This window comes from uncultured Photobacterium sp. (assembly GCF_947039875.1).
Taxonomy (GTDB): Bacteria; Pseudomonadota; Gammaproteobacteria; order Enterobacterales; family Vibrionaceae; genus Photobacterium.
Map to the genome: position 1 here is coordinate 1 of NZ_CAMRAN010000014.1, position 57,671 is coordinate 57,671.

General features: G+C 42.8%; 55 protein-coding genes and 1 other RNA gene (1 of these 56 running past the window's edge). 37 read left to right on the plus strand and 19 right to left on the minus strand.

Translation table 11 applies throughout. From position 1 onward, the window contains the following. Positions 1 to 904: KpsF/GutQ family sugar-phosphate isomerase (locus Q0V26_RS06910; RefSeq protein ID WP_297479791.1), on the minus strand; the 904-nt coding region annotated here is incomplete at its 3' end. Between the two features lie 15 nt (positions 905 to 919). Beyond that, on the minus strand, positions 920 to 1,879 hold the full coding sequence (locus Q0V26_RS06915; RefSeq protein ID WP_297479793.1) for a calcium/sodium antiporter: 960 nt from the start codon (positions 1,877 to 1,879) through the stop codon (positions 920 to 922). A 532-nt stretch (positions 1,880 to 2,411) separates the two neighbouring features. Between Q0V26_RS06915 and mlaF the strand changes: the two genes are divergently transcribed. The 7 genes from mlaF to murA are packed head-to-tail and all read left to right on the plus strand — an operon-like array spanning position 2,412 to position 7,093. Further along, positions 2,412 to 3,215: a phospholipid ABC transporter ATP-binding protein MlaF gene (gene mlaF, locus Q0V26_RS06920; RefSeq protein WP_297479795.1), complete on the plus strand. Its 804-nt coding sequence runs from the start codon at positions 2,412 to 2,414 to the stop codon at positions 3,213 to 3,215. 57 nt (positions 3,216 to 3,272) lie between these two features. Beyond that, entirely contained in the window at positions 3,273 to 4,055 is a 783-nt protein-coding gene (gene mlaE, locus Q0V26_RS06925) for a lipid asymmetry maintenance ABC transporter permease subunit MlaE (protein ID WP_297479797.1), read from the plus strand. Between the two features lie 52 nt (positions 4,056 to 4,107). Beyond that, the gene (gene mlaD, locus Q0V26_RS06930) at positions 4,108 to 4,584 is read left to right on the plus strand and encodes an outer membrane lipid asymmetry maintenance protein MlaD (protein WP_297479800.1); all 477 of its coding nucleotides are present in this window, start codon (positions 4,108 to 4,110) and stop codon (positions 4,582 to 4,584) included. Between the two features lie 14 nt (positions 4,585 to 4,598). Further along, entirely contained in the window at positions 4,599 to 5,234 is a 636-nt protein-coding gene (mlaC, locus tag Q0V26_RS06935; protein ID WP_297479803.1) for a phospholipid-binding protein MlaC, read from the plus strand. A gap of 2 nt (positions 5,235 to 5,236) precedes the next feature. Next, positions 5,237 to 5,548, plus strand: a complete 312-nt coding sequence (locus Q0V26_RS06940) for an STAS domain-containing protein (protein ID WP_297479805.1) — start codon at positions 5,237 to 5,239, stop codon at positions 5,546 to 5,548. A gap of 19 nt (positions 5,549 to 5,567) precedes the next feature. Continuing rightward, entirely contained in the window at positions 5,568 to 5,822 is a 255-nt protein-coding gene (ibaG, locus tag Q0V26_RS06945) for a BolA family iron metabolism protein IbaG (RefSeq protein ID WP_101768517.1), read from the plus strand. An 11-nt stretch (positions 5,823 to 5,833) separates the two neighbouring features. Continuing rightward, positions 5,834 to 7,093 carry a UDP-N-acetylglucosamine 1-carboxyvinyltransferase gene (gene murA / locus Q0V26_RS06950; RefSeq protein WP_297479810.1) on the plus strand — a complete coding sequence of 420 codons (1,260 nt, stop codon included), beginning with the start codon at positions 5,834 to 5,836 and terminating at the stop codon, positions 7,091 to 7,093. Positions 7,094 to 7,174: 81 nt separating this feature from the next. Here the strand turns inward: murA and degS are convergent, their stop codons facing one another. The 3 genes from degS to zapG form a co-directional block, all read right to left on the minus strand. Beyond that, positions 7,175 to 8,251: an outer membrane-stress sensor serine endopeptidase DegS gene (degS, locus tag Q0V26_RS06955; RefSeq protein ID WP_297479812.1), complete on the minus strand. Its 1,077-nt coding sequence runs from the start codon at positions 8,249 to 8,251 to the stop codon at positions 7,175 to 7,177. 138 nt (positions 8,252 to 8,389) lie between these two features. Beyond that, positions 8,390 to 9,760: a Do family serine endopeptidase gene (locus Q0V26_RS06960; RefSeq protein ID WP_297479815.1), complete on the minus strand. Its 1,371-nt coding sequence runs from the start codon at positions 9,758 to 9,760 to the stop codon at positions 8,390 to 8,392. Between the two features lie 101 nt (positions 9,761 to 9,861). Beyond that, complete coding sequence (gene zapG, locus Q0V26_RS06965; protein WP_297479818.1) at positions 9,862 to 10,323, minus strand: Z-ring associated protein ZapG; 462 nt, start codon at positions 10,321 to 10,323, stop codon at positions 9,862 to 9,864. 183 nt (positions 10,324 to 10,506) lie between these two features. Here zapG and zapE point away from each other — a divergent pair, with 183 nt between their 5' ends. The 8 genes from zapE (at position 10,507) to sspB (ending at position 17,010) form a co-directional block, all read left to right on the plus strand. Then, positions 10,507 to 11,661: a cell division protein ZapE gene (gene zapE, locus Q0V26_RS06970; RefSeq protein WP_297479820.1), complete on the plus strand. Its 1,155-nt coding sequence runs from the start codon at positions 10,507 to 10,509 to the stop codon at positions 11,659 to 11,661. Positions 11,662 to 11,959: 298 nt separating this feature from the next. Continuing rightward, on the plus strand, positions 11,960 to 12,388 hold the full coding sequence (rplM, locus tag Q0V26_RS06975; RefSeq protein ID WP_060998308.1) for a 50S ribosomal protein L13: 429 nt from the start codon (positions 11,960 to 11,962) through the stop codon (positions 12,386 to 12,388). Positions 12,389 to 12,403: 15 nt separating this feature from the next. Then, on the plus strand, positions 12,404 to 12,796 hold the full coding sequence (gene rpsI / locus Q0V26_RS06980; RefSeq protein ID WP_036793177.1) for a 30S ribosomal protein S9: 393 nt from the start codon (positions 12,404 to 12,406) through the stop codon (positions 12,794 to 12,796). Positions 12,797 to 13,190: 394 nt separating this feature from the next. After that, entirely contained in the window at positions 13,191 to 13,781 is a 591-nt protein-coding gene (gene petA / locus Q0V26_RS06985) for a ubiquinol-cytochrome c reductase iron-sulfur subunit (RefSeq protein WP_297479841.1), read from the plus strand. After that, positions 13,781 to 15,046, plus strand: a complete 1,266-nt coding sequence (locus tag Q0V26_RS06990) for a cytochrome bc complex cytochrome b subunit (protein ID WP_297479843.1) — start codon at positions 13,781 to 13,783, stop codon at positions 15,044 to 15,046. Before petA ends, Q0V26_RS06990 begins: the two co-directional genes overlap by 1 nt. Continuing rightward, complete coding sequence (locus Q0V26_RS06995; RefSeq protein ID WP_297479845.1) at positions 15,043 to 15,780, plus strand: cytochrome c1; 738 nt, start codon at positions 15,043 to 15,045, stop codon at positions 15,778 to 15,780. The genes Q0V26_RS06990 and Q0V26_RS06995 overlap by 4 nt, the downstream gene beginning before the upstream one ends. An 85-nt stretch (positions 15,781 to 15,865) precedes the next feature. Beyond that, complete coding sequence (gene sspA, locus Q0V26_RS07000; RefSeq protein WP_080158328.1) at positions 15,866 to 16,504, plus strand: stringent starvation protein SspA; 639 nt, start codon at positions 15,866 to 15,868, stop codon at positions 16,502 to 16,504. A gap of 2 nt (positions 16,505 to 16,506) precedes the next feature. Beyond that, positions 16,507 to 17,010 (plus strand): ClpXP protease specificity-enhancing factor, encoded by a 504-nt coding sequence (gene sspB / locus Q0V26_RS07005; protein WP_297479849.1) that lies wholly within the window; start codon positions 16,507 to 16,509, stop codon positions 17,008 to 17,010. 72 nt (positions 17,011 to 17,082) lie between these two features. Here sspB and Q0V26_RS07010 read toward each other — a convergent pair whose 3' ends face one another. The 4 genes from Q0V26_RS07010 to Q0V26_RS07025 are packed head-to-tail and all read right to left on the minus strand — an operon-like array spanning position 17,083 to position 20,379. Continuing rightward, positions 17,083 to 17,625, minus strand: a complete 543-nt coding sequence (locus tag Q0V26_RS07010; RefSeq protein WP_297479851.1) for a BON domain-containing protein — start codon at positions 17,623 to 17,625, stop codon at positions 17,083 to 17,085. Positions 17,626 to 17,628: 3 nt separating this feature from the next. Continuing rightward, a complete protein-coding gene (locus Q0V26_RS07015; protein ID WP_297479853.1) occupies positions 17,629 to 18,219 on the minus strand; it encodes a phosphoheptose isomerase in 591 nt (196 codons plus the stop codon). A gap of 2 nt (positions 18,220 to 18,221) precedes the next feature. Then, positions 18,222 to 18,593, minus strand: coding sequence for a YraN family protein (locus tag Q0V26_RS07020; RefSeq protein WP_297479977.1), 372 nt, complete (start codon positions 18,591 to 18,593; stop codon positions 18,222 to 18,224). Beyond that, a complete protein-coding gene (locus Q0V26_RS07025; RefSeq protein WP_297479856.1) occupies positions 18,574 to 20,379 on the minus strand; it encodes a penicillin-binding protein activator in 1,806 nt (601 codons plus the stop codon). Before Q0V26_RS07025 ends, Q0V26_RS07020 begins: the two co-directional genes overlap by 20 nt. Positions 20,380 to 20,482: 103 nt before the next feature. On the opposite strand from Q0V26_RS07025, the gene rsmI reads away from it, so the two are divergent. From rsmI to lpxC, 17 genes are all read left to right on the plus strand, one after another. Continuing rightward, entirely contained in the window at positions 20,483 to 21,343 is an 861-nt protein-coding gene (rsmI, locus tag Q0V26_RS07030; RefSeq protein ID WP_297479859.1) for a 16S rRNA (cytidine(1402)-2'-O)-methyltransferase, read from the plus strand. Between the two features lie 152 nt (positions 21,344 to 21,495). Continuing rightward, positions 21,496 to 21,884, plus strand: an RNA gene (rnpB, locus tag Q0V26_RS07035) — RNase P RNA component class A. 258 nt (positions 21,885 to 22,142) lie between these two features. Beyond that, entirely contained in the window at positions 22,143 to 22,601 is a 459-nt protein-coding gene (mraZ, locus tag Q0V26_RS07040) for a division/cell wall cluster transcriptional repressor MraZ (RefSeq protein ID WP_297479862.1), read from the plus strand. A gap of 14 nt (positions 22,602 to 22,615) precedes the next feature. Continuing rightward, positions 22,616 to 23,563, plus strand: a complete 948-nt coding sequence (gene rsmH / locus Q0V26_RS07045) for a 16S rRNA (cytosine(1402)-N(4))-methyltransferase RsmH (RefSeq protein WP_297479865.1) — start codon at positions 22,616 to 22,618, stop codon at positions 23,561 to 23,563. Beyond that, positions 23,560 to 23,877 carry a cell division protein FtsL gene (gene ftsL / locus Q0V26_RS07050; RefSeq protein ID WP_297479868.1) on the plus strand — a complete coding sequence of 106 codons (318 nt, stop codon included), beginning with the start codon at positions 23,560 to 23,562 and terminating at the stop codon, positions 23,875 to 23,877. Before rsmH ends, ftsL begins: the two co-directional genes overlap by 4 nt. A gap of 3 nt (positions 23,878 to 23,880) precedes the next feature. Beyond that, a complete protein-coding gene (locus tag Q0V26_RS07055; RefSeq protein WP_297479870.1) occupies positions 23,881 to 25,623 on the plus strand; it encodes a penicillin-binding transpeptidase domain-containing protein in 1,743 nt (580 codons plus the stop codon). 9 nt (positions 25,624 to 25,632) lie between these two features. After that, positions 25,633 to 27,156 carry a UDP-N-acetylmuramoyl-L-alanyl-D-glutamate--2,6-diaminopimelate ligase gene (gene murE, locus Q0V26_RS07060; RefSeq protein WP_297479873.1) on the plus strand — a complete coding sequence of 508 codons (1,524 nt, stop codon included), beginning with the start codon at positions 25,633 to 25,635 and terminating at the stop codon, positions 27,154 to 27,156. After that, positions 27,153 to 28,535 (plus strand): UDP-N-acetylmuramoyl-tripeptide--D-alanyl-D-alanine ligase, encoded by a 1,383-nt coding sequence (gene murF / locus Q0V26_RS07065; protein ID WP_297479876.1) that lies wholly within the window; start codon positions 27,153 to 27,155, stop codon positions 28,533 to 28,535. Before murE ends, murF begins: the two co-directional genes overlap by 4 nt. After that, a complete protein-coding gene (gene mraY / locus Q0V26_RS07070) occupies positions 28,535 to 29,617 on the plus strand; it encodes a phospho-N-acetylmuramoyl-pentapeptide-transferase (protein ID WP_297479878.1) in 1,083 nt (360 codons plus the stop codon). Before murF ends, mraY begins: the two co-directional genes overlap by 1 nt. 1 nt (position 29,618) lies before the next feature. After that, entirely contained in the window at positions 29,619 to 30,956 is a 1,338-nt protein-coding gene (gene murD, locus Q0V26_RS07075; protein ID WP_297479879.1) for a UDP-N-acetylmuramoyl-L-alanine--D-glutamate ligase, read from the plus strand. Continuing rightward, a complete protein-coding gene (gene ftsW, locus Q0V26_RS07080) occupies positions 30,956 to 32,272 on the plus strand; it encodes a cell division protein FtsW (RefSeq protein ID WP_297479882.1) in 1,317 nt (438 codons plus the stop codon). The genes murD and ftsW overlap by 1 nt, the downstream gene beginning before the upstream one ends. Next, positions 32,256 to 33,323, plus strand: coding sequence for an undecaprenyldiphospho-muramoylpentapeptide beta-N-acetylglucosaminyltransferase (gene murG, locus Q0V26_RS07085; RefSeq protein ID WP_297479884.1), 1,068 nt, complete (start codon positions 32,256 to 32,258; stop codon positions 33,321 to 33,323). The genes ftsW and murG overlap by 17 nt, the downstream gene beginning before the upstream one ends. Before the next feature lie 14 nt (positions 33,324 to 33,337). Next, positions 33,338 to 34,801, plus strand: coding sequence for a UDP-N-acetylmuramate--L-alanine ligase (gene murC / locus Q0V26_RS07090; RefSeq protein WP_297479885.1), 1,464 nt, complete (start codon positions 33,338 to 33,340; stop codon positions 34,799 to 34,801). Positions 34,802 to 35,074: 273 nt separating this feature from the next. Then, a complete protein-coding gene (locus tag Q0V26_RS07095; RefSeq protein ID WP_297479888.1) occupies positions 35,075 to 35,860 on the plus strand; it encodes a cell division protein FtsQ/DivIB in 786 nt (261 codons plus the stop codon). A gap of 12 nt (positions 35,861 to 35,872) precedes the next feature. Then, complete coding sequence (gene ftsA, locus Q0V26_RS07100; RefSeq protein ID WP_080158310.1) at positions 35,873 to 37,129, plus strand: cell division protein FtsA; 1,257 nt, start codon at positions 35,873 to 35,875, stop codon at positions 37,127 to 37,129. 32 nt (positions 37,130 to 37,161) lie between these two features. Then, positions 37,162 to 38,292, plus strand: a complete 1,131-nt coding sequence (ftsZ, locus tag Q0V26_RS07105; protein ID WP_297479890.1) for a cell division protein FtsZ — start codon at positions 37,162 to 37,164, stop codon at positions 38,290 to 38,292. A 225-nt stretch (positions 38,293 to 38,517) separates the two neighbouring features. Beyond that, complete coding sequence (lpxC, locus tag Q0V26_RS07110; protein ID WP_045028092.1) at positions 38,518 to 39,435, plus strand: UDP-3-O-acyl-N-acetylglucosamine deacetylase; 918 nt, start codon at positions 38,518 to 38,520, stop codon at positions 39,433 to 39,435. A 72-nt stretch (positions 39,436 to 39,507) separates the two neighbouring features. Here lpxC and Q0V26_RS07115 read toward each other — a convergent pair whose 3' ends face one another. Further along, the gene (locus Q0V26_RS07115; RefSeq protein WP_297479903.1) at positions 39,508 to 39,966 is read right to left on the minus strand and encodes a DciA family protein; all 459 of its coding nucleotides are present in this window, start codon (positions 39,964 to 39,966) and stop codon (positions 39,508 to 39,510) included. Between the two features lie 449 nt (positions 39,967 to 40,415). On the opposite strand from Q0V26_RS07115, the gene secA reads away from it, so the two are divergent. Then, positions 40,416 to 43,151, plus strand: coding sequence for a preprotein translocase subunit SecA (gene secA / locus Q0V26_RS07120; protein ID WP_297479906.1), 2,736 nt, complete (start codon positions 40,416 to 40,418; stop codon positions 43,149 to 43,151). A 236-nt stretch (positions 43,152 to 43,387) separates the two neighbouring features. Here the strand turns inward: secA and mutT are convergent, their stop codons facing one another. From mutT to nadC, 9 genes are all read right to left on the minus strand, one after another. Then, on the minus strand, positions 43,388 to 43,795 hold the full coding sequence (mutT, locus tag Q0V26_RS07125; protein ID WP_297479980.1) for an 8-oxo-dGTP diphosphatase MutT: 408 nt from the start codon (positions 43,793 to 43,795) through the stop codon (positions 43,388 to 43,390). Between the two features lie 133 nt (positions 43,796 to 43,928). Next, on the minus strand, positions 43,929 to 44,129 hold the full coding sequence (gene yacG, locus Q0V26_RS07130; RefSeq protein ID WP_297479910.1) for a DNA gyrase inhibitor YacG: 201 nt from the start codon (positions 44,127 to 44,129) through the stop codon (positions 43,929 to 43,931). Positions 44,130 to 44,136: 7 nt separating this feature from the next. Next, positions 44,137 to 44,874 (minus strand): cell division protein ZapD, encoded by a 738-nt coding sequence (gene zapD / locus Q0V26_RS07135; protein WP_297479913.1) that lies wholly within the window; start codon positions 44,872 to 44,874, stop codon positions 44,137 to 44,139. A gap of 46 nt (positions 44,875 to 44,920) precedes the next feature. After that, positions 44,921 to 45,526 carry a dephospho-CoA kinase gene (coaE, locus tag Q0V26_RS07140; RefSeq protein ID WP_297479915.1) on the minus strand — a complete coding sequence of 202 codons (606 nt, stop codon included), beginning with the start codon at positions 45,524 to 45,526 and terminating at the stop codon, positions 44,921 to 44,923. Positions 45,527 to 45,529: 3 nt separating this feature from the next. Then, positions 45,530 to 46,405 carry an A24 family peptidase gene (locus tag Q0V26_RS07145; RefSeq protein ID WP_297479917.1) on the minus strand — a complete coding sequence of 292 codons (876 nt, stop codon included), beginning with the start codon at positions 46,403 to 46,405 and terminating at the stop codon, positions 45,530 to 45,532. A 61-nt stretch (positions 46,406 to 46,466) separates the two neighbouring features. Next, positions 46,467 to 47,687 (minus strand): type II secretion system F family protein, encoded by a 1,221-nt coding sequence (locus Q0V26_RS07150; RefSeq protein ID WP_297479920.1) that lies wholly within the window; start codon positions 47,685 to 47,687, stop codon positions 46,467 to 46,469. Positions 47,688 to 47,739: 52 nt separating this feature from the next. Next, positions 47,740 to 49,425 carry a type IV-A pilus assembly ATPase PilB gene (gene pilB / locus Q0V26_RS07155; RefSeq protein ID WP_297479923.1) on the minus strand — a complete coding sequence of 562 codons (1,686 nt, stop codon included), beginning with the start codon at positions 49,423 to 49,425 and terminating at the stop codon, positions 47,740 to 47,742. Then, a complete protein-coding gene (locus tag Q0V26_RS07160) occupies positions 49,425 to 49,859 on the minus strand; it encodes a prepilin-type N-terminal cleavage/methylation domain-containing protein (RefSeq protein ID WP_297479925.1) in 435 nt (144 codons plus the stop codon). Before Q0V26_RS07160 ends, pilB begins: the two co-directional genes overlap by 1 nt. 520 nt (positions 49,860 to 50,379) lie before the next feature. Next, a complete protein-coding gene (gene nadC, locus Q0V26_RS07165; protein WP_297479984.1) occupies positions 50,380 to 51,267 on the minus strand; it encodes a carboxylating nicotinate-nucleotide diphosphorylase in 888 nt (295 codons plus the stop codon). Between the two features lie 162 nt (positions 51,268 to 51,429). On the opposite strand from nadC, the gene ampD reads away from it, so the two are divergent. From ampD to aceF, 4 genes are all read left to right on the plus strand, one after another. Further along, on the plus strand, positions 51,430 to 51,975 hold the full coding sequence (gene ampD, locus Q0V26_RS07170) for a 1,6-anhydro-N-acetylmuramyl-L-alanine amidase AmpD (protein WP_297479927.1): 546 nt from the start codon (positions 51,430 to 51,432) through the stop codon (positions 51,973 to 51,975). A 308-nt stretch (positions 51,976 to 52,283) separates the two neighbouring features. Then, the gene (gene pdhR, locus Q0V26_RS07175) at positions 52,284 to 53,057 is read left to right on the plus strand and encodes a pyruvate dehydrogenase complex transcriptional repressor PdhR (protein ID WP_297479930.1); all 774 of its coding nucleotides are present in this window, start codon (positions 52,284 to 52,286) and stop codon (positions 53,055 to 53,057) included. Between the two features lie 78 nt (positions 53,058 to 53,135). Next, a complete protein-coding gene (gene aceE, locus Q0V26_RS07180) occupies positions 53,136 to 55,799 on the plus strand; it encodes a pyruvate dehydrogenase (acetyl-transferring), homodimeric type (protein WP_297479932.1) in 2,664 nt (887 codons plus the stop codon). 12 nt (positions 55,800 to 55,811) lie between these two features. Next, positions 55,812 to 57,671 carry the 5' portion of a pyruvate dehydrogenase complex dihydrolipoyllysine-residue acetyltransferase gene (gene aceF / locus Q0V26_RS07185; protein ID WP_297479935.1) on the plus strand. Its footprint extends 24 nt past the window's final position, so the window shows 1,860 of its 1,884 coding nt (coding positions 1-1,860); its start codon is at positions 55,812 to 55,814; its stop codon lies off the right edge, out of view.

Consider the following 57,671-nt stretch of genomic DNA (forward strand, 5'->3'; position numbering starts at 1 on the left):
CCAATAAGCCATTAATTTTGTTATCTTCCATTAATTTTAGCCCTTCTGCGGCTAAAAGTTGTGGTGAAATTGTTCGTGGGTTATTTGACATCACATCGCCAATACTGGTGTTGTGAATATCAATATGATTATCCAGTAAACGGCGTAAATCACCATCAGTAAAAATACCACGTAATTGTTGGTTGTGGTCAACAATTGCCGTCATTCCTAAGCCTTTATGTGATATTTCTAATAGCGCATCTTTAATACTTGCATGTTCTTCAATCATAGGTAGTAACTCACCACTATGCATCACATCTGCAATACGCAGTAATAATTTACGCCCTAATGCGCCTCCTGGATGAGACAGGGCAAAATCGTCAGCAGTAAAACCACGAGCTTCCATTACTGCAATAGCGATGGCATCTCCCATTACTAGGGTAGCGGTTGTACTTGAGGTTGGTGCGAGATTTAATGGGCAGGCTTCTTTATCAACCGTTACTCGAAGGTTCACCTGTGCCATTTTAGCCATGCTAGATTCAGGTTTGCCTGTCATACTGATCATAGCAATGCCAAGACGTTTAATAACCGGTAATAATGCAATAATTTCAGCGGCCTCACCTGAGTTTGAAATCGCAATCACGACATCATTTTTTTTAATCATTCCTAAATCGCCATGGCTAGCTTCACCCGGATGAACAAAGAATGCTGGCGTTCCTGTGCTGGCCAATGTTGCAGCTATTTTTCGGCCAATGTGGCCTGATTTCCCCATTCCCATGACGATCACTTTACCTTGGCAATGTAGAATCAACTCACACGCAAGAGTAAAACTGTTATCAATATAATCCCGAATTTTTTCAAGTGCTTGTAATTCAGTATCGAGTACTTTTTTACCATGGCTGCAAAAATCAAATTGACCAGACATCAGAGAAAGCTCCTGTTATGAGGCGATATTAAGAAATAAAAATGCTTGATAAGCAATAAAGCAAATCACTAATATTCCACCTTCAATACGATTAATCAGGCGGCGCTTACCAAGAGCCATTAGTAGTAATAGGATTGAAATAGCCAACATAACATAAAAATCACGACTCATAGCTAGTGGGCTTAATGCTGATGGATTTATCAATCCTGGAATGCCCATTACTGCTAAAATATTAAAGATATTTGAGCCAATAATATTACCCACCGCCATATCATCTTCGCCTTTGAATACGCTCGCGACTGAGGCGGCAAGCTCAGGTAAACTGGTACCAACCGCAATAATAGTCAAACCAATCACTAAGTCACTCATTCCATAGTATTTAGCGATAGTAACTGCTGACTCTACCACCATATCGGAAGAATATAGAAGTAGCCCTAAACCAATAAACACCCAGATAATTGCTTTGGTATTACTGACTCCTGTTGGAATTTCTGCTTGCTGCTCTTCTACTAATGGATCACTTTTACTATCGCGGCTAATTTTTAGCATCGCCACTAAGAAAATAGCAAACAGTACCGCCAGAATAATCCCTTCGTGACGGCTTAAATAATTATCCCATAAAATTGCGCCCGCAATAACAGTGACACCAAGCATAATGGGTAATTCACGGCGAATAATGGTCGAACTAATACTGAGGGGTTTGATGATGGCGGTAATACCGAGAATTAATGCGATATTGGCAATGTTTGAACCCAGTACGTTACCTACCGCGGTATCTGTTTTATCAGCCAGTGCAGCGGTGGCTGAAACCATCATTTCTGGTGCAGAAGATCCCATAGCCAGAATGGTCATACCAATAACCAGTGGCGCAACACCAAAATTTTTCGCTAATGCTGCCGCACCATAGACCAGTCTATCTGCACTCCAAACGAGTAAAGCTAATCCGATACAGAGCAACACAATGGCTTCTAGCATTTTAATTCCTTTTTAGTACGACCCGCTAAAAAAAGCGATTTTTAGTTAATTGATGAAATATTTACAATTTGAGTTGCCAATTTTGACGTTAACTCATGCAAAAGGGAAGCATAAGCCAATACTAATTATTATCTTGAGGTGGTTTTGGGGGGATGGCTTGATTAACTGTTGCTGAATCAGAACCGATTAAGGTTAGAAAATAGCGCTTATCTATTTACAGCATTAAAACGATGTTTTATTTTAGGTGAATTATAATGAGTTTGATTTGCTTTAATATGAATTTGTGCTGTGAGTGTTCGGTTTTATCGTAAATATATTATTTTTGCTAAAAATTCATCATTAACGCGTGATAATACAGCGCTTAGGTTGAGTTAGCGTTTAATTCCTCCTATGATCGATGCTCTATTTTTATAATGTCTACTGATTGTTTTTAAGTTGTTTATTATTAAAGTGGCATGAAACGTTATTATGTCAAATAACATCAATATTCATCGCTTACGCAAATTAGTTAGCGAGAGGTAATGTAAACATAATGCTCAATGATGATGTACTGGTTTCGATTAAAAATCTGAGCTTTTCCCGTGGCGAACGGCGTATTTTTGATAATATTAGCCTTGATATTCCTCGTGGAAAAATTACTGCTATTATGGGGCCGTCTGGGATCGGCAAAACGACTTTATTACGTTTAATTGGTGGCCAGATTGCGCCAGATAATGGTGAGGTTTGGTTTGATCAATGGAATATACCCACATTACGTCGCAGTGAACTTTATCAAGCGCGTAAGCGAATGAGCATGCTGTTTCAATCAGGGGCATTATTTACTGATATGACGGTGTTTGATAATGTCGCTTTTCCATTGCGTGAACACACTCAGTTACCTGAAGATTTATTGCGAACCTTAGTGCTGTTGAAATTAGAAGCGGTAGGTTTACGAGGAGCGGCACAATTAATGCCGAACGAGTTATCTGGTGGTATGTCCCGTCGAGCAGCATTGGCACGTGCAATTGCACTTGATCCTGATTTGATGATGTACGATGAGCCGTTTGTTGGCCAAGATCCAATTACCATGGGTGTGTTAGTTAAGTTAATCCGCGATCTTAACCAAGCCTTAAATATTACGTCTGTGATTGTTTCGCATGATGTGCCAGAGGTAATGAGTATTGCAGATCATGTCTATATTCTTTCTGGCGCTAAGATCATAGGTTGTGGTACACCGGATCAATTACGAGCAGATACTAACCCCCAAGTGCGCCAATTTTTAGATGGTGATGCGGATGGTCCGGTACCGTTTCAATTTCCTGCACAATCATTAAGTGATGATTTATTTGGTGAGTAAGCCACATCAAGGCTGTTGCTAACATCAATAAATGACAACCGATAATATGAGCAAAAAATGATAATTAATGCTATTTCCCGATTGGGACGAGCGACGATTGAAAAGTGCCAGGCATGCGGCCGTGCAAGCTTGATGTTATATGGGGCACTCGTGTGTAAGCCTCAGCCAATAAAAATGTGGCCACTATTAATTCGGCAGCTATATTCCGTTGGCGTGTTGTCTATGGCGATTATTCTCGTGTCTGGATTATTTATCGGCATGGTATTAAGCCTGCAAGGTTATTTGGTCCTCGCAGGTTATGGTGCTGAAACTAGTCTTGGACAAATGGTGGCATTATCATTATTACGTGAATTAGGGCCAGTGGTAACTGCGTTGTTATTTGCTGGTCGTGCAGGTTCTGCGTTAACGGCTGAAATTGGGCTAATGAAAACCACCGAGCAGCTATCAAGTATGGAAATGATGGCCGTCGATCCACTACGGCGGGTGATTGCACCGCGCTTTTGGGCGGGAGTAATTTCCATGCCATTGTTAGCATTGATGTTCTCACTTATTGGTTTATGGGGCGCACAACTTGTTGGTGTTGATTGGAAAGGCATTGACTACGGTAGTTTCTGGTCAGTGATGCAATCATCGGTTGATTTCAGTACGGATATTGGTAATAGCATTATCAAATCAATCGTATTTGCTATTGTGATTACATGGATTGCAATCTTTAATGGTTATGATGCCGTACCAACGTCTGAAGGGATCAGCTGCGCAACAACTCGCACTGTAGTGAATTCATCACTGGCGGTACTCGGACTTGATTTTGTGTTAACAGCATTAATGTTTGGTAGCTAAACATTCACTTAGCCGCACGCATACGACGGCATAAATTACATGGATAAAAACAATGCAACAAAATAAACGATTAGAATTGTGGGTTGGTGTGTTTATGCTAGCCGGCATTAGTGCTTTATTAGTGTTGGCGTTTAAAGTGGCTAATATACAAAGTTTTGGTAGTGCTGAAACCTATACGTTGAAAGCCCATTTTGACAATATTGGCGGCTTAAAAGTACGCTCTCCGGTTAAGGTGGGTGGTGTTACTGTTGGTGAAGTAACCTCGATTAGTCTTGATGAACAGACGTATGTACCAATTGTTACTTTAGACGTTAATAAAAAGTTTGGTTATTTCCCTGAAACCAGTTCTGCATCTATTCTGACATCAGGTCTATTAGGTGAACAATACTTAGGTATTAATCCAGGATTTGTTGATACTGATACTGAAATGCTACATAACGGTGACTTAATTGAAGACACTAAATCTGCGTTAGTATTAGAAGATATGATTGGTCAAGTGCTGTATAGCCTTGGCGGTGATAAGAAGTAATAAGGAGAACCACCATGAAATTTATACGTGGCTTAATGTTATGTTTATTGGCTGTGCCAATGTTAGCCCAAGCAGCAACGGTTGATCAGAGCGATCCCTATAAAATGATGGATCAAGTATCGGCACATTTATTTGGTACTTTAAAAGCAGAACAAGCGAAGATTCAAGCGAATCCAGAACAATTACGGGTGATCGTGAAGCAAGAATTATTGCCGTATATTAATACCCGTTATGCTGCTTACAAAGTTTTAGGCTCTAATTTACGTAATACAACGGCTGAGCAACGTGATGCATTTACTGCTGCTTTTACTGATTATTTAGTTGCGTCATATGCTCAGGTTTTGACTCAATATACCGATCAAAAAATCGAACTTGAATCATCAAAACCAATCCCAGCGGATCGTAGTATAATTTCAGTTCGTGTTGATATTGTTGGCCCACAACGTCCACCTATTCGTCTTGATTTTAAATTACGATTGAATAAAAAAACCAAAGAATGGCAAGGATTTGACATGGTTGCTGAAGGTGTCAGTATGCTCTCTACTAAGCAAAGTGAATGGAGTGGCCAGCTACGTACCAAAGGTATTGATGCTGTGACACAAAGTTTGCGTGATTTGGCGGCAAAACCGATCCAAATTGAGAATAAATAGCCATGACTGCTGATAAGATTTGTTGGCAGGTTGTTGCTGAGGGGCAATACCGCTTGTCAGGGTCGTTAGATCGTGACACAGTGCCAGTTTTTTGGCATCAAAGAAGCGAATGGATGCCACATAATAAGCAGCTCGTGCTCGATCTTGTTGATTTATCTCGAGTAGACTCCGCTGGCATGGTGATGTTACTGCATTTGTGCCAGCACCTTAAGCAAGCTGGGAGCCACGTTATGTTGCACAATGTACCTCAACAGCTTAAAACGCTGTTTCGCTTAAGCCATATCGAACCAATGTTAACAGCTTGCATGGAGTAAGCTGTAGAGAGGATAGCTTGTGGAAATCTCTGAGATTAAACAAATTCTAGAAACGGCTTTAGACGTTGATGAAATCATCGTCAAAGGTGAGGGTAGCCACTACCAAGTGATCGCAGTGGGTACACTATTTGACGGCATGAGCCGTGTAAAGAAACAACAAACAATTTATGGTCCATTAATGGATCGTATTGCAGCAAACGACATTCACGCGTTAAGTATTAAAACATATACGCCTGAAGAGTGGGCGCGTGATAAAAAATTAATGTCGTTATAGAGAGCTAAATTATGCAAAAGTTTCGTATTCAGGGCTGTGGCCCATTAAGTGGTGAAGTCGCTATTTCTGGCGCAAAGAATGCAGCCTTACCTATTTTATTTGCAGCGTTACTTGCTGACGGTCCGGTAGAAATTGCCAATGTTCCTCAGTTACGTGATATTGATACTACGATGGAATTATTGTCACGTTTAGGCGTGAAAGTCTCGCGTAATGGTTCATCTGTTAATATTGATGCAAGTGACGTTAATGAGTTTTGTGCGCCTTATGATCTTGTGAAAACAATGCGCGCTTCTATTTGGGCATTAGGTCCACTAGTGGCTCGTTTTGGCCAAGGTCAAGTGTCATTACCTGGTGGTTGTGCTATTGGTGCTCGTCCCGTCGATTTACATATTGTTGGTCTTGAGCAGCTTGGTGCAACAATTACACTTGATGAAGGCTATGTAAAAGCCGCTGTCGATGGTCGTCTTAAAGGCGCACATATCGTGATGGATAAGGTCAGTGTTGGGGCAACAGTTACTATTATGTCGGCGGCAACCTTAGCTGAAGGCACAACAGTAATTGAAAACGCTGCTCGTGAACCTGAGATTGAAGATACGGCAGCCTTCCTTAATGCCATTGGTGCAAAAATTACTGGTGCAGGTACGGCAACTATTACTATCGAAGGTGTCGATCGTCTTGCTGGTGGTTACCATGAAGTAGTTGCTGATCGTATCGAAACTGGTACTTTCTTAGTTGCTGCTGCTGTTTCTGGTGGCAAGATTGTTTGTCACAATACTAAGCCTGAGCTTCTTGAAGCCGTATTAGCGAAACTAGAAGAAGCTGGAGCATTAGTTGAAACTGGCGATGATTGGATCAGCCTTGATATGACTGATCGTGAGCTTAAAGCTGTTAATATTCGCACAGCCCCGCACCCAGGTTTCCCAACCGACATGCAAGCGCAATTTTCGCTATTAAATCTGATGGCGAAAGGTACTGGTATTATTACTGAAACAATTTTTGAAAACCGTTTTATGCATATTCCTGAATTGATTCGTATGGGTGCTCACGCTGAAATTGAAGGTAACACGGTAATTTGTGGTGATACTGATGGATTGAGTGGTACGCAAGTGATGGCGACAGATTTACGTGCATCTGCCAGTCTTGTGATTGCGGGCAGTATTGCTAAAGGCGAAACTATTGTTGATCGTATTTACCATATTGACCGTGGCTACGAGTGTATCGAACAAAAATTCAGTGCGCTAGGAATGAATATCGAACGTATATCTGAATAAGTAAGACTCGTTTCAGGATGAAATCAAAACAATAACAAAGCCTCGCACTGTGCGAGGCTTTTTTGTCACTGCTATTTGTTATTATTGAGGTGGATTCGCTATCTGAGGCCGATTGGCAACTGTAACGGGAATCATCATTGGTTTACCATTACGTAGAATCTTCACCTCAATATGGGTGCCTGGACGAATATCGGTCACTATATCACGCACACTCTGCACATTAGTGACTTCTTTTCCTGCTATCTCAATCACAATATCATTTTTCTTAAACCCTGCTTTTGAGGCCGGGCCTGTTGGATCCATGCCATCAACAATAATGCCATTTACTTTCGCTACATCATAAAGCCGTGCCATTAATGGGTTGATTTCACGTCCTTGAATGCCAATCCAGCCTCGAATAACGCGACCATCAGCAATCAGTTTTTGCATGATCTTAATCGTTAACTGGTAGGGGATCGCAAATGAAATACCATAGGTTTCAATGTCGGTAGCTTGCTGAAAAGAAGCGGTGTTAATGCCCACTAACTCGCCGTCAGTGTTCACCAGTGCTCCGCCTGAATTACCTTTATTTATCGCAGCATCTGTTTGTAAAAAGTCTTGTGGTCCATAAAAACTCATGCCAGAACGGCCAGTGGCGGAGATAATACCAAAGGTGGTTGTTTGACCAAGATTATAGGGATTACCAATTGCCAGTACCACATCACCCACAGCGGCTTTATAGTGTGAATTAACGGGAATAACGGGTAGGTTATCGGCATTGATTTTTAATACAGCCAGATCAGTTAGTTGGTCTAAGCCAATTAATTGTGCATTCAGTACTCGACCGTCTTGTAGTGCAACAATGATTTGATCAGCATGTGCTACAACATGGTAGTTAGTAACGATATAGCCTTTGTCACTCATTATGACACCCGAGCCTAGACCTTGGGTGCGTAACTCTCGTTCTTGGCTATTACTGTTGTCATAGCGACGATTATAAATATTAACCACGGCAGGAGAAGCTCGACGCACTGCATAGTTAAAAGAAAGTGGAGTTGAGTTATTATCAGGTAATGATAAGGACACTGGCGTCGTCGGACGTAAATCTGGGACTGCAATCAGAACAATAATAGCAGTGATAAGGCCGAGAAAAATAGAACGACCAAGAAATGCTAGCATTAACAGTCCTTAATTAAATGAGAAAGAAAAAGGTGCTAACAGAATAGCACCCCTCTTAGGTGAGACCAACTATTGGCATTGATGCCGTTGTTAAATTTGTCCCACAATCAGACCGTAATGCGTATAGATGCGCTAAAATTAACGAATAATAAGATACAGCACATTGTCGCCGCGTTGAATTTCAAGTGCGATCACTTTTGGTGGGTGTGCCAATGCTTTACGTAATTGACCCAGATTATTAATAGCAAGGCGGTTAAGCCCAATAATAATATCACCTTTTTGTAACCCCGAACGCGCGGCTAGTGAGCCTTTTGTTAACTGTATAACTTCAACGCCGTGCGCTTTACCATTAACTGTGGTGTTATTAAATTGCGCACCACTTAAGCTTGAGTGAAGATCATCAGCATTAACAAGATTATCAGCACTGGCACTTAACGTGACTGTAAATTGTTGTAATTTACCGTTACGCATCGCTTGTAGGGTTAAGGTTTTCCCTGCGCCCAAGGTCGCTACTTCTGCTCGTAACTCACTGAATGAACGGATAGGGTCGCCATTTACTGCGGTAATAATATCACCTGCTTTTAAGCCTGCTTTTTGCGCGGCTGAGTTAGGCATTACTTGGTTTACAAATGCACCTTGATTGGTGTCATAGCCAAATGTTTGGGCTAGTTCTGCGGTTAGTTCACGTCCTTGTACACCCAAGGTACCACGGTGAACTTGACCAAATTTAATGATTTGCGCCGTGAGGTTATTAACCATATTTGATGGAATGGCAAAACCAATGCCGACGTTACCTTTATTCGGCGCAAGGATAGCGGTATTAATACCAATCAATTCACCATTGAGATTAATCAGTGCGCCACCAGAGTTACCACTGTTAATTGCGGCATCGGTTTGAATGAAGTTTTCTATATTTTCAAGGTTTAAGCCACTACGACCTAAAGCTGAAACAATCCCTGAGGTCACTGTTTGTCCAAGACCAAAAGGATTACCAATCGCAATCGCAAAATCACCCACACGTAATTTGTCGGAATTAGCCAATTTAATTGCGGTTAATTTTTTGGGCGTGTCGATTTGCAGTAAAGCAATATCAGATGATTTATCACTACCAATCAGTTTGGCAGTAACTTCATGACCATCATAAAGTTGAACCATGATTTTATCCGCATTATTGATTACATGCTGATTTGTAACTATATAGCCTTTGTTCGCATCAATAATGACGCCAGATCCTAATCCACGAAAAGGGCGCTCTTGAACTTGCTCTGTAGGGAAATCAGGGCCGAAGAAAAAACGATAAGCATCTGGTATATGTTGCTTTGAAACTTGTTTACCTTCAATAGCAATACTGACAACGGCAGGTGTAACTTGTTCAAGCATAGGTGCAAGACTAGGTACCGATTGATTACTTACCGCGATAGGAAGTGCGGCGTTAGCGGCTAGAGGGGTCATTAGCGTACTAACTGTTAACGCTAATACACTAATAACGAAAAGGTTTTTTTTACGCATAATTTAACTCCGAGTTAACAAGTTAAAGTATGACTTGTTAACTGGAATTAAGTTCCCGTGATTATACTTTTCTTGTTAAGCCGTTGCGATGTGGATTAATATTAACTGGCTTTTGCGTGTGGTTCTGCCTGTGGAGTTTCATTCTCTTCAATGGCGGTGGGTTTACCACTAAATAGCCCTGTTGCACCATTAGCGTAATCTCGTGGTTGATGATCCATTACTTCATCTTCAATTGGCTCATTGCCTTCTACGGGCTCTAAGGTAGCTATTCGTTGTGCAAATGGATTGTCTTGGGTGGGTAAATTAGGCATAAGTTCCATTGAGGTCTTTGCCATATGCTCATAAAGTTTACTGTAATCTTTAGAAACATTGTCCAATAATTCAGCACTGCGGGCAAAATGATCAACAAGTTCTTGTCGATATTGCTCTAGTTCATATTTTGATTTATCAAGATCTTTTTTAAGTGACGAGTGCTGATTTTGGTTTTTATTGATTAAACGATTGATGATGTAACCAGCAAAGATTCCAGCAATAAAAATAGCTGTTGCAATAATCCAACTCATAGCCATGATAACTCCTTGTGATTGTAGTGTTAATACGTGTTTTTTAGTCAAGATGCTGTTTATTAGTATGTAATAACATTATTACTATACCTTGAGCTAGTTGTGCATGGTACTTATTCAATCATATATTGTGACGACGTATACGCTGATTATTTCAGTAATCGATGAAAAGGATCTCATCATATGACGACGCTAACACCACTCAAGCAATACCATGCCGATCTGCAACATATTGATTTTTTTGCAGATCCAGCCCAAGCTAATGCCGTTATGCATCTGGATGATTTATATCATCGGTTGTTGGAACCTGTTGCACCATTACCCATTACGACACGATGGCAACGATTATCTTCTGCAACCAAAGCATTATTGCTACCGTCAGTATTGTTAACAGTAAAGACTAAAGCAGATATTGTGCCAGTTAGAGGGGTGTATTTTTGGGGGGGGGTCGGACGTGGAAAAACCTATTTAGTCGATACCTTTTTTGAGTGTTTGCCAACCCAACGAAAAATGCGAATTCATTTTCACCGTTTTATGTATCGGGTTCATCAACAGCTGCAACAACTTGCTGGTATTGAGAATCCATTAGAGCATGTGGCTGATAATTTTAAACAACAAACCGATGTTATTTGTTTTGATGAATTTTTTGTCAGTGATATTACCGATGCAATGATTCTGGCAACGTTACTTGATGCCTTGTTTAAACGCGGCATTACTTTAGTCGCAACATCGAACATCGCTCCCCATGAGTTATATCGAAATGGTTTGCAACGTGCGCGATTTTTACCTGCGATTGCACTTATTGAGCAACATTGTGAGGTGGTTAATGTTGATGCGGGGATTGATTATCGCTTACGGTCATTGGCGCAAGCTGCAATATATTATTCACCATTAGGGCCGCAAGCAAATCAAAATTTAGCAGATTATTTTGAACAGCTAAGTTTTGAGCCTCGTTATAGTGAGAAAACAATTATTATTAATCAGCGTTCAATCACGGCTCAACGTGAGGCGAATGGCATCGTGCAATTTAGTTTTCATCAATTATGTCAAACTGCACGTAGTCAAAATGATTATATTGAAATTGCCCAGTTGTACCATACGGTATTAGTGGCTGATGTTCGCGTAATGACTGATCATCAAGATGCAGCTCGGCGTTTTATTGCGATGGTTGATGAGTTTTATGAACGCCATGTCACCTTAATTATCTCAGCGGAAGTGCCATTAACTGAACTTTATACTAACGGGCGATTACAGTTTGAATTTAAGCGTTGTTGTTCGCGGTTAATTGAAATGCAAAGTGAAGAATATTTAGCACGGCCTCATTTGGTCGATGAATAAGGGGAAACTCGTTTTTTAAGATTCGTTATATCTAAAGGGTAATTAACACACTTTAAATTGTGATTTATTGGCCTAATTAGCAATTAATGAGCGTCGATATGAAAAAAAAACAATTTTTTTGGGAAAAAAGGTGATTTTTTCCGCACCCTTCTCTATAATCTTGCGACCCACCGTACCTGTATGGCGAAAGCCAGGAGTGCCACCCACTCGAAGGGGTGATGACTGGGCTCTTAACAGAGGAATCATCATTTGATGGTTCTAGTAAGTGAAACTATTTAAATAATGGGTATTAATTAGCATGAAAACTTTCGTTGCTAAACCAGAAACTGTAAAACGTGACTGGTATGTTGTTGACGCTGAAGGTAAAACTCTAGGTCGTCTATCAACTGAAATCGCTTCTCGTCTACGTGGCAAGCACAAGCCGGAGTACACTCCACACGTTGACACTGGTGACTACATTGTAGTTATCAATGCTGAGAAAGTAGCAGTAACTGGTGCAAAGCGTACAGATAAAATGTACCACCACCACACTGGCTTCATCGGCGGCCTTAAGTCAATCAGCTTTGATAAGCTAATTGCTAAGAAACCAGAAATGGTTATTGAAACTGCTGTTAAAGGCATGCTTCCAAAAGGTCCTCTAGGCCGTGCTATGTTCCGTAAGCTTAAAGTTTACGCGGGTACTGAGCACAACCATGCTGCACAACAGCCTAAAGTACTAGACATCTAATTGGGAATTATGACAATGGCAGAGAATCAATACTACGGCACTGGTCGCCGTAAAAGCTCAGCAGCTCGCGTTTTCATCAAACCGGGTACTGGCAACATCGTAATCAACAAGCGTAGCATCGAAGAATACTTCAGCCGCCCAACAGCGCGCATGGTTGTTCTTCAGCCTCTTGAGCTTGTAGGTATGACTGAGAATTTTGACCTATACATCACTGTTAAAGGTGGTGGTATCACTGGTCAATCTGGTGCTATCCGTCACGGTATCACTCGTGCTCTTATGGAATACGATGAAACTCTACGTCCTGCTCTACGTGCAGCTGGCTACGTTACTCGCGACGCTCGTTGCGTTGAGCGTAAGAAAGTTGGTCTACGTAAAGCACGTCGTCGTCCACAGTTCTCTAAGCGTTAATATTACGCTTCCAGATTTTATATCTGGTTTACTGTGTACAGAAAAGCTCAGCCTTCGGGTTGGGCTTTTTTTTTAGTTATTTTTTAGAAAGTATTACTCATCACTATCGATGATATATTTTTTCGCACCTCGCACCTCGCACCTCGCACCTCGCACCTGCTGTTTTACTATAAGCGCCAATGCATAATAACGAAAAAGACCTCATATCCAACATTTGTTGCTAAACAAGGGCTTGAACTTGTGAATATGTTGACCTTTACTTATTCTTTAGATGTTGGCGATAATTTAAAACTGTAGCAAAATTGTTGCTGTGTTCTTTTTTGGTTAGGCCTCAAGTTAAAGGTTAGGGATATAAAAAATAAACAATCCAAGCAGGAGCTATTGGAGAAAATGGATGAGCAATGTGCGAATAAATAATGGAAGGCGTCGTTTTTTAACGGCGACAACATCAGTTGTTGGCGGTATTGGTGCGGTTGCAATTGCAATCCCATTTATTAAATCATGGAACCCCAGTGAAAAAGCGAAAGCGGCTGGTGCTCCAGTTAAAGTCAACATTAGTAAATTAGCTGATGGACAAATGATTCGTGTTGAATGGCGAGGAAAGCCAGTGTGGATTGTGCGCCGCAGTAAGGCTGTCTTACAACAGCTAACCACCCATGATAACCAGCTTCGAGATCCTGATTCAGATGAACCCCAGCAACCGAATTATGCCCAAAACGTTTACCGTTCATTAAAGCCTGAAATCTTTTTAGCTGTCGGTATCTGTACTCATCTTGGGTGTTCGCCAACGTATTTGCCCAATAGCTTTAGTGATCAAGTCAGTGGTATTGCCGCTGGCTTTTTTTGTCCATGTCATGGTTCAACCTTTGATATGGCAGGGCGAGTATTTGCAGGCGTTCCAGCTCCACTTAATTTGGTGGTGCCACCACATCAATTTTTGAACGATGACACCATTTTGATTGGGCTTGATAAGGAGACTGCATAATGGCGGGCTTAGTTGATTGGATCGATAAACGATTACCTGTAACCAATGCATACCGTAAGCATTTGTCTCAATATCCAATGCCAAAGAGCTTTAATTTTTGGTATGTGTTTGGTTCTTTAGCGATGCTAGTACTGGTGAATCAGATTATTACGGGAATTTGGCTAACCATGAATTACGTACCGTCAGCCGATGGTGCATTTGCCTCCATTGAGTACATCATGCGTGACGTTGAGTATGGGTGGTTATTACGCTATATGCATTCGACCGGTGCATCTGCATTTTTTGTGGTGATCTATTTACATATGTTCCGTGGCCTAATTTATGGCTCTTATCAAAAACCACGCGAGCTATTATGGTTGTTTGGAATGTTGATCTTTTTAGTGCTAATGGCTGAAGCTTTTATGGGGTATTTGCTACCGTGGGGGCAGATGTCTTATTGGGGCGCACAGGTTATCATTTCCTTGTTTGGTGCGATCCCAGTGATCGGCGATGATCTCACTTTATGGATTCGTGGTGATTATGTTATTTCTGGCGCAACCCTTAACCGTTTCTTTGCATTGCATGTAATTGCGTTACCGTTAGTGTTGTTATTGCTGGTGGTATTACATGTGTTGGCGTTGCATGAGGTAGGCTCAAATAATCCAGATGGCATTGATACTAAGTTACCGAAAGGTAGCCAAGGCGATGATTATCAGACTCAGTTTACGTTTCATGAAGACTATACTAAAAAATACGACATTATTGATTCGATCCCCTTCCATCCGTATGGGACGGTAAAAGATTTGATTGGCGTCGCTGTATTTGCACTGTTCTTTAGTTATGTGATCTTTTTTGCACCTGAAATGGGCGGCTATTTTTTAGAAGCGCCAAATTTTGAAGCGGCTAACCCGATGAAAACGCCTGAGCATATTGCCCCTGTTTGGTACTTCACTCCGTTTTATGCCATTTTACGCGCTGTGCCTGATAAGCTACTTGGGGTTGCAGCGATGGGGGCTGCGATCATCTTTCTGTTCTTGTTACCATGGTTTGATCGTTGTCGAGTGCGCTCGTTCCGTTATCGCAGTAAATGGCATTTGATTAATTTGGCTCAGTTTACGGTGAGTTTTATTGCATTGGGTATTTTAGGGGCGTTGCCTGTTACTCCATTATTTACAGTATTAGCGCAGATGTTTAGTTTTACCTATTTTATGTTTTTTATTGTGTTGTTTTTCTACAGTAAAAATGAAGCGACTCAACCGCTACCGAAGAGGGTGAACTTCAAATGAAACAATGGATTGTAGCATTACTGCTGTGGCTGCCGACCAGTGCTATTGCTGGTGGTGGAAGCGCCAATTTACAAGCTGCAAATAATGATTTAACCGATCAAGCGTCTTTACAACGTGGTGCGCAATTGTTTATCAATTATTGTGCAGGTTGTCATTCGACTCAATACCAACGTTATGAAAGGGTTGCTACAGATTTAGGGATCCCTTTGGATCTTATGCAGCAAAATTTAATGTTTAACCCGAATGCAAAAATTGGCGATTTAATGACAAATGCAATGTCAAAACAATACGCTGCAGCTTCTTTTGGTGCACCTACACCTGATTTGACTATGGTGGCAAGGGTGCGAGGAACTGATTGGTTATATACTTATTTACATTCATTTTATGCTGATCCTGAGCGTCCGTTTGGAGTGAATAATAGCCTTTTTCCTAGTGTTGGAATGCCCCATGTATTAGAAGAATTACAAGGGGTACCGCGTAAGATTTATGAAACTCAAATGATCGATGGCAGTCCAACTCAAGTTTTGATGGGCATTGAAACCGATGGCAGTGGCCGCTTAAATTCACAACAATACGATACTGCGGTACGTGATTTGGTGAATTTTTTAGATTATTCTGCTGAGCCAATGAAGTTGGAACGACAGCGATTAGGACTGTGGGTGATGGGATTTATTGTTATATTCTTAGTATTAACTGTGTTGTTGAAGAAAGAATATTGGCGTGATGTCCACTGATAAGGTAATCTAGTGGGTTAAGAATCTCGCAATGGGGGCTCAAGCCTCCATTGCTTTTTGTGTATTAAATATACTGGAGGGGTTGATGGCTGTTGCTGCCAATAAACGCTCTGTGATGACTCTGTATTCTGATGCTTCAGACATCTACAGCCATCAGGTGCGTATCGTACTAGCTGAAAAAGGCGTTAGTGTTGAAATTGAGCTGGTTGATCCAATGAGCCTGCCGGAAGATCTGTTAGAACTGAACCCATACAGTTCAGTTCCAACATTGGTTGATCGCGAATTAGCGCTATACCAAGCTAACATTATCATGGAGTACTTGGATGAGCGTTTCCCTCACCCACCTCTAATGCCTGTTTATCCTGTTGCCCGTGGTAATAGTCGTTTAATGATGTACCGTGTTGAACGTAACTGGTACTCACTAGCGAATAAGATTAACTCAGGTACTGCTGATGAAGCCGATAAAGCACGTAAGCAATTACGTGAAGAGTTATTAGCGTTAGCACCTGTATTTGCTGAATACCCATTCTTTATGAGTGATGAATTTAGCTTAGTTGATTGCTACCTTGCTCCACTACTATGGCGTTTACCTGAAATGGGTATTGAGCTAAGTGGTACTGGTGCTAAAGAAGTGAAAGCATACATGACGCGCGTATTTGAACGTGATTCATTCCTTGCTTCTTTAACTGAAGCTGAGCGTGAAATGCGTTTAGCTGGCCAGTAATTATGGATATCGAAAATATGACGCCGCGCCGCCCTTATTTGTTGCGCGCGTTTTATGATTGGTTGGTTGATAATGACTTAACGCCACATTTAGTCGTTGATGCGACTTTACCTGGGGTTAAGGTGCCAATGGAGTTTGTGAGTGATGGTCAAATCATCCTTAACATTGCTCCAATGGCGGTGGGTAACTTAGAACTGAGCAATGAAGCGGTAAGCTTTAGTGCGCGTTTCAGTGGTCGTCCACACTCAGTTATCGTACCTATGTATGCTGTGTTGGCTATTTATGCGCGCGAAAACGGTGCAGGAACCATGTTCGAGCCAGAAGCAGCATATGATACTGATACTGCTATCTATCATGATGAGCAAGCGTTAGAAGACGAGAGCAGTGATGATGTTACTCCTTCAGTGTCACCATTTGCAGTCGTTACTGAAGCGGCTGAAGGTGATGAACCTGATGATGAGCCACCACGTCCACGTGGTCGTCCAAGCTTACGTGTTGTCAAATAATATTGGCAATCAGCTATAACAAAAAACGCAGCCAGTGGCTGCGTTTTTTTTCGCTTGATAATCAACAAGGGATTAGTGCGCTAACGGCTTTTCAAAGAGGGTAATAACATGCTCAACACCGGAGACATTACGCGCAACATTGGCTGCTATTGTTGCTTGTTCTGGAGCGACATAACCTAATAAAAATACCCGTTTATTTTCCGTGATCACCTTGATAACCACATCGGTTAGTTGCTTACTGGCAATCAGTTGCGACTTTACTTTAGTGGTTAGCCAAGCATCTTCACTGATGCTTGCCATTGTTAACAAGGGACGTACTTGGATTTGATCATAAACACGATCAACATCAGCGATATGGCGTACTTGATTAATAAATGATTGTTTAAGTGGCAGTGATGTCGCTTGACCAACCACCAATACCGTGCCATTTAATGTTATGCTATCTATACTTAATTGTTTGGTATATTCACGAGTATGGGCAATGCCTGCAATGTCCATGTCTATTTTTTGATCTTGCCAATGCTGGGTGTTATTTCGTGGATCATTGGTTGAAAAAACCGAGCATCCTGATAGCGATAGACTTGATATAACGAGCAGCGTTAATAACCACTTCATTGATTAGCCTTCGTTATGTGGAAATAAAACTTGATCAATCAAATCGCATAAACAATGAATCGTTAATAAGTGACCTTCTTGAATCCGCACCGTGCGTTGGGATGGAATACGAATTTCAACATCTTGCACGCCTAATAATCCCGCCATTTCACCGCCATCTTTACCTGTTAAGGCGATGATGTTCATATCTCGTGCGAGTGCCGCTTCCATGGCTTTGATGATATTTTTACTGTTACCACTGGTTGATAGCACTAATAAAATATCTCCCGCTTGGCCTAACGCACGAACTTGTTTTGAAAAAACTTCATCGTGGTGATAATCGTTAGCAATGGCCGTTAAAACGGTAGTATCTGCGGTTAATGCAAGGGCAGGCAGGCTTGGACGTTCAATTTCAAAACCATTGATTAAACATGAAGCAAGTTGTTGAGCATTGGCCGCAGAGCCACCATTGCCACAACTTAAAATCTTATTGCCATTTAATAAACTTTGAACCATCATTTGAGTGGCTTTTGAAATCGCATCAGGTAAGGCTTCCGCTGCTGCAATTTGGGTTTGAATACTTTCGGTAAAACTTTCTCGAATGCTATCTAGCATGACTAACCTTCAACTAATATATTAGTAAACCACTCAATATGGTGGTGGTGACCTTGGATGGCAATGACATCAAAGCGAAATTGACAATGCTCAATGGAGAAGCCATTTTTGTGCATCCAAAAAAAAGCCGCTCGCTTGAGCTTTTGTTGTTTGTGCCAATTAACGGCTTCAACTGCAGAACCATAATGAGATTGCGTTCGGTATTTTACTTCAATAAATACTAAACACTTACCTTGTTGCATGATTAAATCAATTTCACCGCCACGACAGCTAAAATTTCGAGCAATAGGGGTCAGATGATGGCGGCACAAATATTGTTCCGCCATCAGTTCATAGGCTTGGCCAATCTGACGCTTACTGGGCAGGCGTATCACCATTGATCAGATCAATGTTATCAGGTGTATCAGAGATAGTCGCTGCCGGCATTTGAGTTGTTGATAGTGGAGTAATACCTTCACTACTGAATTTACCCCAATCTATTTGTCGCTGCACAACACATTGGTTATTCACCGTTAGTTGTCCTGTTTCACCTTGAACTGCGTGGTGATGATTAGCGCGCATTACTGGTAATTGCTTAGCGAGCGCATAAGCATCCATACCAAAGGCATGTAAACGGATGCTAGTGTTACCTTGATTTGGCCATAGTTGATTAAAGCGTTCCATATAGGCTGAATGTGGGTTGATCAGTAATGGAATGTCGCTGACTTCGATACCGCGTAATTCGCGGTTGGTGTTATGGCTATCAGGGTTACTGCGAGAGCTGACATAGATCTGCGCTGGCTCACCCGTGGGTGGCATAGCCGCTTCAATGAAGGGTTTAAGCATCATCAACTCATTGCGGCTTGCAATCATGTAAATCGCATCAGCATGACTGCCTGCACCATGACCAAACGCACTTTTTATTTGTTTTGGTATTTTCGCCTTATTGCCAAAACTGACCGTTACTGCAGATTGACCATTTAGTTGTGACCATTGCTGGCTAAATGCCTGTGCGACGCGTTTGCCATAACTATTTGCTGGTGCTAATACGACAGGCTTACGATGACCTTGATCATAAATACGTTCAGCGGCTTGTTGGGCTTCTTGTTCTGGTGATAGTGCAAAATAACAAGCGTTAGGCTTATTATTACTGATGTGTGGTGGCATATTCAGCGCTAAGGTGTTGATATGTTTGTTGTTTTTTTTCTGAAATTCAGTGATAACATTTTTACGTAATGGTCCTACAACAAACTGAGTACCGTTTTGTTTTAGTTGTGCCATGATAGTAGGGATTGATTGAGCTTCAGTATCATAAATATTGAGCTCATTATTAGTATCACGGGTTTTGTCATCCATCATCGCATTGATAAAACCATCGCGAACCGCTTTACCTTGTGCAGCAAAACGGCCTGAAAGTGGCACTAACAAAGCAAGATTATCTAGTTTAACGGCTTTCATTTCGATTAACGCTTTTAAATCGGCCGGTAAATATTGATTTGCTGGATGGCTAGGGTGACGATATAACCATTGTTCAATGGCTTTTTTAAGTTGCATCGGTGGTAAGGTCGCACTATTTTTCAACATTGCGAGTTCAACCCAACCTTTGAGAACACTATCGTTATCCGTTAACTCAACACTGCCTAATTGCGCGTTAGTATAACCTGATAGGTCATGCCACACTTGCTGCCAGTTAGCTGCTTTTTGGGTGTGATCTAAATAGAAATCAAGTTTTGTACGTTCACGTGCAGCTTGGAACGGATGATTCAATTGTTCCAATAGATTGGCGCGTAGCATGTAATAACGTTGATACTGGCTTTTGGCTAGTGCCCACGAGGGCTGAAAGTTTAAACTGTTCAGAGCCTCTTCTTGTTGCCCTTGATGCTCACGCACCATTGCACGTGCAAGTTGCCATTCGGCAATTTGAGTTGGGCTCATAGATTGCTGTGATAATTTAGCTATCCATTGATCGGCTTGTTGCCATTTATTTTCGAGAATCATTGCTTTAACAGCCATGATCTCCCAGTTAGTACGCTCTGCGCCATCACTGGTATTAGCTTTACTTAAATAGGCGGTTGAGCTTTGAGCGGCTACCGCAGTGATATCCGTTAATGGCACCTGATTATCGTACAGGTTTGGCGTGCTACACCCTGCTAAAGCAACAGCAAGGGCTACAGGCGCCATCAGTCGTGATACACTTTTACGCTTATGGGTAAAATTGGGCATTGAATTTATTCAACTGTGACAAATTACTTTTGATATTAATTGCAGATGAGATCTTAGACAAATGAGTGATAGCAATTCAGGCATGGTAGATGTCGCAACTTTGTACATCGTACCAACACCTATCGGTAATCTTGCTGATATAACACAGCGCGCATTAGATGTATTAGCAAGCGTAGATTTAATTGCTGCTGAAGATACACGTCATACATCGCGATTGTTGTCCCATTTCTCTATCTCGACCCGCACCTTTGCGCTTCACGATCATAATGAACAGCAAAAAGCTGACTTTTTGATTGAGAAACTTCAGGCTGGTACTAGCATTGCACTTGTGTCCGATGCTGGTACGCCGCTGATCAGTGATCCAGGGTATCATCTTGTTAACCGCTGTCGTCATGCGAGTGTTAAAGTTGTGCCATTACCTGGTCCATGTGCTGTAATTACAGCATTGAGTGCTTCTGGTTTACCTTCTGACCGTTTTAGTTTTGAAGGTTTTCTTCCTCCGAAAAGTAAAGGTCGCCGCGATTGTTTTCAAGCATTAGCTGATGATGCGCGAACATTGATCTTTTATGAATCGCCACATCGTATTAATGATTCCCTTAATGATATGTTAGCCGTGCTTGGCCCTGATCGCCAAGTAGTATTAGCGCGTGAGTTAACAAAAACTTATGAAACTATTCATGGTGCGCCACTTGGCGAGCTGATTGATTGGATAGCGGAAGACAGTAATCGTGTTCGTGGTGAGATGGTGGTCTTAGTTGCAGGGCATCGTGCTCAGAAAGACGAATTATCAGTTGAGGTTTTACGTACACTGACCTTGCTTGCAAAAGAGTTGCCTCTTAAAAAAGCAGCTGCTCTAGCGGCTGAAATTCATGGTGGGAAGAAAAATGCATTGTATAAGTGGGGCCTTGAAAATCTAGAATAAGCCTTATATCTATAGTCTTCATTTTGTTTACAGTGTGATATAGCGTAGTTTTTATCTACGAATTAAAATCAGGTGTTGGTTTTTTGTTCAAGCTATACTTTTGGTGATTTTTTCACTGGCAACTGTGAGCGTTGTCTTATACAATTCGCCGCGGAGTTGGTCAGGTAATCGCTGCTTTGTTGGTAACCTTCGGGAAATCAATGAAGGGGAGGAAAGTCCGGGCTCCATAGGGCAGGGTGCCAGATAACGTCTGGGGGGCGTAAGCCCACGACAAGTGCAGCAGAGAGCAAACCGCCGATGGCCCATTGCTTGCAATGGTGCACAGGTAAGGGTGAAAGGGTGCGGTAAGAGCGCACCGCGCGGCTAGTAATAGTTTGTGGCAGGGTAAACTCCACCCGGAGCAAGACCAAATAGGTCCCTAATGGCGCGGCCCGCGTTGGGGACGGGTAGGTTGCTTGAGTCTGTGAGCGATTGCAGACCTAGACGAATGATTGCCGCCGCGAAAGCGGAACAAAACCCGGCTTATCGACCGACTCCCTACATTTAGAGAAGGTGGTGTTTGATTACAAGCACCACCTTTTTTCGTTTTATTTTCCAGCAAAATTACATTTCGCAATCAGGTTTATTCGACCACTGTTAGAAGTGTGTCTGAATTACAGCCAATTGCTTGACATCGTTTTTGTCTCATACGTACACTTTGTGGGGAAAAGTGGTGTTGTCTTATTATCTTTGTTGTTATTCTGCTAAAGTGAGTGATTAACGTACTCTTTTTATCGTGTAATTCAACCGAGATCCCCAAATGTTAAGAGGTGCCACTAACATTGTTATTGATGACAAAGGTCGCAGGGCAATGCCGAAGCGTTACCGGGCTGCATTAATTGAACAATGTCAGGGACACTTTGTTTGTACTATCGATCACCAGTTTTGTTGCTTGTTGCTATATCCCATCGATGAATGGGAACGAATTGAAGCTAAATTAGTACGTCTATCTAGCCTTCACCCCGCAGAGCGCCGCTTACAACGATTGTTGCTTGGCCATGCTAGCGAATGTGAACTGGATGCGCAGGGAAGGATATTAATTCCACCGACGTTAAGACAATATGCTCAGTTAGCGAATAAAATAGTGGTCGTTGGCCAGTTAAATAAATTTGAAATCTGGTCTTCGCCTTTATGGCAACAGCAAATTGAACATGATATCGACCTTCAGGCTGAGGATGCGCCGGAATGTTCCCCGCGCCTTAGTGAGCTTTCACTTTAGCTGAAATTATATTTATGTCTGAGCAATTTGAGCACGTTTCCGTTTTACTTAATGAATCAGTAGACGGGTTAGCGATTAAACCCGACGGTATCTATATCGATGGTACTTTCGGTCGCGGCGGTCATAGCCGTTTAATTCTTTCAAAACTAGGTGACAATGGTCGCCTTTACAGTATCGATCGTGATCCTCAAGCGATTACTGAAGCAAAAAAAATTGATGATCCACGCTTTGAAATTATTCATGGCCCATTCTCTGGCATGGAAAAATACATGCAAGAGCGTGATCTTATTGGTCGTGTTGATGGTGTTTTACTTGATTTAGGTGTCTCATCACCACAACTTGATGATGCTGAGCGTGGTTTTAGTTTCATGCGTGACGGCCCACTTGATATGCGTATGGATCCGACCTCTGGTATGTCAGCTGCTGAATGGCTAGCTGAAGCAGATGCTGATGATATTGCGTGGGTACTTAAAGAGTTTGGTGAAGAGCGTTTTGCTAAACGCATTGCTCGCGGTATTATTGAACATCGTGAAAACCCTGAAAAAGAGCCGCTCACACGTACACGTGAGCTTGCTAGCCTGATTGCTGAAGTGTCACCGTTTAGAGATAAGCATAAGCACCCTGCGACCCGTAGTTTTCAAGCGATTCGTATTTACATTAACAGTGAATTAGAAGAGATTGATACAGCTTTACATGGTGCAATGAACACTCTTGCATCGGGTGGGCGTTTATCTGTGATCAGTTTCCACTCTTTGGAAGATCGCATGGTAAAACGCTTTATTCGTAAGCAAAGCAAAGGGCCAGATGTTCCAGCTGGTTTACCATTAACCGAAGATCAAATTAAAGCACTGGGTTGTGCGGATATGAAACCTATCGGTAAAGCGATTAAACCATCACAAAATGAACTTGGTTATAACACGCGCGCTCGTAGTTCAGTGCTACGTTTGGCCGAGCGTCTATGAAAACGACAGAATCTTCAATGAATCTGGCTAGCCTGATCGGACGAGACCTCGTCACGGTCGGGTTGGTGCCGTTGATTCTAGCCTTCACTATCCTCATTTCTTCCTTGTCTGTTGTCTACATTACTCATGAGTCACGTCAATTAATTGCTCAGCAAGAAAAGCTATTAATGCAACGTGAAACCTATGATGTTGAATGGCGAAATCAAATACTTGAAGAAAATTCACTTGCAGAACACAGTCGCATTGAACGATTAGCTGAAACTGAGCTCAAAATGCAACGTCCATCTGTCGATAATGAAATTGTTATACATTAAAAGATGAAATTATTTAACCGTTCAAATAAAAAGACGCAGGTTAGTCCTAAGAGTAAGCCATTTCTAAAATGGCGCTTTATCGTCGTCTGTGGCTTTATTCTTTTAGGTTTCGTGGGTTTAATTGCACGTGCCGCCTATATTCAGGTTCTTGAACCAGGTCGTCTTATTCAAGAGGGGGATGCGCGTTCATTACGAGTGCAATTAATGCCTTCGGCACGAGGTATTATTTCCGATCGTAATGGTGAGCAACTTGCCGTCAGTGTGCCTGTCCAAGCTGTTTTTGCCAATCCCGTCGAAATTTTCAAACATGGTGGTTTAAGTGAAATCAACCGTTGGAACGCACTTGCCGATGTACTCGATCTTGATCGCACCAAATTATTACGACGCTTAGAAAAAAATAAGACCCGCCGTTTTATTTATCTTGCGCGTCAAGTTAGCCCACCGATGGCTAATTATGTTAAAAAACTTAAATTGCCAGGTATTGGTCTAAAAGCGGAATCGCGTCGTTTTTATCCATCCGGTGAAGTGAGCGCACAATTAATTGGTTTTACAGGTATTGATGGTCATGGACTTGATGGTATCGAAAAAACCTATGATGGTTGGCTAACGGGTGAACCGGGCCGCCGTACTGTGCGTAAAGATCGTTATGGTCGCGTTGTCGAAAATATTTCCCAGAAAAGTCGCCAACCAGGTAAACCGCTTGAGCTGAGTATTGATCAGCGTATTCAAGCAATTGCTTATCGTGCAGCGAAAGAAGGGGTGATGGATATTCCAGCTACCTCAGTCAGTATTGCGATTTCAGATGTGCGCACCGGTGAGATTTTAGCGATGGTCAATGCTCCATCATTCAATCCCAATGATCGCAATGATCGCCAGCCGTATAAAATGCGTAACCGAGTGATCACTGATACCTTTGAGCCCGGCTCAACGGTAAAGCCGTTTGTGGTATATACCGCCCTTAAAAATGGGGTTGTTAACGAACATACGCTAATTAATATTCCACAAAGTAAACATTTTCGTGTCGGTAGCAAGGTGATCACTGACGTATCACGTATTGAACCATTAGCAACCGTACAACGTATTTTACAAAAGTCGAGTAATATCGGTGTTAGTAAACTATCGTTAGCGATGCCAGTAGAAGATATTTTAGATACTTATCGCAAAGTTGGTTTTGATGAGCCATCAGGGATCAACTTGATTGGTGAAACAACGGGTCACTTTCCTAATCGTTATCGTTGGTCTGACATTGGGCGTGCTACTTTAGCGTATGGTTATGGTATTTCATTAACACCTATTCAATTACTGCATGCTTACACTACCTTGGGTGCTTATGGGATTAAACGGCCGTTATCAATTCTAAAAACAGAAAAAGTGGTGCCAGGTGAGCAAGTGCTTGATCCTAAAGTTGCAAAGAAAATTCTGTTGATGATTGAATCCGTGACCGATAAAGCGGGTGGTGGCGGTGGTTGGCGAGCGGCTATTCCAGGTTACCGAGTAGGGGTTAAAACCGGTACTGCGAAAAAGGCGATTGCAGGTGGTTATGGTAATGATTACTTCTCTTATACCGTTGGTGTGGCACCAATAAGTCATCCACGGTTAGCGATTGTAGTGATGGTTAATGAACCTAAAGGTGATAAATTCTATGGCGGCGCAATTGCTGCGCCAATTTTATCAAAAGTACTTGGTGGTGCATTACAGATTCTAAACGTGCCGCCAGATGCGGATACGCTAAAAATAGATAAATGAGTGTGATTCATGGCATTGGTTAAACAGGAAGTACAATTAGGCGCTGTGTTAGCGCCTTGGCTAACAGCCAGTAAGGTGCCAGCTGAATATTTACAGTTGGCATTAACCGCAATGACATTAGATAGTCGTCAAGTAACAGCGGGTTGCTTATTTGCTGCAGTTAAGGGACACGCCGTTGATGGGCGCCGCTTTATAGATAACGCGATTGCCGCAGGTGCTAGCGCAATTATTGCAGAAGCTGATGATGCTGCCACTGACGGTGAGATTCTATTTAACAATGGGATCATCATTATTTATTTGCACAATCTCGGTCATAAGTTATCTGCCATTGCCGGGCGCTTTTATGCTGAACCGAATAGCAAGCTTAAATTGTATGCAGTAACAGGGACTAATGGTAAAACCACCGTTAGTCAATTATTGGCACAGTGGGCTGATTTGGTTGGTTATCGTGCTGGAGTGATGGGTACGACGGGTAATGGTTTATTAACCGACTTACGTCCAGCGGCTAATACTACTGGAAGTGCGATTGAAATTCAGCAGACATTAGCTGAATTGGTTGCACAAGGTGCTAATTTTGCGGCGATGGAAGTGTCGTCACATGGCTTAGTACAAGGTCGTGTTAGTGCGCTACATTTTGTGGCGAGTATCTTTACTAACCTTAGTCGAGATCATCTTGATTATCATGGTGATATGACACATTACGCTGCGGCGAAAAAAAGTTTATTTACCGAACATGACTGTGGTGTGGCGGTTATCAATGCTGATGATGTAGTTGGTCAACAATGGCTGGCTGATTTACCTCAAGCGGTTGCAGTTGCGATGGATGCTGAAGCTGTTGCAACTCATACCGGTTCAAAGTTATGGGCGACAGCGGTCGATTTTAGTACCAAAGGCGTCACCATTAGCTTTGAATCTAGCTGGGGTAACGGCACATTTACCGCGCCATTAGTTGGCTCATTTAATGCGACTAATTTATTATTGGCATTAGCGACATTGTTAGTCAGTGGTCATTCATTACTCGAGTTATTAGCTGTCGCACCACGTTTACAAGCAGTTATTGGACGGATGGAAGTGTTTCAATCATTGCTTAGCGATAAAGCGATGATGGTGGTTGATTATGCCCATACGCCAGATGCACTAGAAAAAGCACTGCAAGCATTAAGAGTACATTGTAAAGGTAAGCTCTGGTGTTTATTTGGCTGTGGTGGTGATCGTGACACTGGCAAACGCCCAATTATGGCCGCGATTGCAGAGCAATATGCCGATCATATTATTCTTGTTGATGATAATCCTCGTAGTGAAGATCCACTGCAAATTATGTTGGATATGCAAGCCGGATTAACTGCTGCAGCGACGGCTACGGTGATTCATGATCGGGCTCAAGCATGTGCTTATGCAATTCAACAGGCAGCACCAAATGATATTATTTTAGTGGCTGGAAAAGGCCATGAAGATTACCAAATTTTGGCTGATCGCACTATTCACTATTCAGACCGCGAAACTGTGGCCGCATTATTTAGAGAACAGGCATGATAAAGGTTCAACTAAGTCATTTACAGTCAGTACTCAATGCTGAACTTATTGGCGCGGATGCTGAGATTGCAGCAGTATCAACAGATACTCGTGCCATTGATAATAATACCCTTTTTATTGCCTTAATTGGCGAACGTTTTGATGCTCATGATTTTTGTCAAAACGCCGTGGATAATGGGGCAAAAGCATTATTGGTTAATAAGCCGTTAGCTATCGATATTCCGCAATTGGTTGTTGCTGATACCCATCAAGCATTAGGTCAATTAGGGGCGTGGCTTAAAGCTAAAATGACCGCTGAGCATGGTTTGAAAACACTGGCGTTAACAGGCAGTTGTGGCAAAACCACTGTTAAAGAAATGGCGGCGGCAATTTTAGCTACTAAAGGTCAAGTTTTGGCCACTGCAGGTAATTTTAATAATGATATTGGCGTGCCGTTAACATTATTACGCTTAACTGCTGCAGATAATTATGCTGTGATTGAGCTTGGCGCTAATCATTTAGGTGAAATTGCTTATACCACAGCCTTAGTTAAACCTGATGTCGCATTAATTAATAACCTTGCAGCCGCTCACCTCGAAGGTTTCGGTTCATTAACCGGTGTTGCTAAAGCGAAAGGTGAGATTTTTGAAGGATTGACGGCGCAAGGGCAGGCGATAATTAACCTTGATTCTAATCAGCTAACAATGTGGCAACCATCACTGGCAAACCACAGTGTGAGTAACTTCTCGGCGACACAAGCCAATGCTGATTATTTTGCAGCTAATATAAATATTAATTCTCAGGGGCTGGCTTGTTTTACAATGCAAACCCCAATCGGCGCGATTGATATTAATTTAACGTTAGCGGGCACTCACAATGTTAGCAATGCACTGGCAGCCGCCGCATTGACCATGGCATTGGGGGCGACGCTTGCTGATGTAAAACAAGGGTTAGAGCATGTTGTTAATGTTAAAGGCCGTTTAGCGATCACTACGCTGCCGTCTGGGTTACGATTAATTGATGATACCTATAATGCCAGTGTTGCTTCTGTAAAAGCTGCGATTGATGTACTGCACAGCTTCAACGGTAAGCGTTACTTTATTTTGGGTGATATGGCAGAGCTAGGTGACGAAAGTGAGAGCTTACACCGTGAAGTGGGTGAATATGCACGTGATAAACAGTTTGATGGCGTGATGACATTTGGTCGCGCCAGTGCTGTAGTTAGTGAACTGAATAACGGTCAACATTTTAGTAATAAAATGGCGTTGATCGATGAACTTAAACAACAATTACACCAACAAATTAGTCAATCTCATATTCCTCAAGTGACTGTGCTTGCTAAAGGCGCGCGTAGTTCTCGTATGGAAGATATTATTATTGCATTGCAGGAAGATAAATAATGATTTACTGGTTAGCTGACCACTTTCAGTCCTCAATCCCCTTTTTCCGTCTGTTTCAATACCTGACGTTCCGCGCCATCATGAGTATTTTAACCGCGTTACTATTCTCATTATGGTTAGGTCCGCGCATGATTGCGCGTTTGCAGATGCTGCAAATTGGTCAAATTGTACGTAATGATGGCCCAGAATCACATTTTAGTAAACGCGGTACGCCAACCATGGGCGGGCTAATGATTTTAGCCGCAATTACGTTAACCGTATTATTGTGGTGTGACCTTAGTAACCCTTATGTATGGGCAGTATTGGTTGTTATGCTGGGTTATGGTGCGGTTGGTTTTGTTGATGATTACCGCAAAGTTGTGCGTAAAAATACCGATGGCTTAATTGCGCGTTGGAAATATTTTTGGCAATCAGCCATCGCACTTGTGGTGGCTTTTGTGCTTTATGCTTATGGTAAAGATACCGCAGCAACGCAATTAGTGGTGCCTTTCTTTAAAGATGTGATGCCACAACTGGGTCTGTCTTATATTGTTCTGACTTATTTTGTCATTGTTGGTACCAGTAACGCGGTTAACTTAACCGATGGTCTTGATGGCTTAGCTATTATGCCTACCGTGATGGTTGCGGCGGGCTTTGCCTTTATTGCATGGGCAACAGGTAACTATAATTACGCTGAATACTTACATATTCCTTATTTAAGCAATGCGGGTGAGTTAGTTATTCTTTGTACCGCTATTGTTGGCGCTGGTTTAGGTTTCTTATGGTTTAATACCTACCCAGCCCAAGTATTTATGGGCGATGTAGGCTCATTAGCATTAGGCGGCGCATTAGGTACGATTGCGGTGTTAGTTCGCCAAGAGTTTTTATTGGTGATCATGGGCGGCGTGTTCGTGATGGAAACAGTATCGGTTATTTTACAAGTTGGTTCGTTTAAGCTACGCGGACAACGTATTTTCCGTATGGCACCGATTCACCACCACTACGAATTAAAAGGTTGGCCAGAACCACGGGTTATTGTCCGTTTCTGGATCATTACGCTGATGCTGGTATTGATTGCATTAGCTACATTGAAGGTGCGTTAACATGAATGGCTTGGTAGGTATTAACAAGGTTGTTGTGATTGGACTTGGCATGACAGGTCTATCGGTGGTGAATCATTTAGTACGATTACCACAATTGCTGGATATTAAAGTAATTGATACCCGTGATAATCCGCCAGGCCAAGAACAATTACCTGCGGGTGTTGATGTGTGCGCGGGTCAATGGAACCTACAATGGCTACTTGATGCTGATTTAATCGTTGCCAGCCCAGGGATTGCATTAGCAACGCCTGAGTTATTGTTAGCTGCGCAATCAAATATTGAGATTGTTGGTGATATTGAATTATTTGCGCGAGCTGTTAATAAACCCGTGGTTGCGATCACTGGCTCTAACGGTAAAAGTACCGTTACCAGCTTAGTGGGTGAAATGGCTAAAGAAGCTGGTATTAATGTCGGTGTTGGTGGCAATATTGGTTTTGCGGCGTTAGATATGTTGGCTCAAAATCACGATCTTTACGTACTTGAGTTATCCAGTTTTCAGTTAGAAACTACCTCGTCGTTAGTGGTTGATGCTGCAGTGTATCTCAACTTGTCGGAAGATCATATGGATCGCTATCCTGGCGGTTTAGCTGATTACAGCAACGCTAAAATGCGTATTTTTGATCATGCCAAATTAGCTGTTTATAACCGTGATGATATTGCAACTAAGCCTGATTTTAACGGCAAAATGACCAGCTTTGGTTTTAATAATGCTGATTATGGCTTGATGATGGTTGATGGTGCGGAATGGTTAGCCATTGCAGGTGAGCCATTAATGGCTGTCAGTGAAATTGCGCTTGTTGGTCGTCATAATGTAGCTAACTGTTTAGCAGCATTAGCGTTAGCCGATGCGGTTGGTATTGACCGTAGCGCTGCTTGCCAGACCATGCGCAGTTACACCGGATTAGCTCATCGGTGTCAGTTAGCCGTAAATTGTCACGGTGTTAAATGGGTTAATGATTCAAAGGCAACCAACCTTGCCAGTACCGTTGCAGCATTAACCGGCTTGCAACTGGCAGGTAAATTACATTTATTAATGGGTGGTGACGGTAAAGGCGCTGATTTTAGTGAACTTAAACCGATTCTGGCTGACTTAAATGTACAACTTTATTGTTTTGGCCGTGATGGGCATTTATTTAGCGACTTAGTTGAAAACGCGATAAATGTCGACACCATGGGTGAAGCAATGGATCGCGCAGCAGCTACCATACAAGCTGGCGATATGGTTTTATTATCACCGGCGTGTGCCAGTTGGGATCAATTTGCCAACTTTATGGCTCGCGGCGATGCTTTCGTTGAACAAGCCATTCGGCTACAAGATTCAATCTCAGGAAAAATGTAATGTTTAAAATGGCCCGTAACGGATTATCGGTAGTTTGTGGTTGGTTTTTGAAACCAGCCAAACCGATTCTGTATGACCGCCAATTAGTGTGGATAGCAATAGCCCTGATGATGACAGGACTAGTTATGGTAACGTCAGCATCCATACCTGTCGCCACTCGTCTTACTGGTGTTCCTTTCTTCTTCGCACTTCGTCATGGCTTCTTTTTAGTCTGTTCGTTAGTGATCGCTGCATTTGTTATACGGATCCCATTAGCTAAATGGGAGAAGTACAGTGTACCAATGTTATTGACTGCAATATTTTTATTGGTTGTTGTATTAGCTATCGGCCATTCGGTCAATGGTGCTGCACGTTGGATTCCATTAGGGGTGTTTAACTTACAACCGGCAGAAGTTGCAAAATTGTCATTATTTGTGTTTCTTGCAGGCTATTTAGTTCGTCAATATAACCAAGTTCGAGGCAGTTTTATCGGTTTTGCTAAGCCATTAATTGTACTTGGTATTATGGGGTTTCTGTTGTTACAACAGCCTGACTTAGGTTCGTTCGTGGTGATGTTTGTTGGTACCATCGGGATGCTATTTATTGCTGGAGCACGGTTATGGCAATTCTTGGTCATGCTCGCAACTGCATTAGTCGGCATTGGGATGCTAATTATGTTTGAACCCTATCGCATGCGACGAGTAACCTCATTTTTAAATCCATGGCAAGATCCTTATGGTAGTGGTTATCAGCTAACCCAATCCTTAATGGCATTTGGTCGTGGTGAGTGGTTTGGACAAGGGCTGGGTAATTCGATTCAAAAACTCGCTTACTTACCAGAAGCACATACTGACTTTGTTTTTGCCGTGTTAGCCGAAGAATTAGGTCTTGCTGGGGTAATCGTTGTTTTAACGTTATTGTTTGCACTAGTGTTTAAAGCGATTGTTATTGGACGTAAATGTCTTGAAGATGGTCTATTGTTTGGTGGCTATTTGGCATTTGGTTTTGGTATTTGGTTTGCGTTTCAAACCTTGGTTAACGTTGGTGCTGCTGCTGGTATTGTACCGACTAAAGGCTTAACTTTGCCTCTGATCAGTTATGGTGGTTCAAGTCTCTTTATCATGGCTGCTGCGGTAGCGATTTTGATTCGAATTGATTTTGAACAGCGGGTTGCGGCTAAATTTGCATCAGAGCAACCAGCCGAGGTTGACGATGAAGCATTGGATAATATGGAAGTAGCAGTTGAACAAGTTTCTTTAGGTTCTCAAGTGCTTGCAACTGCTGATAATTTACAACTAGAACAAGATAAAAAGTATTCTAATGACGACAAAGAATAAACGTTTATTGGTGATGGCTGGTGGTACTGGCGGTCACGTCTTTCCTGGGCTAGCAGTGGCACGTCGATTGCAGCAACAAGGATGGGAAATTCGCTGGTTGGGTACCGCGGATCGTATGGAAGCAGATTTAGTGCCGAAACACGGTATTGATATCGATTTTATTAAAGTAAAAGGCTTACGTGGTAGCGGTGTTTTATCATTATTAGGTGCGCCATTTAAAATTATTAAAGCGATCATGCAAGCACGTAAATACATTAAAGCATGGCAACCGGATGTGGTACTTGGCATGGGGGGCTATGTTAGTGGTCCTGGCGGTGTCGCAGCATGGTCATTAGGTATTCCGGTGGTATTACATGAGCAAAATGCAGTGGCAGGTCTGACCAATCAATGGTTGGCTAAAATTGCAACCAAAGTACTGCAAGCTTTTCCGGGCGCTTTCAAAGACAAGCAAGTGGTGGGTAATCCAGTCCGTGAAGATGTAACTTTATTGCCGGCACCTAAACAACGTTTTGCTGAACGTACAGGGCCTATTCGTGTATTGGTGATGGGCGGCAGTCAAGGGGCACGTATTTTAAACCAGACCATGCCAGAAGTGGCAGGAATTCTAGGGGATAACGTCACCATTTGGCATCAAGCGGGTAAAGGCAGTCAGCAATCGACACAAGAAGCTTATGTGAAGCATTGTCAAACACCCCATAAAGTAACGGAGTTTATTGATGATGTCGCAGCCGCTTATGGTTGGGCTGATTTAGTTGTTTGTCGCTCTGGTGCGCTAACGGTATCAGAATTATCGGCGGCGGGTGTTGGCGCTATTTTTATTCCGTTTATGCACAAAGATCGCCAGCAAGCCTTAAATGCCGAACATTTAGTCGAATGTGGTGCCGCTAAAATGATCGAACAACCACAACTAACGGTTGATGGCTTAGCCCAACAAATTAATTTATTAAATCGTATTGCGCTTGAACACATGGCTTGTGCCGCGCGTAATGCTGCTATCATTGACGCAGACCAACGTGTTGCCGATGTGATTAAATCACTAGCAAAGAATTAAACAGGAACAAAGTGATGAGTAAACTGGATGACCAGCAATTAGCAAAGATTCGAACTATGGTGCCCGAGATGCGTCGAGTCGAACGAATTCACTTTGTTGGTATTGGTGGTGCTGGCATGAGCGGCATCGCAGAAGTATTGATTAACGAAGGTTACCGTATCAGTGGTTCAGATATCGCACCTAATGCCGTGACCAATCGTCTTACTGCAAAAGGTGTAGAGATCTTTTTTGGCCATGAGGCTAAAAATGTAACTGGTGCAAGTGTGGTGGTAGCATCAACGGCTATCAACAAACAAAATCCAGAATTATTAGCCGCAACAGAATTACGTATTCCTGTTGTGCGCCGTGCTGAAATGTTGGCTGAGTTAATGCGTTACCGTCATGGTATTGCGATTGCGGGAACGCATGGTAAAACCACCACTACCGCACTGACTACTCAAATTTATTCTGAAGCCGGTCTTGATCCAACATTTGTTAATGGCGGCTTAGTTAAAAGTGCAGGTACTAATGCGCGTTTAGGCTGTAGTCGTTACTTAATCGCAGAAGCCGATGAAAGCGATGCGTCGTTTTTACACTTACAACCAATGGTGTGTGTAGTCACTAACATTGAAGCTGATCATATGGATACTTATGGCGGCGACTTTGAAGTGTTAAAACAAACCTTCATTGATTTCCTCCATAACCTGCCATTTTATGGTCTAGCAGTGATGTGCATTGATGATCCTGTGGTACGTGAATTATTGCCGCGCGTGGGCCGTCCAATGTTGACTTATGGTTTTGCTGAAGATGCTGATGTACGCTTAGTAAACTATACCCAAACGGGCCAACAAGGTCACTTTACGGTATTACGTAATGATAAGCCGGCATTGAATATTGCCCTTAATATTCCCGGTAAACACAATGCGTTAAATGCAACGGCAGCGATTGCTGTAGCTACCGAAGAAGGTGTCAGTGATGATGCTATCATGCGCGCTTTAGTTGAATTTGAAGGTACAGGTCGTCGTTTTGATCTCTTAGGTGAGTTTGAAACTGGCAATGGTAACGTAATGCTAGTTGATGATTATGGCCATCATCCAAGCGAAGTCGATGTGACAATTCAAGCTGCCCGTGCAGGTTGGCCTGATAAGCGTTTAGTGATGATATTCCAGCCACACCGCTACAGTCGTACCCGTGATTTATACGATGATTTTGCCAATGTATTAGAGCAAGTCGATGTGCTGGTGATGCTAGATGTGTATACGGCAGGTGAAACACCGATTGCTGGTGCTGATAGCCGTTCATTGTGCCGAACTATTCGCTCACGTGCGAAAATTGATCCTGTTTTTGTGCCACAAGCAGAGCATTTGCCTGCAATTTTAGCCAATATTATCCAAAATGATGATTTGGTTCTAACACAAGGTGCGGGTGATGTTGGAAAAATAGCGCGCCAACTAGCCGATTTAAAGCTAAATATCACAACTATGCATCAGTATGTTTAGTTGGTATTTTTCGCTTTTGTCGATGGCATAAATAACGATCTCTGGCTGTAAAATGATAATTCCAGTGCCAGTGATCGCTATTTTTTGCGATTTTTCGATAAATAGATAAATTTATTGTCAGGTTATGCTCGGAAAACGCCTTATGAGTGTTGGAGTGGGTCGAGTTGCTCGGTATAATCGTTCAACTTTGCTCGTTATACCTGACTGAGCGCACCATCATAAAATACCTTTATGGAATGGTTTGGCTTAAATGGTAAGGTAAATAGACACGCGATGACTGAACAAGTCGTAAATAAAGAGCATATATCATCCTCTCCTCGTTGTTTGAAGCGTTGGGGCGGATTAGCGTTTTTTCTCTTTGTCATTGGTTCTACGGTTTGGTTTGTCAGTGCTACCAAAGACTGGATGACAGATGCAAACCGATTACCCTTGTCAAATTTAGTCATTCAAGGACAGCTACATTATCTCACTAAAGATGATGTTAGGCAGTCAATTTTACATCTTCACCACCTGGGTAGTTTTATGACCCAAGATGTAAATAGTATTCAAGCATCTGTCGAGGCATTGCCTTGGGTTGCTCAAGCGGCTGTACGTAAACAATGGCCTGACACAATTAAAGTGTTTTTGATTGAAAACCAGCCTGTCGCTGAATGGAATGGAACTTATTTAGTTAACCGTGAGGGGGCTGTTTTTAAAGCGCCAGCATTGCAAGTGGCAGGATTAGGGTTAACTAATCTGATTGGCCCTAAAGGCAGTAGCGAAGAAGTTTTAGCTGGACTCAAAGAAATGCGTCCGGTACTGAAAAAAGCGGGTTTTGGGATTACGTCATTATCATTTAATGAACGTCGTGCTTGGCGCGTGGTATTAACAAACGGCATTAGACTTGAATTGGGGCATGACGCTCGAATGCAACGTATAAAACGTTTTATTGAGATTTATCCTGAGTTATTAAAGCAGGGTAAACCGATTGATTATGTAGATTTGCGTTATGATACTGGCGCAGCTGTGGGTTGGAAAACTATGCCGGAGTATGATAAACATGCGCCGGATAAAAAATAAGAGCGTGCACTGATGACTAAGGCTGCAGATAAAAAACTCATCGTTGGTCTTGATATCGGCACTTCCAAAGTTTGCGCTTTGGTTGGGGAGGTTCTACCTGATGGCAATGTTAATGTCATTGGTGTGGGTAGCAGCCCATCACGCGGAATGGATAAAGGTGGGGTTAATGACCTCGAGTCAGTAGTAAAGTCAGTTCAGCGTGCTGTTGATCAGGCTGAACTTATGGCTGATTGCCAAATTGGTTCCGTGTGTTTATCGCTATCAGGTAAACATATTAGTTGCCAAACAGAAAAAGGCATGGTGCCTATTTCTGATAAAGAAGTAACTCAAGATGACGTCGATAATGTTATTCATACGGCGAAATCAGTAAAAATAAGCGATGAGCAACGTACGTTGCACGTGATTCCACAAGAATTTGCGATTGATTACCAAGAGGGCATTAAAAACCCGGTTGGTTTATCAGGTGTTCGCATGGAAGCAAGTGTTCATTTGATCACTTGTCATAATGACATGGCGCGTAACATCGTTAAAGCAGTAGAGCGTTGTGGTTTAACTGTTGATCATCTGATTTTCTCAGGATTAGCAGCAAGCCATGCTGTACTGACCCCAGATGAGCGTGAGCTCGGCGTATGCGTGGTCGATATCGGCGGCGGTACAATGGATCTTGCCATTTGGTCTGGTGGCGCATTACGTCATGCGGAAGTGATTCCCTATGCTGGTAATGTCGTGACTAGTGATATTGCTTATGCGTTTGGTACACCACCGGGTGACGCTGAAGACATTAAAGTGAAATACGGTTGTGCATTAAGTGAATTGGTGAGCAAAGATGCTAAGGTTGATGTACCGAGTGTTGGTGGTCGTCCATCTAGAAGCTTGCAAAGTCAAACACTAGCAGAAGTAATAGAGCCTCGATATAGTGAATTGCTAGGGTTAGTAAATCAAAAATTACTAACCGTACAAGATCAATTGCGAGAGGCTGGTGTTAAACACCACCTAGCAGCGGGCATCGTCCTTACCGGGGGCGCTGCACAAATGGAAGGTTTAACTGAATGTGCTGAGCGGGTTTTCCGTAATCAAGTACGTATCGGTCAGCCTCTTGATCTGAGTGGATTGACTGACTATGTTCAGGCTCCACCCTATGCTACTGCAGTAGGATTACTGCACTACGGAAAGGATAGTCAATCATTTGATGAAAATGCACAAGAACCGAAACGCTCGGTAACTGGGTTATTTTCACGAATTAGTGGTTGGTTCGAAAAGAATTTTTAAACCTGATGCGAACAGGATAACGGAGAGAACAAATGTTTGAACCGATGATGGAAATGTCTGATGAAGCTGTAATTAAGGTCATTGGCGTTGGCGGCGGCGGCGGTAATGCAGTCGATCACATGGTGCGTGAGTCTATTGAAGGCGTGCAGTTCATTAGTGTTAATACTGATGCACAAGCTCTTCGTAAAACAAGCGTAAGTACTGTTATTCAAATCGGTGGTGATATCACTAAAGGTTTGGGTGCTGGTGCAAACCCACAAGTGGGTCGTGATTCAGCGCTAGAAGATCGCGAAGCAATCAAGAAAGAGCTTGAAGGCTCTGATATGATCTTCATTGCAGCGGGCATGGGTGGTGGTACCGGTACTGGTGCTGCGCCAATCATTGCTGAAGTAGCGAAAGAGCTTGGTATTCTTACCGTTGCTGTTGTGACTAAACCATTTAGCTTCGAAGGTAAGAAGCGTATGGCATTTGCAGAGCAAGGTATTGACGAGCTTTCTAAGCATGTTGATTCATTAATTACTATTCCTAACGAAAAGCTACTTAAAGTACTTGGTCGTGGTATCACATTACTTGATGCCTTTGCGAAAGCAAACGACGTACTTAAGAATGCGGTTCAAGGTATTGCTGAGCTAATCACTCGCCCTGGCATGATCAACGTCGACTTTGCGGACGTACGTACCGTAATGTCTGAAATGGGTCATGCAATGATGGGTAGTGGTGTTGCTGCTGGTGATGACCGTGCTGAAGAAGCTGCTGAAATGGCAATTTCTAGCCCATTACTAGAAGATATCGATCTAGCTGGCGCACGTGGTGTTTTAGTTAACATTACTGCTGGTATGGATATGCGTCTTGACGAATTCGAAACTGTGGGTAACACAGTTAAAGCATTCGCTTCTGATAACGCTACCGTGGTTATTGGTACTTCACTTGACCCAGATATGACTGATGAACTACGTGTAACTGTAGTTGCAACAGGCATTGGTAAAGAGTGTAAGCCTGATATCACATTAGTAACGTCATCAAAGCCAGCACCTGCTGTTGCACAGGAAAAACCTGCTGCAATCGCTGAAGAAAAGCCTGTTGAGACTCAACAAGCTAAACCTCAGGGTGCGGATCATGACTACTTAGATATCCCTGCATTCTTGCGTAAGCAAGCGGACTAAAATAGCCAACATATTGATTGCGGTGGCTAATTTAGCTGAGTAAGAGTTGCATCTTTTGTTTCACCACAAAAGATGCTCTTTTGTCTTCGCAGTGAATTATTTTGGATATTTTTTAGGTTATGGTATGATAAGTGTTCAATTCACCAAGTTGGTGTTGAGAATAGTTTCTATTCACCTAATAAATTTGCAAGCAAAAGTTTGTTTAACCGTTGAGATATAAAGCAGATGATCAGACAACGTACACTTAAAAGCATTGTGCAGACGACTGGTGTGGGCCTCCACTCTGGACGTAAAGTGACGCTTATCCTGCGTCCTGCAGCCGCAAATACTGGCGTGATTTATCGCCGTACTGACCTTAATCCACCTGTGGATTTTCCTGCTAATGCAGATTCAGTGCGCGATACCATGTTATGTACTGCTCTTGTTAACGAACAAGGCGTGCGCATTTCAACTGTTGAGCACTTGAATGCCGCACTAGCCGGTATGGGTATCGATAATGTGATTATCGAAGTTGATGCGCCTGAAATTCCTATTATGGATGGTAGCGCAAGCCCATTTATTTACCTGCTTCAATCAGCGGGTATTGATACGCTAAATTCGCCAAAGCGTTTTTTACGTATTAAAAAGCCTGTTCGCATTGAAGATGGCGACAAGTGGGCGGAACTCGTGCCTTATAACGGTTTCCGTCTCGATTTTGCTATCGACTTTAACCACCCTGCGATTGATTCAGATCAGCAGCGTCTAGTGTTAGATTTTTCAAGCCAGTCTTTTGTTAAAAAGATTAGCCGTGCACGTACTTTTGGTTTCATGCGCGATATTGAATACCTTCAGTCACAAAACTTGTGTCTTGGTGGTAGCTTTGATAACGCAATTGTACTGGATGACTACCGTATTCTGAACGATGACGGTTTGCGTTTTGACAATGAACTTGTAACACATAAAGTATTGGATGCCATTGGTGACCTTTATATGTGTGGTCATAATATCATTGGTGAAATGCGTGCTTATAAATCAGGTCATGCGCTGAACAACCAACTACTGCGTGCAGTATTGGCTGACCAAGAAGCGTATGAGTGGTCAACCTTTGAAGATGAGCGTGAAGTGCCCGTCACTTTTGCTCAGCCGGGTATGGTATTGGCGTAAATCACGCAACTGCCTTGTATTAAAAAACGCCGAGCATATTTGTTCGGCGTTTTTGTATCTGCTATTTGTGATTTAGCTGGTTTTCTTTTTCGCCAACTTTGCTAACCGTTCAAGGCAAGCTTTGACTTTATTCGGCGCATTTTCAGCGGTAGCTAATAAGTGTTGTGCTGCTACATCGCTAATTGGCTTTTGAATAATATCAGGAATTTTGTCTTGTTTACGCATCGCTACTGCTGCAAGGGTTGGGTTTACTTTTACTTCAATATCTTGCAATTTAGGTAATAGTTTTTCACGTAATTTGGTTATTAATTGGTAACGTTCATAATTGAGTCGCATTGACCACGCTGCTGATGCGGTTTCAATGATCAGTATCCCTTGGCGATAATTACTGACGCGGCAATGTTCGGCACAATTGAGATGGGCTTTAACTGCGCTATCAAGTTTACTTAATGCCGCCGCTCGTTGTTGAATCGATGTTAGACCATCACTATCAAGTAGATGTGCGGCGGTTTGTGGGCGATGATCTCTCATGATTTTAGTTCCTGAATATTCAACAGAATAAAAATGTCACTTTTGCGGATATGATCTTAATTTTTCACAGATAAAAACATTTGCTGTGGCTTTTATCATAGGCGATGACACTAATATGACTTATCATATCAGACATATAGGTTAATATATGTTGAGTGATATGTCTGCTCGGCAACAGTGAGCATTGAATTTTTTGTACTGAAGGGGCAATAAATTATATTAGTTTAGCATTGAGCTTAGCGCTTTTTGCTAGGATAGTAGTGTTAGCCCTTGAAAAACGACTATCGCGACACAATATTTAATATTACACGTTTTAGGATTAACTTCTTAGTCACCGTTGTGACAATTCCTGTGGGTTAGGGATGGCTTAGATCCCCCAAGGAATGAAACCCGAATTAAGCGATTCAGCAATAGAAACGCTGATATAACAAAGAGAAAACGGCATCACCATGTTATCAAAACTACTGACTAAAGTTATCGGTAGCCGTAACGACCGCACTCTGCGTCGTATGCGCAAAATTGTTGATCAAATCAATAAGCTAGAACCTCAGTTTGAAAGCCTACAAGATCATGAGCTGCAAGCAAAAACAGCTGAATTTCGTGAGCGTTTAGATCAAGGCGAAACGCTAGATCAACTACTACCAGAAGCCTTTGCGACTGTTCGTGAAGCATCAAACCGTGTTTATGGCATGCGTCACTTTGACGTGCAGCTACTGGGTGGCATGGTTCTAAATGACTGTAAAATTGCTGAAATGCGTACAGGTGAGGGTAAAACTCTTACTGCAACATTGCCATCATACCTTAACGCTTTGACCGGTAAAGGTGTTCATATCGTAACAGTGAACGACTACCTAGCCGCGCGTGATGCCGAAACTAACCGTGAATTATTTGAATTCCTCGGTATGACTGTTGGCGTTAACGTACCGAATATGTCACCGCAAGCGAAAAAAGAAGCTTACGCTGCTGATGTACTTTACGGTACTAACAACGAATTTGGTTTTGATTACCTACGTGACAACATGGCATTCCGCCCTGAAGATCGTGTTCAACGTGAACGCTTCTTTGCGGTTGTCGATGAAGTTGACTCCATCCTAATCGATGAAGCGCGTACACCGCTGATTATCTCTGGTCCTGCTGAAGATAGCTCAGAGATGTACATTAAGATTAATCACTTAATTCCGTTGCTGGTTCGTCAAGACAAAGAAGACAGTGTTGATTACCGTGGTGAAGGTCACTACACCGTTGATGAAAAATCAAAACAAGCGCACTTTACCGAAACGGGTCAAGAATTCATCGAAGAATTGTTGATTAAAAACGATATTATGGCTGAGAACGATACGTTATATTCTCCAGCTAATATTAGTTTACTGCACCACGTTAATGCTGGTTTACGTGCACATGTGTTGTTTGAAAAAGACGTCGATTATATTGTGCAAGATGATGAAGTTATTATTGTCGATGAGCACACTGGCCGTACTATGCCAGGTCGTCGTTGGTCTGAAGGTCTTCACCAAGCTGTTGAAGCGAAAGAAGGCGTTAAGATTCAAAACGAAAACCAGACTTTGGCATCGATTACCTTCCAGAACTATTTCCGTTTATACGAAAAATTATCTGGTATGACAGGTACAGCAGATACTGAAGCATTTGAATTCCAGTCTATTTATAATCTAGATACGGTAGTGCTACCGACTAACCGTCCAATGGCGCGTATTGATAACGGCGATTTAGTCTACATGACTGAAGCCGAGAAATTCGTGGCAATCAGTAAAGATATTTCTGAGCGTGTTAAAAACGGTCAGCCATGTCTTGTCGGTACTGTTTCGATTGAAAAATCTGAGCTGTTATCAAACGCACTGAAAAAAGCCGGTATTAAGCACAACGTATTGAACGCTAAGTTCCACGAAAAAGAAGCTGACATTATCGCTGAAGCGGGTGCACCAAGTGCGGTAACTATCGCAACTAACATGGCTGGTCGTGGTACTGATATCATGTTGGGTGGTTCGTGGAAAACTGACGTTGAGAAGCTAACCGATCCAACGGATGAGCAAATCGCGAAGATCCGTGCTGATTGGCAAATTAAACACGATGCTGTATTAGCATCGGGTGGTTTACACATTCTTGGTACTGAGCGTCATGAATCACGTCGTATTGATAACCAGTTACGTGGTCGTGCGGGTCGCCAGGGTGATGCAGGTTCTTCTCGCTTCTATCTTTCAATGGAAGATGGCCTAATGCGTATCTTCGCCTCTGATCGTGTTTCAGGCATGATGAAGAAGCTGGGTATGGAAGAAGGCGAAGCAATTGAGCACCCATGGGTATCAAAAGCTATCGAAAACGCCCAACGCAAAGTTGAAGGGCGTAACTTCGATATTCGTAAGCAATTACTTGAATTCGATGATGTTGCTAACGATCAGCGTCAAGTAGTATATGAATTACGTGATGAGCTTATGAATGCTAACGATATCAGTGAAATGATTGAGCATAACCGTGAAGACGTGTTGAATGCCATCATTGATAATTACATTCCTCAGCAATCGCTAGAAGAAATGTGGGATATTGAAGGCCTAGAAGCGCGTCTAAAAGAAGACTTTGATTTAGAATTACCGATTAAACATTGGTTAGACACTGAAGATAAGCTTTATGAAGAAGCACTGCGTGAACGTATCGTAGAAAAAGCATTTGAGCTTTACCGTGAAAAAGAACAAGTTGTTGGCGCTGAAGTGCTACGTAACTTTGAAAAAACGGTAATGCTGCAAAACCTTGATACGTTATGGAAAGAGCACCTAGCGGCGATGGATCATCTACGTCAAGGTATTCATCTTCGTGGTTATGCACAAAAGAACCCTAAGCAAGAGTACAAGCGCGAGTCGTTTGAACTGTTTGAGGAAATGCTTGATAACTTAAAGAGTGATGTTGTTTCTATCTTAAGTAAGGTACGAGTACAGCAACAAGAAGAAGTTGAGCGTATGGAAGAAGAACGTCGTCAAATGGCAGAAATGCTAGCGCGTCGTCAACAATTCCAACATCAAAGTGCTGACAATCAGATTGTTGATGAATCATCTCAAGTAGAAGATGATGACCAACAAGGTACGTTTGAGCGCGAAGAGCGTAAAGTCGGCCGTAATGAGCCTTGTCCATGTGGTTCTGGTAAGAAATACAAGCAGTGTCACGGTAAGATCGATTAATATTACCGTTAAGCTGTAATAAAAAAGGTCGCTTTTGAGCGACCTTTTTTTATAGCTGTGATTTTCAGTGTAAGAAACCTACCGTCATTCCCTACAGTGAGGTTACGAACGAGATAGGGAATCTACTATTCATACGCCGTAGCGTTAATATTATTTCTGGTATTTGCTAGGCTCAAGCTCATTGTGAGTAGATCCCGAATAATTTTGTCCCTCAATTTCCGGGATGACGGAATAAATTATCCCCCATAAACCTCGATTATCTTTGCCAACACCGCCGCATTCGCCTCAGGGAATGGGTATTGCTCAAGCTCATTAATAGCGACCCACAACCCCACTTGACCTTCATTACCACGCGCTTCACCTATGAATGCTGTTATAGCAAAGAAATCAAATTGCAGTGCTTTATCGGGGTAATCATGGGCAAGGTTAATCAATGGTGTTAGTGCGGTAACTTGAATGCCAACTTCTTCCCTAAGTTCACGAATAACGGCTTGCTCTGCGGTTTCATTTTTTTCTACTTTACCGCCTGCAAATTCCCATAATCCACCTTGATGGGCATTGGCGTGACGACGCGTAATAAAGATGTGATCTTGAGTTGAATTTAAAATGATCCCTGCTGCGATCCAAACACGTTTTTTAGTAATAACTTCTTTTGACATAAGATCGTACCTACATAACATCAGACAAGAAAAATATTGTTATTAAAAAAGGGCGAGCTAATGTCGACATTGGCTCGCCCTTAATCAGTAATCCGTTGCTTTGTTGTTGAATGAAGATTTAGTAGGTATCTTCTGACCAACCATCGCTATCAGACATATCAGGTGCGCCTGCAATGGCTTTTTCTTCATCTGCCCACTCACCAAGATCAATCAATTGGCAGCGTTTACAGCAAAAAGGGCGGTATGGACTTTGTTCGCCCCATTCAACATCCGTTTTACAGGTTGGGCATTTCACCACTGTAGGTTGAGATTGTGACATAGTTACCTCAGCAAATAGCTAGTTTAAAATCGATATTATTTGCCACTGTCGAGCCTTCTTCATAAGGAGAAAAGCGAATAGAGAAGTGACTGCGATGACCTGATACTACAGGATAAACACCATAGCTTGCATCGATTTTAATGCGAAGTAAACACGATAAGCTAGCATCATTTTGGAAAAAACCATTATGCGCTGATTGTGGTTGGTATTGTGCTGACTGACGTACTAGGTGTAGCCATAGCTTGAGTGCTTCATCGACTTCAGCCAATTTATCAAGCCATGCTTGAGTGGTTTGCTGACGTTCTTCTAATGGCAATTGGCGCCAGTAATGAAGCGCTGGTAGATCGAAACTACAGGTGCCACCAGGAATTGAGAAACGTTGACGAATAGAGCTTAGAAAACGATCTTCACGTAGGCTTTGACCCAAACGAGGTGCAGCTAATAAGTTTTTCTGAGCATGACTAATGTTATCAAGTAATGATTGAATCGCGATTGGATCTACACCGTCATAATCTAACCATGCTTTTAATTTTGTACTTTGCTTATCAAGGGCTTTAGCAAGATCTATTTTAACCGGAATTTGTTCAATTAACTCTAATAGATCAAATAGAGCATTAAAGAAAATCGTATACTGCCATGGATCGCCAAGGTTGCTGCTGTCATGTAATTGTTTAAGTAAGTGTTCTAGGCGTAGATAAATACGCACCTTTTCATTGAGAGGGTGTTCATAGCAATGTATTTGCATAACGGAAACCAGTGGAAGACAAAAAATAATGAATGCGCGCTAAGCGTTATTTCGCTGCTCGCGCTAGTGAGAGATAATACTGGTGTAGTTGAGCAACTTGCGTCAACAGTGCCTGATTATCACCATTATTACAAATGATATCATCGGCAGCATCGAGCCGTTGTTGGCGCGAAGCTTGCGCTGCAAGAATATTTTTTATTTGCTCAAGCGATACATTATCTCGCTGCTGGGTACGCATTATCTGTGTTTGCTGGTCAACGTCAACCACCAGTAACCGATCGGTCATAGTTTGAAGGTTATTTTCGATCATTAATGGCACAATCAGCAGGCAATATGGCGATATAGCACGATTTATATCAGCTAACATCTTTTCATTGATCAAAGGGTGCAGCAGTTGATTGAGCCAATTTTTGAGTTGTGGATCACTAAAAATAACGGTTCTTAATTGACTGCGATTAAGGCTTCCATCACTAAGTAGTATACGGTTACCGAATTTTTCCGTGATGCGGGCTAAACCGACACTACCGACTGCCACTACTTCACGGGCAATAATATCGGCGTCAATTAAATCGATGCCGTATTTAGCAAACATATTGGCCACCGTTGTTTTTCCACTGCCAATTCCACCGGTTAAACCAATCACAATTGTCATCAATCAGAATCCTAAATAAGAGCTAACATACCAATTTAAAATTGGTTGACCCCATAGCATAGCAATCCATCCAGCGACAGCAAGGTATGGTCCAAAAGAGAACGGAGTTTGTTGATCTTCATGCTTTATGCGGAGCATAATAATGCCGCATATCGCGCCCACAAGAGATGAAAGCAGCACCACAAACGGTAATAACGACCAGCCTACCCATGCGCCAATAGCCGCCAGCAGTTTAAAATCACCGTAACCCATACCATCTTTTTTAGTCAGCAACTTAAACGCCCAGAATATGGACCACAGTGATAAATAACCTGCCATAGTACCAATAATGGAATCGGTTAATGAAATTGGGCTGATACCCATTAAGGCTAATAAAATACCTGCCCACATTAATGGTAATGTAATTTGATCGGGCAGTAGCATCTTATCAATATCAATAAAGGTCAGTGCAATCAGTGCAAAGCTTGCGCCTAATACCGCCACAGCCCACCATGTTGGCGGCAACACTAATGCGACAGTTAAGCTAATGATCGCGGTCAGAAGTTCAATCGCAGGGTAACGTTTACTGATCGGCGCATGGCACTCGCGGCATTTGCCTTTTAATACTAACCAGCTAATAAGCGGAATATTTTCTAACGCACTGATAGCATGGTTGCAGTGGGGGCAACGAGAACGGGGAACGCTGAGATTAAATGGCGTAGGATCATTTTGAAGCGGCACATTAAGTTCAGGGAAGCAATCATGGCACTCTTGACGCCATTGACGTTCCATCATGATCGGTAGCCGATAAATCACCACATTTAAAAAACTACCAATTAATAAACCAAAAATAGTGGCAAACAGCGGATATAGCCACGGGTAATAATTTAAAACAGCCATGCAATACTCTCTTAAAATGAATCTGATAATGTTAATGTCACGGCTATTGATTGGATTGTAATTATCCTATAACGCTCATTAGCGTAAAGATAGGCATGTACATCGCGACTAATAAACCACCGATAATAATACCAAGAATGATGATAATAAACGGTTCCATAATTTGACCTAGATTATCGACGGTATTATCAACATCATCCTCATATAATTGTGCCATTTTATTGAGCATATCATCAAGTGCACCCGATTCTTCACCAATCATCACCATTTGTAGCATTAATTCTGGAAAAACATCGGCTTGACGCAGAGCTAAGTATAATGGCATACCAGCAGCGGTGCTGTTATAGACTTCATCAATCGCTTGTTCAATATAAAGATTATTACTGGTTTTCCCAGCTGATTGAATGCCGGTTAATAGTGGAATACCGGCATTAAAGGTAGTGGCGAGAGTACGAGCAAAACGGGAAATGGTCGCTTTAAGTAATACTCCACCAACAAGCGGTAATTTTAGGCTCAGTTTATCGATGCGATAATGAAAACCATAATACTGGCGATAGCAATAACGGTAGATAATGATGGTAAGCACAATGCCACCGCCAAGATAATAACCATAATTAATTAAAAAATCGGAGGCTTTCATGACTTGGTGCGTAAACCACGGTAGTTCTGCGCCAAAGCCACTGAAAATAGCCGCAAACTGTGGAATAACAAACACCAGCATTAACACTGTTACTAAGATGGCGGTGATAGATACCATCGAAGGGTAGATCATCGCTTTGATGATTTTTTTACGCATTGCTTCGGCTTTTTCGCGGTACACCGCAATGCGGCCAAATACTTGCCCAAGGTGACCCGTTTGCTCACCCGTATCGACCAAGTCACAATAAAACTTATCAAACAATGGCGAGCTAGAGCGCATTGCTTTGGCTAATGATGATCCGGCTTCAACTTGGTTGGTCACTTGGATTAGGGTGGCGCGCATTTCTGCTTTGTGGTGACTGTTAGCCATTAAGGTTAATGCTTGTACTACAGGAACGCCTGATTCAACCATGGTCGATAATTGACGCGTCACCATGGTGACATCTTCGGGCTTCATTTGATTACGAAGTCGATCTAAGGTACCGGGAGAGGTGCGTTTGATCTTTTTAATATTGATCATTTGCTCGGTGAGCTGATGACGGACTTCTTGTTCTTGAAATCCCATTGTAACCCCTGAGACTTTACGTCCGGCTTGATTGATGCCCCGCCATTGGTAGTAACGAATTTTAGTGGCAGCAACCATAAGAGATCCTTTTTAAAAATACAGTGATGGGAAGTAAAGTCGAGTGATGTTATTAGAGTTGTAGTACCCGTTGTAATTCGACAAGGCTAGTAATGCCAGCAACTAATTTATCGACGCCTGATTCGCGTAGTCGTTGCATGCCTTGGCTGGCGGCAATATCTTCTAATTGTAAGCTGGTGGCGTTTTGCATTAATGCTTCAGCAATTTCACGGCTAAATTGCATCACTTCATAAATACCCACTCGACCAACATAGCCTTTGTTGCAATCATCACAGCCTTCTTTATGGGCTTGATAAACACTGGTGTTAAGTGGCAGTTTTAAGCGTTCACAAGTTAAGTCATCAAGCAGATGCGGTTGTTTACAATGACTGCATAATCGGCGTGCTAACCGCTGCGCAATAATCAAACTTAATGATGAGGCAAGGTTAAAATCTTCGACGCCCATGTTGGTTAAACGGGTAATGGTTTCCGCAGCTGAGTTGGTGTGCAGGGTTGATAACACCAAGTGCCCAGTTTGCGCCGCTTTAACCGCAATTTCGGCGGTTTCAAGGTCGCGAATTTCACCCACCATCACCACATCAGGGTCTTGACGCAAAAACGATCGCAATGCTTCGGCAAACCCCAGTCCAGCCTGATTATTGATTTGAACTTGGTTGATACCTTGGAGGTTGATCTCAACTGGATCTTCAGCGGTGGAAATATTGCGCTCGTCAGTGTTTAAAATACTTAAACCGGTATAGAGCGATACGGTTTTGCCGCTACCTGTTGGCCCCGTCATTAAAATCATCCCTTGCGGGCGTTGCAAGGCGGTTAAATAAGCCTGCTTTTGAGCATCGCTATACCCTAAAATATCAATGTTTAAGCTGGCACTGGAACTGTCTAAAATACGCAGTACTACTTTTTCACCCCACAAGGTTGGTAGGGTAGAAACCCGTAGATCAATTGCCAGTGAGTCGGATAATTTAAGCTTGATGCGGCCATCTTGTGGTTGACGACGTTCGGCAATATTGAGCTTGGACATTACCTTTAAACGGGTTGATAACCGCCGCGATAAACTGGCTGGTGGCGTTAAATGCTGATGTAAAATACCATCACAACGAAATCGAATTCGATAACTGGTTTCATAGGGTTCAAAGTGAATGTCTGACGCTTTACGGCGCAGGGCATCCATTAAGACTTGGTTGATATAACGAGTAACCGGAGCGCTGTCTTGGCTTAAATCGGTGGCTTCATCAAGTTCAAGATCGTTAATATCAATTAAGTTACCTAAATCTTCATCACTGATTTGGCGGCTGTTACCGACATCACCAATATCACTGCCGTAAACTCGGCGAATCGCTGATTCAAGTTGTTTATTATCTAATAATAGCGGTTCAACGTTCTTACCAATAGCGAAGCGAAATTCATCTTGTGCCTCGACATTGGTAGGATCGCTAAGGCCGACGAAAAGGGTGCTATTGTCTTGCGCAAGCGGCAGCACGCGATGGCGTAACACCAATTCACGTTGGTAGACACTTTGACAGCAACCTTGAAAGTCATAGTGGTGAACATCCACTCGATCGAGGTTGAACAGGTGTGATAATGAACGTGCCAGTTCATCATCCGCCATGATACCTAGACGAGTAATGGCGGTTGGGACATTGATCCCTTCCGCCGTCACCGACTCGACAATTTGCTGCTGCTGTTCGGCGCTGATTAACTCAGCTTGGAACAGGATCGAGGCGAGGTTGGTTTGCATTATTGTCCTGAACAATCGATGCTGCGGCCGTCAACAGTACAACCTGTTCCATCTAAATCCCAATTAAGAACACCACTTGTAAAGGTTGGACTCATGGTAATTGTGAGAGCGGTTCCTGCTGTATCTACTGCAGTTGTTGTCATTGATAAATCACCATCAGTAACACTTAATGCTGATATATAATTGATTGTACCAACAGCTGCTATGGCTGCTGGAATCCCGTTAGAACCAGCAGAACATCCAGTAAGTTGTCCTCGCTCTTGAGCACATAATGCAATTGCTGTTTTATAACCAGTTACAGCAGATACAGCACCTGCAACACGAGTACGCTGTGTATAATCTGAATATGCTGGTATAGCAAAAGCAGATAAAATACCAATGATCGCTACTACGATCATCAATTCAATAAGGGTAAAGCCTTGTTGCTTTTTCATATTCCATTCCTTGAAGGTTTTAAGTCGTCCAACATGGACAAAAGGGTAGTGCTGTGGAACTAGAATAAAAGGCTTAACTGCTTGATTGAATAACAGTGGTGGTATTGCTCGGCACAGGTTGAATTATTTATGCCATTGTTGCAGCAGTTGCAAAATAGGACTGGAGTTGGGGCGCAGAAAAGTGGTTGGAGTGAGTAGCGATCAGTAAGTGCTAGTTGTGCAGAAGAGGTTATTATCTGTGATCTATTTATCGTGTGATTGAACTTCAAAGATAGCAGTAAAAAAATATTAACGCTACAACGCGCTGTGAGTAGATTCCCTATCGCCCTCGCGGGCATTCACTGTAGGGAATGACGGGTTGACGTTTGAGCCTCAAATACATCAGTGAAAACACGTTAATATTATACGGCAAACATCAATGTCACAACGCGCTGATGGTAGATTCCCTATCTCGCTCGTAACCTCGCTGTAGGGAATGACGGGGTGGGCTCGGCATTCATTGTCGGCAATGACGGGTGGGTTATACAAACCGCATCGACAAATCCATTGCCCGCACATGCTTGGTTAGCGCACCGACTGAAATATAATCTACACCTGTTAATGCACATTCGCGAATATTATTCAGAGTAATATCACCAGAGTTTTCCAACGCCGCGCGGCCGGCGTTAATTTTTACCGCTTCACGCATCATCTCTAGGCTGAAGTTATCTAGCATAATAATATCTGCGCCAGCGGCAATCGCTTGTTCTAATTCGGCGAGTGATTCGGTTTCTATTTCTACCGGTTTGCCGGGGTTTAATTGCTTGGCAGTGGCGATTGCTTTTTCAATGCCACCACAAGCCATGATGTGGTTTTCTTTGATTAAATAGGCATCAAACACGCCAATGCGGTGGTTAAAACCGCCACCACAACTGACCGCGTATTTGAGGGCGCTGCGCAAGCCGGGAACGGTTTTGCGAGTGTCTAATAAACGGGTGTTGGTGCCTTGTAGTTGGTTTACATATTCGGCGGTAAGGGTGGCGCAGCCTGATAAGGTTTGAATAAAGTTCATCGCATTACGCTCACCAGTGAGCAATACCCGCGATGGGCCACTTAGGGTACATAATACTTGGTTGGGTTTGACTACCTCGCCATCGGCAACCTGCCACTCAATCACCACTTCACCGCCCAATAGGGCAAACACTTCATCGGCCCACAGCTGACCACAAAAAACGCCATATTCACGGGTAATAATAGTGGCGGTGCTGTGACTATTCGCGGCAATTAAATTAGCAGTAATGTCACGGCTAGCATCAATCTCACCACCTAAATCTTCACGCAGAGTATCAGCAACGGCGCGGGTAATTTCTAGCGGTAATTGCTGTTTAAGGTAAGTAAGGCGTGCACTGCTGTCGTGTTTCTGTTCCATAGTCGTCATGTCGTATCCATAGCAAGAGTTTGCCGGTAAGTGAATTACCGCGAGTGATAGCAAAAGCATACAGGGAAAAAAAATAGTTTTCGAGGACAGAGGTTTTAATTTTCATCTCGATATTCGATACTCGATATTATTTTTCTATAACCTGAGATTTTTATGACTCTAACAATCAACAGCGACCATTGGCTTGATAACGTAAAGCAAGTGCCATCACCATTTTACGATACTCGCCCTGATGATGATATTTCACTGCTGGTGGTACATAACATTAGTTTGCCACCGGGTGAATTTGGTGGGCCTTATATTGAACAGTTATTTACCGGGCAGCTGGATCCTAACGAGCATGCTTATTTCGCATTAATTCATCAATTTCGCGTTTCGGCTCACTGTTTGATCCGTCGTGATGGCAGTATTATTCAGTTCGTACCGTTTAATGCGCGAGCATGGCATGCGGGAGTTTCTTGTTTTGAAGGGCGTGATAAATGTAACGATTATTCGATTGGCATTGAGCTTGAAGGTTGTGACTATTTGCCTTTCACCCCTAATCAGTATGAAACATTAGCCACTCTTACCCAAAAAATAATGCTGCAGTATCCTGCTATTACGCGCCAGCGAATTACCGGGCATGAATTTATTGCGCCTGGACGTAAAACTGACCCTGGATTAGTGTTTGATTGGCATGGCTATAAAGCCCAATTGTAAGAGGTGAATTATTAATAGATTGGTTAATTTAGTACTGATAAATCATAGGCTTTTTATCTAAACCGTCTTTTACCTAGCAGCAGGATTGAATTTAGTTGGTGGCTTAGTGTTTGATTGGTTGTTATGTGGCGTGATCATATATGTTTAAGTTGTGTTAACGGATGAGAGTTCTATGATTTCAATCAAGTTGAATGTGGACTTTCATGATTATTTCTGTAAACTTTCTACGTCAGTAAATTGGTAATACCAATTACCTGTATTGTTAGTTTTGTTATGAAGCAGATTAATTATAAGAAGCATTCATCATAATGACCTATAAACGTATTCGCCAACCCAAACTTTGTGAGGCTATCGAAAAAGAGCTTGAGTGTTTGATTGTCGAAGGGACGTTATCTCCGGGACAACAACTGCCTCCTGAGCGTGAACTAGCAAAGCAATTTGATGTTTCTCGCCCGTCAGTTCGTGAGGCGATTCAGCGCTTAGAAGCCAAACATTTACTGACGCGTCGTCAAGGTGGCGGCACATTTGTAACCGAAAATTTGTGGGAAAGTTTTTCTGAGCCACTGCTCGATTTATTAGCCGCACACCCAGAAACACAATTAGATTTAGTTGAAGCGCGCCATGCGCTAGAGGGATTAGCGGCATATTATGCTGCCCTGCGTGGTAATGATGATGATTTCGATCGTATTAAAGATTGTCATGTGCGGATTCAGCAAGCACAACAACAAGGTGATTTAGCCGCAGAAGCCGCGGCAGTGATGCAATACCTTATTGCTGTCACCGAGTCGGCACATAATGTGGTGTTATTACACATTATTCGCAGCTTAGCACCGCTGTTAGAACAGAACGTATTACAGAATTTTGAATACCTTAATCGTCACCAAGCGGTGGTGGATAAGGTGAGTAAGCACAGAGCCAATATTGTTGCGGCGATTGTTTCAAAACAGCCGAAAAAGGCACGTGAAGCATCCCACGCACATTTGGCTTACATTGAGGAAACTTTGTTGGATTTATCTCGAGAAGATAGCAGGCGTCAACGCTCTCTCCGTCGAATCCAGCAACGCAAGGACGGGCTTGACTAGGGTTCTTTCATCAGCCAAAGGCCATTTGCAAGTCGCGACATTGTTAGTTTAGTTGATTATAACGAAAGGATAGATCGCATGTCTGAAGTCATGAAGAGTGACGTGGATGTACTGGAAACTCAAGATTGGTTAGAAGCTCTTGAATCAGTAGTCCGTGAAGAAGGTGTTGAGCGCGCACAGTACTTATTAGAGCAAGTATTGGATAAAGCACGTTTAGATGGTGTTGATATGGCAACAGGCATCAACACTAATTACATTAATACGATTCCTGCGACGCAAGAACCTGCGTACCCAGGTGATACTACGCTAGAGCGTCGTATCCGTTCTATTATCCGTTGGAACGCGATCATGATCGTATTGCGTGCATCGAAGAAAGATTTAGACCTAGGCGGCCACATGGCGTCTTACCAGTCTGCTTCTGCTTTCTACGAAGTATGTTTTAACCACTTCTTCCGCGCACCTAATGACGTTGATGGCGGCGATTTGGTTTATTACCAAGGTCACATCTCTCCAGGGATCTACTCTCGTGCTTTCGTTGAAGGCCGCTTAACAGCAGATCAGCTTGATAACTTCCGTCAAGAAGTTGATGGCAAAGGTATTCCTTCATACCCACACCCTAAGTTAATGCCTGAATTCTGGCAGTTCCCAACGGTATCTATGGGTCTAGGTCCTATCTCTGCGATCTACCAAGCACGTTTCCTTAAATATTTAGAAGGCCGTGGTCTTAAAGACACTTCAGCGCAACGTGTTTACGCGTTCCTAGGTGACGGCGAGATGGATGAGCCAGAATCACGTGGTGCGATTTCTTTCGCTGCGCGTGAGAAGCTAGATAACTTATGTTTCCTTATCAACTGTAACCTACAGCGTCTAGATGGTCCGGTTATGGGTAACGGTAAGATCATTCAAGAGCTAGAAGGCCTATTTAAAGGCGCAGGCTGGAATGTGGTTAAAGTGATCTGGGGTAACAACTGGGATTCACTACTCGCAAAAGACACTACTGGTAAGCTTCTTCAGTTAATGAACGAAACTATCGATGGTGATTACCAGACATTTAAATCTAAAGATGGCGCTTATGTACGTGAGCACTTCTTTGGTAAATACCCTGAGACTGCGGCACTGGTTGCTGACATGACAGATGAGCAAATCTTTGAGCTGAAACGTGGTGGTCACGATTCATCTAAGCTATTTGCTGCGTTTACTAATGCAAAAGATACTCAAGGTAAACCGACTGTTATTCTTGCTAAAACTGTTAAAGGTTACGGCATGGGTGAAGCAGCAGAAGGTAAGAACATCGCTCACGGCGTGAAGAAAATGGACATGACTCATGTTCAATACCTACGTGATCGTTTAGGTCTACAAGATCTTATCTCTGACGAAGCAATTAAATCATTGCCTTACCTAGAGCTTGAACAAGGCTCTGCAGAGTACAACTACTTACACGCTCGTCGTGAAGCACTATTAGGTTACACACCTAAGCGTAGCCCTAAGTTCACTCAAGAATTTAAAGTACCTGAGCTAGAAGAGTTTGCACCATTGCTGGTTGAGCAAAAGCGTGAAATCTCTACCACAATGGCTTACGTTCGTACGCTTAATATTCTATTGAAAGATAAGAATATTGGTAAGAATATCGTGCCAATCATTTGTGATGAAGCACGTACATTTGGTATGGAAGGTCTGTTCCGTCAAGTGGGTATCTACAACCCAGCGGGTCAAACTTACACTCCAGAAGACCGTGGCGTTGTTTCTTACTACAAAGAAGCAAACTCAGGTCAGGTACTGCAAGAAGGTATCAACGAATTAGGTTCAATGGCATCTTGGGTTGCTGCTGCAACATCATACAGCACCAACGATTTACCAATGATTCCGTTCTACATCTACTACTCAATGTTCGGCTTCCAACGTGTTGGCGACATGGCGTGGATGGCAGGTGACCAACAAGCACGTGGCTTCCTATTAGGTGCTACTGCTGGTCGCACAACCTTGAACGGTGAAGGTCTTCAGCACGAAGATGGCCATTCACACATCATGGCTAACACAGTGCCTAACTGTATCTCTTACGACCCAACGTTTGCTTACGAGCTAGCGGTTATCATGCAAGACGGTATTCGTCGCATGTACGGTGAAAACCAAGAGAACATTTATTACTACCTAACAGTAATGAATGAAAACTACGCAATGCCTGGCATGCCAGAAGGCGCGGAAGAAGGCATTCGTAAGGGTATCTACAAGTTAGAATCTTACGCTGGTAGCAACAAAGTTCAGCTAATGAGCTCTGGTACTATCATGAATGAAGTCCGTGCTGCGGCTCAAATTCTAAGTGATGATTACGGTGTTGCGTCTGATGTTTACTCAGTAACATCATTCAACGAATTGACTCGTGATGGTCAAGATGTTGAGCGTTACAACATGCTGCACCCACAAGCTGAGCAGAAAGTAGCTTACATCACAACGGTTATGGGTTCTGAGCCTGCAATCGCTGCGACTGACTACATGAAGAACTACGCAGAACAAGTTCGCGCGTTCATGCCTTCTGAGTCATTTAAAGTACTGGGTACTGATGGCTTCGGTCGTTCAGACAGCCGTGCAAACCTACGTCGTCACTTTGAAGTTAATGCTGGCTACGTTGTTGTTGCAGCACTTTCTGAATTGGCAAAACGTGGTGACATCGAGAATTCTGTAGTTGTAGATGCAATTGCTAAATTCAACATTGACGCAGACAAGATCAACCCGCTATACGCGTAAGAGGCAAATATAATGGCAATCGAAATTAATGTACCTGACATCGGTGCGGATGAGGTTGAAGTAACTGAGATTCTTGTTAGCGTTGGCGACAAGGTTGAAGAAGAGCAATCACTGATCACTGTTGAAGGCGATAAAGCATCAATGGAAGTGCCTGCTTCACAAGCGGGTATCGTTAAAGAAATTAAAATCGCGGTGGGTGATTCAGTCTCTACTGGTTCATTGATCATGATCTTTGAAGCTGAAGGCGCAGCGGTAGTAGCTCCTGTAGCAGAAGCAGCACCAGTTGCCGCACCTGTGGCAGCGGCAGCAGCTGAGCTTAAAGAAGTACATGTGCCTGATATCGGTGGTGATGAAGTTGAAGTCACTGAAATCATGGTTGCTATCGGCGACAGCATCGAAGAAGAGCAGTCACTACTTACCGTTGAAGGCGATAAAGCATCAATGGAAGTACCTGCACCGTTCGCTGGTGTACTAAAAGAAATTAAAATCGCAACGGGTGATAAAGTTTCAACTGGCTCACTAGTGATGATTTTTGAAGTTGCTGGTTCAGCGCCAGTAGCTGCTCCTGCTCAAGCAGCAGCACCTGTAGCGGCAGCACCTGCTGTTGCAGCAGCAAAAGAAGTTCATGTGCCTGATATCGGCGGTGATGAAGTTGAAGTAACTGAAATCATGGTTGCGGTTGGCGATACAGTAGAAGAAGAGCAATCTCTAATTACTGTTGAAGGCGACAAAGCATCAATGGAAGTTCCTGCACCATTTGCAGGTACTATCAAAGAAATCAAAATCGCTGCTGGCGACAAGGTTTCTACTGGTTCATTAATCATGATCTTTGACGTTGTTGGCGCAGCACCAGTTGCGGTTGCAGCAGTTCCTGCTCAAGCGGCGGCGCCTGCACCAGTTGCAGCAGCTCCTGCTCAAGCGGCACCAGCAGCAACGACGGGTGACTTTGAAGAAAACAACGATTATGCACACGCATCACCTGTTGTGCGTCGTCTAGCACGTGAGTTTGGCGTTAACCTTGCGAAAGTAAAAGGTACTGGCCGTAAGAACCGCGTTCTGAAAGAAGACGTTCAAAGCTTTGTTAAAGATGCACTTAAGCGTCTTGAGTCTGGTGCTGCAGCATCGGCTTCAGGTAAAGGCGATGGCGCAGCTCTGGGTCTACTACCTTGGCCGAAGATTGACTTCAGCAAGTTTGGTGACACAGAAGTTAAGCCTCTGTCTCGTATTAAGAAGATTTCTGGCGCTAACCTGCACCGTAACTGGGTAATGATTCCCCACGTTACACAGTGGGATAATGCAGATATCACTGAGCTTGAAGCATTCCGTAAAGACCAAAACGCTATCGAAGCGAAGAAAGACTCTGGCATGAAAATCACGCCACTGGTGTTCATTCTTAAAGCGGCTGCGAAAGCACTGGAAGCGTTCCCTTCATTCAACTCTTCGCTATCAGATGATGGCGAGAGCTTGATTTTGAAGAAATACATCAACATCGGCATCGCGGTAGATACACCGAATGGCTTGGTTGTTCCTGTATTTAAAGACGTGAACAAGAAAGGTATTTACGAGCTATCTGAAGAGCTAATGACTATCTCTAAGAAAGCACGTGCTGGTAAGCTAACTGCATCAGATATGCAAGGTGGCTGTTTCACTATCTCAAGCCTAGGTGGTTTAGGTGGTACTGCGTTCACACCAATCGTGAATGCGCCAGAAGTAGGTATCCTTGGTGTATCTAAGTCTGAAATGAAGCCAGTATGGAACGGTAAAGAGTTTGAACCGCGTCTACAACTGCCATTATCACTATCATACGATCACCGTGTGATTGATGGTGCTGAAGGTGCACGTTTCATTACTTACTTAAATGGTTGTCTATCT

What these genes read in the sequence shown, in the direction of transcription:
- murD (WP_297479879.1), top strand. Translation starts at nt 29,619, where the DNA reads ATGAATGGCTTGGTAGGTATTAACAAGGTTGTTGTGATTGGACTTGGC.
- sspB (WP_297479849.1), top strand. Translation starts at nt 16,507, where the DNA reads ATGGATATCGAAAATATGACGCCGCGCCGCCCTTATTTGTTGCGCGCG.
- coaE (WP_297479915.1), bottom strand. Translation starts at nt 45,526, where the DNA reads ATGACAATTGTGATTGGTTTAACCGGTGGAATTGGCAGTGGAAAAACA.
- ampD (WP_297479927.1), top strand. Translation starts at nt 51,430, where the DNA reads ATGACTCTAACAATCAACAGCGACCATTGGCTTGATAACGTAAAGCAA.
- pdhR (WP_297479930.1), top strand. Translation starts at nt 52,284, where the DNA reads ATGACCTATAAACGTATTCGCCAACCCAAACTTTGTGAGGCTATCGAA.
- Q0V26_RS07095 (WP_297479888.1), top strand. Translation starts at nt 35,075, where the DNA reads ATGACTGAACAAGTCGTAAATAAAGAGCATATATCATCCTCTCCTCGT.
- Q0V26_RS07160 (WP_297479925.1), bottom strand. Translation starts at nt 49,859, where the DNA reads ATGAAAAAGCAACAAGGCTTTACCCTTATTGAATTGATGATCGTAGTA.
- Q0V26_RS07150 (WP_297479920.1), bottom strand. Translation starts at nt 47,687, where the DNA reads ATGGTTGCTGCCACTAAAATTCGTTACTACCAATGGCGGGGCATCAAT.
- Q0V26_RS06995 (WP_297479845.1), top strand. Translation starts at nt 15,043, where the DNA reads ATGAAACAATGGATTGTAGCATTACTGCTGTGGCTGCCGACCAGTGCT.
- murA (WP_297479810.1), top strand. Translation starts at nt 5,834, where the DNA reads ATGCAAAAGTTTCGTATTCAGGGCTGTGGCCCATTAAGTGGTGAAGTC.
- nadC (WP_297479984.1), bottom strand. Translation starts at nt 51,267, where the DNA reads ATGGAACAGAAACACGACAGCAGTGCACGCCTTACTTACCTTAAACAG.
- ftsL (WP_297479868.1), top strand. Translation starts at nt 23,560, where the DNA reads ATGAAAACGACAGAATCTTCAATGAATCTGGCTAGCCTGATCGGACGA.
- murE (WP_297479873.1), top strand. Translation starts at nt 25,633, where the DNA reads ATGGCATTGGTTAAACAGGAAGTACAATTAGGCGCTGTGTTAGCGCCT.
- aceE (WP_297479932.1), top strand. Translation starts at nt 53,136, where the DNA reads ATGTCTGAAGTCATGAAGAGTGACGTGGATGTACTGGAAACTCAAGAT.
- mlaD (WP_297479800.1), top strand. Translation starts at nt 4,108, where the DNA reads ATGCAACAAAATAAACGATTAGAATTGTGGGTTGGTGTGTTTATGCTA.
- murF (WP_297479876.1), top strand. Translation starts at nt 27,153, where the DNA reads ATGATAAAGGTTCAACTAAGTCATTTACAGTCAGTACTCAATGCTGAA.
- degS (WP_297479812.1), bottom strand. Translation starts at nt 8,251, where the DNA reads ATGCTAGCATTTCTTGGTCGTTCTATTTTTCTCGGCCTTATCACTGCT.
- mlaE (WP_297479797.1), top strand. Translation starts at nt 3,273, where the DNA reads ATGATAATTAATGCTATTTCCCGATTGGGACGAGCGACGATTGAAAAG.
- zapD (WP_297479913.1), bottom strand. Translation starts at nt 44,874, where the DNA reads ATGCAAATACATTGCTATGAACACCCTCTCAATGAAAAGGTGCGTATT.
- mraZ (WP_297479862.1), top strand. Translation starts at nt 22,143, where the DNA reads ATGTTAAGAGGTGCCACTAACATTGTTATTGATGACAAAGGTCGCAGG.
- Q0V26_RS06990 (WP_297479843.1), top strand. Translation starts at nt 13,781, where the DNA reads ATGGCGGGCTTAGTTGATTGGATCGATAAACGATTACCTGTAACCAAT.
- secA (WP_297479906.1), top strand. Translation starts at nt 40,416, where the DNA reads ATGTTATCAAAACTACTGACTAAAGTTATCGGTAGCCGTAACGACCGC.
- pilB (WP_297479923.1), bottom strand. Translation starts at nt 49,425, where the DNA reads ATGCAAACCAACCTCGCCTCGATCCTGTTCCAAGCTGAGTTAATCAGC.
- Q0V26_RS06940 (WP_297479805.1), top strand. Translation starts at nt 5,237, where the DNA reads ATGACTGCTGATAAGATTTGTTGGCAGGTTGTTGCTGAGGGGCAATAC.
- Q0V26_RS07015 (WP_297479853.1), bottom strand. Translation starts at nt 18,219, where the DNA reads ATGCTAGATAGCATTCGAGAAAGTTTTACCGAAAGTATTCAAACCCAA.
- rsmH (WP_297479865.1), top strand. Translation starts at nt 22,616, where the DNA reads ATGTCTGAGCAATTTGAGCACGTTTCCGTTTTACTTAATGAATCAGTA.
- yacG (WP_297479910.1), bottom strand. Translation starts at nt 44,129, where the DNA reads ATGTCACAATCTCAACCTACAGTGGTGAAATGCCCAACCTGTAAAACG.
- mlaC (WP_297479803.1), top strand. Translation starts at nt 4,599, where the DNA reads ATGAAATTTATACGTGGCTTAATGTTATGTTTATTGGCTGTGCCAATG.
- rsmI (WP_297479859.1), top strand. Translation starts at nt 20,483, where the DNA reads ATGAGTGATAGCAATTCAGGCATGGTAGATGTCGCAACTTTGTACATC.
- zapE (WP_297479820.1), top strand. Translation starts at nt 10,507, where the DNA reads ATGACGACGCTAACACCACTCAAGCAATACCATGCCGATCTGCAACAT.
- Q0V26_RS07010 (WP_297479851.1), bottom strand. Translation starts at nt 17,625, where the DNA reads ATGAAGTGGTTATTAACGCTGCTCGTTATATCAAGTCTATCGCTATCA.
- Q0V26_RS06915 (WP_297479793.1), bottom strand. Translation starts at nt 1,879, where the DNA reads ATGCTAGAAGCCATTGTGTTGCTCTGTATCGGATTAGCTTTACTCGTT.
- ftsA (WP_080158310.1), top strand. Translation starts at nt 35,873, where the DNA reads ATGACTAAGGCTGCAGATAAAAAACTCATCGTTGGTCTTGATATCGGC.
- zapG (WP_297479818.1), bottom strand. Translation starts at nt 10,323, where the DNA reads ATGAGTTGGATTATTGCAACAGCTATTTTTATTGCTGGAATCTTTGCT.
- ftsW (WP_297479882.1), top strand. Translation starts at nt 30,956, where the DNA reads ATGTTTAAAATGGCCCGTAACGGATTATCGGTAGTTTGTGGTTGGTTT.
- ftsZ (WP_297479890.1), top strand. Translation starts at nt 37,162, where the DNA reads ATGTTTGAACCGATGATGGAAATGTCTGATGAAGCTGTAATTAAGGTC.
- lpxC (WP_045028092.1), top strand. Translation starts at nt 38,518, where the DNA reads ATGATCAGACAACGTACACTTAAAAGCATTGTGCAGACGACTGGTGTG.
- mlaF (WP_297479795.1), top strand. Translation starts at nt 2,412, where the DNA reads ATGCTCAATGATGATGTACTGGTTTCGATTAAAAATCTGAGCTTTTCC.
- Q0V26_RS06960 (WP_297479815.1), bottom strand. Translation starts at nt 9,760, where the DNA reads ATGCGTAAAAAAAACCTTTTCGTTATTAGTGTATTAGCGTTAACAGTT.
- rpsI (WP_036793177.1), top strand. Translation starts at nt 12,404, where the DNA reads ATGGCAGAGAATCAATACTACGGCACTGGTCGCCGTAAAAGCTCAGCA.
- murG (WP_297479884.1), top strand. Translation starts at nt 32,256, where the DNA reads ATGACGACAAAGAATAAACGTTTATTGGTGATGGCTGGTGGTACTGGC.
- sspA (WP_080158328.1), top strand. Translation starts at nt 15,866, where the DNA reads ATGGCTGTTGCTGCCAATAAACGCTCTGTGATGACTCTGTATTCTGAT.
- Q0V26_RS07055 (WP_297479870.1), top strand. Translation starts at nt 23,881, where the DNA reads ATGAAATTATTTAACCGTTCAAATAAAAAGACGCAGGTTAGTCCTAAG.
- mraY (WP_297479878.1), top strand. Translation starts at nt 28,535, where the DNA reads ATGATTTACTGGTTAGCTGACCACTTTCAGTCCTCAATCCCCTTTTTC.
- rplM (WP_060998308.1), top strand. Translation starts at nt 11,960, where the DNA reads ATGAAAACTTTCGTTGCTAAACCAGAAACTGTAAAACGTGACTGGTAT.
- Q0V26_RS07145 (WP_297479917.1), bottom strand. Translation starts at nt 46,405, where the DNA reads ATGGCTGTTTTAAATTATTACCCGTGGCTATATCCGCTGTTTGCCACT.
- petA (WP_297479841.1), top strand. Translation starts at nt 13,191, where the DNA reads ATGAGCAATGTGCGAATAAATAATGGAAGGCGTCGTTTTTTAACGGCG.
- Q0V26_RS07115 (WP_297479903.1), bottom strand. Translation starts at nt 39,966, where the DNA reads ATGAGAGATCATCGCCCACAAACCGCCGCACATCTACTTGATAGTGAT.
- Q0V26_RS07025 (WP_297479856.1), bottom strand. Translation starts at nt 20,379, where the DNA reads ATGGCGCCTGTAGCCCTTGCTGTTGCTTTAGCAGGGTGTAGCACGCCA.
- murC (WP_297479885.1), top strand. Translation starts at nt 33,338, where the DNA reads ATGAGTAAACTGGATGACCAGCAATTAGCAAAGATTCGAACTATGGTG.